This is a genomic window from Sulfitobacter faviae (assembly GCF_029870955.1).
Classification (GTDB): Bacteria; Pseudomonadota; Alphaproteobacteria; order Rhodobacterales; family Rhodobacteraceae; genus Sulfitobacter; species Sulfitobacter faviae.
On the sequence record NZ_PGFQ01000004.1, the window covers coordinates 1 to 57671 of the forward strand.

47 protein-coding genes and 13 pseudogenes are annotated in these 57671 nt (G+C 53.3%); 27 read left to right on the plus strand and 33 right to left on the minus strand.

Annotated elements, in window-relative coordinates; genetic code table 11:
* The 10 genes and pseudogenes from CUR85_RS18305 to CUR85_RS20645 form a co-directional block, all read left to right on the plus strand.
* Positions 1 to 729, plus strand: a pseudogene (locus CUR85_RS18305) (ParA family protein); the annotation flags it as partial.
* A gap of 72 nt (positions 730 to 801) precedes the next feature.
* Complete coding sequence (locus CUR85_RS18310; RefSeq protein ID WP_280323072.1) at positions 802 to 1248, plus strand: ParB N-terminal domain-containing protein; 447 nt, start codon at positions 802 to 804, stop codon at positions 1246 to 1248.
* A complete protein-coding gene (locus CUR85_RS18315) occupies positions 1236 to 1499 on the plus strand; it encodes a hypothetical protein (RefSeq protein ID WP_280323073.1) in 264 nt (87 codons plus the stop codon). The genes CUR85_RS18310 and CUR85_RS18315 overlap by 13 nt, the downstream gene beginning before the upstream one ends.
* Positions 1500 to 2732: 1233 nt before the next feature.
* Positions 2733 to 3941: pseudogene (locus tag CUR85_RS18320) on the plus strand (IS3 family transposase).
* 39 nt (positions 3942 to 3980) lie between these two features.
* Positions 3981 to 4334 (plus strand): annotated as a pseudogene (locus CUR85_RS18325) (integrase core domain-containing protein); the annotation flags it as partial.
* 409 nt (positions 4335 to 4743) lie between these two features.
* Positions 4744 to 5751, plus strand: a complete 1008-nt coding sequence (locus tag CUR85_RS18330) for a hypothetical protein (protein WP_280323074.1) — start codon at positions 4744 to 4746, stop codon at positions 5749 to 5751.
* Positions 5752 to 5997: 246 nt separating this feature from the next.
* Positions 5998 to 6729 carry a hypothetical protein gene (locus CUR85_RS18335; RefSeq protein ID WP_280323075.1) on the plus strand — a complete coding sequence of 244 codons (732 nt, stop codon included), beginning with the start codon at positions 5998 to 6000 and terminating at the stop codon, positions 6727 to 6729.
* Positions 6726 to 8033, plus strand: a complete 1308-nt coding sequence (locus tag CUR85_RS18340) for a glycosyltransferase family protein (RefSeq protein WP_280323076.1) — start codon at positions 6726 to 6728, stop codon at positions 8031 to 8033. The genes CUR85_RS18335 and CUR85_RS18340 overlap by 4 nt, the downstream gene beginning before the upstream one ends.
* Complete coding sequence (locus CUR85_RS18345) at positions 8023 to 8829, plus strand: glycosyltransferase family protein (RefSeq protein ID WP_280323077.1); 807 nt, start codon at positions 8023 to 8025, stop codon at positions 8827 to 8829. The genes CUR85_RS18340 and CUR85_RS18345 overlap by 11 nt, the downstream gene beginning before the upstream one ends.
* A gap of 290 nt (positions 8830 to 9119) precedes the next feature.
* Positions 9120 to 9916: pseudogene (locus CUR85_RS20645) on the plus strand (integrase core domain-containing protein); the annotation flags it as partial.
* Between the two features lie 200 nt (positions 9917 to 10116).
* On the opposite strand, the gene CUR85_RS18360 reads toward CUR85_RS20645, so the two are convergent.
* The 4 genes from CUR85_RS18360 to CUR85_RS18375 all read right to left on the minus strand — a co-directional run bounded on the left by CUR85_RS18360 (position 10117) and on the right by CUR85_RS18375 (position 12718).
* Positions 10117 to 10626, minus strand: a complete 510-nt coding sequence (locus CUR85_RS18360; RefSeq protein ID WP_280323078.1) for an HAD family hydrolase — start codon at positions 10624 to 10626, stop codon at positions 10117 to 10119.
* Complete coding sequence (locus CUR85_RS18365) at positions 10623 to 10859, minus strand: glycosyltransferase family protein (protein ID WP_280323079.1); 237 nt, start codon at positions 10857 to 10859, stop codon at positions 10623 to 10625. Before CUR85_RS18365 ends, CUR85_RS18360 begins: the two co-directional genes overlap by 4 nt.
* A gap of 92 nt (positions 10860 to 10951) precedes the next feature.
* On the minus strand, positions 10952 to 11362 hold the full coding sequence (locus CUR85_RS18370) for a cytidylyltransferase domain-containing protein (RefSeq protein WP_280323080.1): 411 nt from the start codon (positions 11360 to 11362) through the stop codon (positions 10952 to 10954).
* Between the two features lie 3 nt (positions 11363 to 11365).
* Positions 11366 to 12718 (minus strand): beta/alpha barrel domain-containing protein, encoded by a 1353-nt coding sequence (locus CUR85_RS18375; protein ID WP_280323081.1) that lies wholly within the window; start codon positions 12716 to 12718, stop codon positions 11366 to 11368.
* A 657-nt stretch (positions 12719 to 13375) separates the two neighbouring features.
* Between CUR85_RS18375 and CUR85_RS18380 the strand changes: the two genes are divergently transcribed.
* The 5 genes and pseudogenes from CUR85_RS18380 to CUR85_RS18400 all read left to right on the plus strand — a co-directional run bounded on the left by CUR85_RS18380 (position 13376) and on the right by CUR85_RS18400 (position 19199).
* Entirely contained in the window at positions 13376 to 14641 is a 1266-nt protein-coding gene (locus tag CUR85_RS18380; protein ID WP_280323082.1) for a coiled-coil domain-containing protein, read from the plus strand.
* A 118-nt stretch (positions 14642 to 14759) separates the two neighbouring features.
* The gene (locus CUR85_RS18385; protein WP_343245497.1) at positions 14760 to 15560 is read left to right on the plus strand and encodes a sulfotransferase; all 801 of its coding nucleotides are present in this window, start codon (positions 14760 to 14762) and stop codon (positions 15558 to 15560) included.
* A gap of 76 nt (positions 15561 to 15636) precedes the next feature.
* A pseudogene (gene gmd, locus CUR85_RS18390) lies at positions 15637 to 16757 on the plus strand (GDP-mannose 4,6-dehydratase).
* A gap of 1 nt (position 16758) precedes the next feature.
* On the plus strand, positions 16759 to 17730 hold the full coding sequence (fcl, locus tag CUR85_RS18395; RefSeq protein ID WP_280323084.1) for a GDP-L-fucose synthase: 972 nt from the start codon (positions 16759 to 16761) through the stop codon (positions 17728 to 17730).
* Positions 17731 to 17752: 22 nt separating this feature from the next.
* Positions 17753 to 19199: pseudogene (locus CUR85_RS18400) on the plus strand (mannose-1-phosphate guanylyltransferase/mannose-6-phosphate isomerase).
* 4 nt (positions 19200 to 19203) lie between these two features.
* Here the strand turns inward: CUR85_RS18400 and CUR85_RS20455 are convergent.
* The 10 genes and pseudogenes from CUR85_RS20455 to rfbC all read right to left on the minus strand — a co-directional run bounded on the left by CUR85_RS20455 (position 19204) and on the right by rfbC (position 26158).
* Positions 19204 to 19827, minus strand: a complete 624-nt coding sequence (locus tag CUR85_RS20455; protein WP_280323085.1) for a glycosyltransferase family 10 domain-containing protein — start codon at positions 19825 to 19827, stop codon at positions 19204 to 19206.
* 59 nt (positions 19828 to 19886) lie between these two features.
* Positions 19887 to 20249: a hypothetical protein gene (locus tag CUR85_RS18410; protein ID WP_280323086.1), complete on the minus strand. Its 363-nt coding sequence runs from the start codon at positions 20247 to 20249 to the stop codon at positions 19887 to 19889.
* Positions 20250 to 20262: 13 nt separating this feature from the next.
* Positions 20263 to 20700: a hypothetical protein gene (locus CUR85_RS18415; RefSeq protein ID WP_280323087.1), complete on the minus strand. Its 438-nt coding sequence runs from the start codon at positions 20698 to 20700 to the stop codon at positions 20263 to 20265.
* Between the two features lie 40 nt (positions 20701 to 20740).
* The gene (locus CUR85_RS18420; protein WP_280323088.1) at positions 20741 to 21292 is read right to left on the minus strand and encodes a hypothetical protein; all 552 of its coding nucleotides are present in this window, start codon (positions 21290 to 21292) and stop codon (positions 20741 to 20743) included.
* Positions 21286 to 22215, minus strand: coding sequence for a glycosyltransferase (locus tag CUR85_RS18425; RefSeq protein WP_280323089.1), 930 nt, complete (start codon positions 22213 to 22215; stop codon positions 21286 to 21288). The genes CUR85_RS18420 and CUR85_RS18425 overlap by 7 nt, the downstream gene beginning before the upstream one ends.
* 5 nt (positions 22216 to 22220) lie before the next feature.
* A complete protein-coding gene (locus CUR85_RS18430; RefSeq protein WP_280323090.1) occupies positions 22221 to 22568 on the minus strand; it encodes a hypothetical protein in 348 nt (115 codons plus the stop codon).
* Positions 22569 to 22835: 267 nt separating this feature from the next.
* Positions 22836 to 23703, minus strand: a pseudogene (gene rfbA, locus CUR85_RS18435) (glucose-1-phosphate thymidylyltransferase RfbA).
* Complete coding sequence (rfbD, locus tag CUR85_RS18440) at positions 23700 to 24551, minus strand: dTDP-4-dehydrorhamnose reductase (protein WP_280323091.1); 852 nt, start codon at positions 24549 to 24551, stop codon at positions 23700 to 23702. The pseudogene rfbA and the gene rfbD overlap by 4 nt, the downstream one beginning before the upstream one ends.
* A 4-nt stretch (positions 24552 to 24555) precedes the next feature.
* Positions 24556 to 25595 (minus strand): annotated as a pseudogene (gene rfbB, locus CUR85_RS18445) (dTDP-glucose 4,6-dehydratase).
* Positions 25592 to 26158, minus strand: a complete 567-nt coding sequence (gene rfbC, locus CUR85_RS18450) for a dTDP-4-dehydrorhamnose 3,5-epimerase (RefSeq protein ID WP_280323092.1) — start codon at positions 26156 to 26158, stop codon at positions 25592 to 25594. The pseudogene rfbB and the gene rfbC overlap by 4 nt, the downstream one beginning before the upstream one ends.
* 246 nt (positions 26159 to 26404) lie before the next feature.
* Between rfbC and cysD the strand changes: the two are divergent.
* Together cysD and cysN are read left to right on the plus strand one after the other, a co-directional pair.
* Positions 26405 to 27308: pseudogene (cysD, locus tag CUR85_RS18455) on the plus strand (sulfate adenylyltransferase subunit CysD).
* A 48-nt stretch (positions 27309 to 27356) separates the two neighbouring features.
* Positions 27357 to 29270 carry a sulfate adenylyltransferase subunit CysN gene (gene cysN / locus CUR85_RS18460; RefSeq protein ID WP_280323093.1) on the plus strand — a complete coding sequence of 638 codons (1914 nt, stop codon included), beginning with the start codon at positions 27357 to 27359 and terminating at the stop codon, positions 29268 to 29270.
* 120 nt (positions 29271 to 29390) lie between these two features.
* Here cysN and CUR85_RS18465 read toward each other — a convergent pair.
* Positions 29391 to 29786 (minus strand): annotated as a pseudogene (locus CUR85_RS18465) (integrase core domain-containing protein); the annotation flags it as partial.
* Positions 29787 to 29882: 96 nt separating this feature from the next.
* Between CUR85_RS18465 and istA the strand changes: the two are divergent.
* Both istA and istB read left to right on the plus strand, forming a co-directional pair.
* The gene (istA, locus tag CUR85_RS18470) at positions 29883 to 31382 is read left to right on the plus strand and encodes an IS21 family transposase (RefSeq protein WP_139246466.1); all 1500 of its coding nucleotides are present in this window, start codon (positions 29883 to 29885) and stop codon (positions 31380 to 31382) included.
* Positions 31379 to 32143 carry an IS21-like element helper ATPase IstB gene (gene istB, locus CUR85_RS18475; protein ID WP_058317429.1) on the plus strand — a complete coding sequence of 255 codons (765 nt, stop codon included), beginning with the start codon at positions 31379 to 31381 and terminating at the stop codon, positions 32141 to 32143. Before istA ends, istB begins: the two co-directional genes overlap by 4 nt.
* A gap of 255 nt (positions 32144 to 32398) precedes the next feature.
* On the opposite strand, the gene CUR85_RS18480 is transcribed toward istB, so the two are convergent.
* Both CUR85_RS18480 and CUR85_RS18485 read right to left on the minus strand, forming a co-directional pair.
* Positions 32399 to 32668 (minus strand): hypothetical protein, encoded by a 270-nt coding sequence (locus CUR85_RS18480; RefSeq protein ID WP_088636303.1) that lies wholly within the window; start codon positions 32666 to 32668, stop codon positions 32399 to 32401.
* A gap of 15 nt (positions 32669 to 32683) precedes the next feature.
* Positions 32684 to 34030 (minus strand): ISNCY family transposase, encoded by a 1347-nt coding sequence (locus CUR85_RS18485; RefSeq protein ID WP_280323098.1) that lies wholly within the window; start codon positions 34028 to 34030, stop codon positions 32684 to 32686.
* 913 nt (positions 34031 to 34943) lie between these two features.
* On the opposite strand from CUR85_RS18485, the pseudogene CUR85_RS18490 reads away from it, so the two are divergent.
* Positions 34944 to 36077: pseudogene (locus tag CUR85_RS18490) on the plus strand (IS3 family transposase).
* Between the two features lie 126 nt (positions 36078 to 36203).
* On the opposite strand, the gene CUR85_RS18495 reads toward CUR85_RS18490, so the two are convergent.
* From CUR85_RS18495 to CUR85_RS18540, 10 genes are all read right to left on the minus strand, one after another.
* Entirely contained in the window at positions 36204 to 37337 is a 1134-nt protein-coding gene (locus tag CUR85_RS18495) for a polysaccharide pyruvyl transferase family protein (RefSeq protein WP_280323100.1), read from the minus strand.
* 83 nt (positions 37338 to 37420) lie between these two features.
* The gene (locus CUR85_RS18500) at positions 37421 to 38494 is read right to left on the minus strand and encodes a hypothetical protein (protein WP_280323101.1); all 1074 of its coding nucleotides are present in this window, start codon (positions 38492 to 38494) and stop codon (positions 37421 to 37423) included.
* Positions 38495 to 39131: 637 nt separating this feature from the next.
* Positions 39132 to 39767: a hypothetical protein gene (locus CUR85_RS18505; protein ID WP_280323102.1), complete on the minus strand. Its 636-nt coding sequence runs from the start codon at positions 39765 to 39767 to the stop codon at positions 39132 to 39134.
* Positions 39764 to 40102 carry a hypothetical protein gene (locus tag CUR85_RS18510; protein WP_280323103.1) on the minus strand — a complete coding sequence of 113 codons (339 nt, stop codon included), beginning with the start codon at positions 40100 to 40102 and terminating at the stop codon, positions 39764 to 39766. The genes CUR85_RS18505 and CUR85_RS18510 overlap by 4 nt, the downstream gene beginning before the upstream one ends.
* Positions 40099 to 41877 (minus strand): glycosyltransferase family 2 protein, encoded by a 1779-nt coding sequence (locus CUR85_RS18515; RefSeq protein WP_280323104.1) that lies wholly within the window; start codon positions 41875 to 41877, stop codon positions 40099 to 40101. The genes CUR85_RS18510 and CUR85_RS18515 overlap by 4 nt, the downstream gene beginning before the upstream one ends.
* Positions 41878 to 41968: 91 nt before the next feature.
* Positions 41969 to 43096: a UDP-galactopyranose mutase gene (gene glf / locus CUR85_RS18520; RefSeq protein WP_280323106.1), complete on the minus strand. Its 1128-nt coding sequence runs from the start codon at positions 43094 to 43096 to the stop codon at positions 41969 to 41971.
* A 428-nt stretch (positions 43097 to 43524) separates the two neighbouring features.
* On the minus strand, positions 43525 to 43866 hold the full coding sequence (locus tag CUR85_RS18525) for a hypothetical protein (RefSeq protein WP_280323108.1): 342 nt from the start codon (positions 43864 to 43866) through the stop codon (positions 43525 to 43527).
* 82 nt (positions 43867 to 43948) lie between these two features.
* Positions 43949 to 45415: a helix-turn-helix domain-containing protein gene (locus CUR85_RS18530; protein ID WP_280323109.1), complete on the minus strand. Its 1467-nt coding sequence runs from the start codon at positions 45413 to 45415 to the stop codon at positions 43949 to 43951.
* 288 nt (positions 45416 to 45703) lie between these two features.
* Positions 45704 to 46336 carry a response regulator transcription factor gene (locus CUR85_RS18535; RefSeq protein ID WP_280323110.1) on the minus strand — a complete coding sequence of 211 codons (633 nt, stop codon included), beginning with the start codon at positions 46334 to 46336 and terminating at the stop codon, positions 45704 to 45706.
* 104 nt (positions 46337 to 46440) lie between these two features.
* Positions 46441 to 46755 carry a hypothetical protein gene (locus CUR85_RS18540; protein WP_280323111.1) on the minus strand — a complete coding sequence of 105 codons (315 nt, stop codon included), beginning with the start codon at positions 46753 to 46755 and terminating at the stop codon, positions 46441 to 46443.
* Positions 46756 to 47175: 420 nt separating this feature from the next.
* Between CUR85_RS18540 and CUR85_RS18545 the strand changes: the two genes are divergently transcribed.
* The 6 genes from CUR85_RS18545 to CUR85_RS18565 all read left to right on the plus strand — a co-directional run bounded on the left by CUR85_RS18545 (position 47176) and on the right by CUR85_RS18565 (position 51137).
* Positions 47176 to 48090 carry a hypothetical protein gene (locus CUR85_RS18545; RefSeq protein WP_280323112.1) on the plus strand — a complete coding sequence of 305 codons (915 nt, stop codon included), beginning with the start codon at positions 47176 to 47178 and terminating at the stop codon, positions 48088 to 48090.
* A gap of 95 nt (positions 48091 to 48185) precedes the next feature.
* Positions 48186 to 48557, plus strand: a complete 372-nt coding sequence (gene csgH, locus CUR85_RS18550; RefSeq protein WP_280323114.1) for a curli-like amyloid fiber formation chaperone CsgH — start codon at positions 48186 to 48188, stop codon at positions 48555 to 48557.
* A 22-nt stretch (positions 48558 to 48579) separates the two neighbouring features.
* The gene (locus tag CUR85_RS18555; RefSeq protein WP_280323115.1) at positions 48580 to 49002 is read left to right on the plus strand and encodes a hypothetical protein; all 423 of its coding nucleotides are present in this window, start codon (positions 48580 to 48582) and stop codon (positions 49000 to 49002) included.
* A 245-nt stretch (positions 49003 to 49247) separates the two neighbouring features.
* Positions 49248 to 49547: a curli assembly protein CsgF gene (locus tag CUR85_RS20650; RefSeq protein WP_425520189.1), complete on the plus strand. Its 300-nt coding sequence runs from the start codon at positions 49248 to 49250 to the stop codon at positions 49545 to 49547.
* A 47-nt stretch (positions 49548 to 49594) separates the two neighbouring features.
* Positions 49595 to 50587: a CsgG/HfaB family protein gene (locus tag CUR85_RS18560; protein WP_280323116.1), complete on the plus strand. Its 993-nt coding sequence runs from the start codon at positions 49595 to 49597 to the stop codon at positions 50585 to 50587.
* Complete coding sequence (locus tag CUR85_RS18565) at positions 50574 to 51137, plus strand: invasion associated locus B family protein (protein ID WP_280323117.1); 564 nt, start codon at positions 50574 to 50576, stop codon at positions 51135 to 51137. Before CUR85_RS18560 ends, CUR85_RS18565 begins: the two co-directional genes overlap by 14 nt.
* A gap of 108 nt (positions 51138 to 51245) precedes the next feature.
* On the opposite strand, the gene CUR85_RS18570 is transcribed toward CUR85_RS18565, so the two are convergent.
* Together CUR85_RS18570 and CUR85_RS18575 are read right to left on the minus strand one after the other, a co-directional pair.
* Positions 51246 to 51905, minus strand: coding sequence for an ABC transporter ATP-binding protein (locus CUR85_RS18570; protein ID WP_280323118.1), 660 nt, complete (start codon positions 51903 to 51905; stop codon positions 51246 to 51248).
* A 10-nt stretch (positions 51906 to 51915) separates the two neighbouring features.
* Positions 51916 to 53241, minus strand: coding sequence for a KpsE/RkpR family capsule polysaccharide export protein (locus CUR85_RS18575; protein WP_280323119.1), 1326 nt, complete (start codon positions 53239 to 53241; stop codon positions 51916 to 51918).
* Between the two features lie 54 nt (positions 53242 to 53295).
* On the opposite strand from CUR85_RS18575, the gene CUR85_RS18580 reads away from it, so the two are divergent.
* Positions 53296 to 54192 (plus strand): ABC transporter permease, encoded by an 897-nt coding sequence (locus CUR85_RS18580; RefSeq protein WP_425520186.1) that lies wholly within the window; start codon positions 53296 to 53298, stop codon positions 54190 to 54192.
* Here CUR85_RS18580 and CUR85_RS18585 read toward each other — a convergent pair.
* From CUR85_RS18585 to CUR85_RS18600, 4 genes and pseudogenes are all read right to left on the minus strand, one after another.
* On the minus strand, positions 54148 to 54873 hold the full coding sequence (locus CUR85_RS18585; RefSeq protein WP_280323121.1) for a glycosyltransferase family protein: 726 nt from the start codon (positions 54871 to 54873) through the stop codon (positions 54148 to 54150). The two genes, CUR85_RS18580 and CUR85_RS18585, sit on opposite strands and share 45 nt — an antisense overlap.
* Positions 54873 to 55163 carry a glycosyltransferase gene (locus tag CUR85_RS18590; RefSeq protein ID WP_343245498.1) on the minus strand — a complete coding sequence of 97 codons (291 nt, stop codon included), beginning with the start codon at positions 55161 to 55163 and terminating at the stop codon, positions 54873 to 54875. Before CUR85_RS18590 ends, CUR85_RS18585 begins: the two co-directional genes overlap by 1 nt.
* A gap of 81 nt (positions 55164 to 55244) precedes the next feature.
* Positions 55245 to 56218, minus strand: a pseudogene (gene galE / locus CUR85_RS18595) (UDP-glucose 4-epimerase GalE).
* A gap of 62 nt (positions 56219 to 56280) precedes the next feature.
* Positions 56281 to 57296 (minus strand): annotated as a pseudogene (locus CUR85_RS18600) (replication initiator protein A).
* Positions 57297 to 57671 lie beyond the last annotated feature (375 nt).

The following is a 57671-nucleotide window of genomic DNA, read 5'->3' on the forward strand; positions in this document are numbered from 1 at the left end:
CCGCAGCCGCTGGATGATGCGCTTAGCGATGCAGCGCGAAATCACCTCAGATGATCTAATCCAGAAAACCCATTGGCCCAACATTGATCTGATCGGTGCGCAGCTGAAACCTCTACTGGGCGGAATTCCAAATTCCCGTTTGGCGCATGGCCGCACGCGTTGGAAGCTTTGGGATGCGCTAACCGACCGGCTAGAAGCCGATGGTGTACTGGACAACTACGATGTCATCTTCCTCGATACGCCGCCCGCGCTTGCTATCTGACGATCAATGGATTGGCCGCCGCTGACATCTTGCTGGTGCCCTTGGGCGCGTCCTTCCTTGAGTTTGATTCCACAGGGCGTTTCTTTGACATGCTGCACGCGACATTCTCCTCAATCGAAGACGGGGAAAACGTCGCTGCACGTGCCCTGGGCCAACCAGAGGTTAACTTCGAATGGGATGCGGTGCGCGCGGTCATCACCCGTTTTGACAGCACCCAGCAGGCCGAAATGGCGGCACTCATGCAAGCCTATTTAGGGCCAACCTTGTCACCCCACCGTCAGGGTTTTACAGCACTGATCGGGCAAGCGGGCGAAAGCGTGAATGGTATCTATGAGGCCGACTACCGTGATTTTAACCGTGAGACCTATGCCCGGGGCCGCGAGACCTTTGATGAAACCTATGCCGCGTTCAAAAAGCTTTTGATCGGCGCATGGGCACGGGACGTGGCAGAAGAGGGCGCGTCATGAACCACCCTACCCTCCCTTTGAACTGCGTACGTCGGGCTAACCCTTTTTTCACTCTTTCTGCAGGAGGCTACCATGGCCAAACGTAAACGCCTTGCTGTTCCGGACCCGTCCCAGATCGCAGCGCCGGAGACTAAAGCCATGGACATTCCAATTGGATATGCGCCCGATCACATGAAGCGCCGCGCGCCGATCGCCGATGTCGCGGGGCAGGCGGCCACAACCGCCGCGTTAGAGACTGTCGCGGGCGAAATGCAGGCGGCCCGCGAAGAGGGGCGCTTGGTTCAGAAGATCCCGCTCGACGCAGTAGATGCCGCCCATATGATCCGCGACCGGATCACAATCGACCCCGAAGAAATGGCAACACTCGAAGCTTCTCTTCTGGCACGCGGGCAGCAGACCCCGATTGAGGTGGTCGAGACAACACCGGGCCGCTACGGGCTGATCTCTGGTTGGCGCCGTATTAGTGCCTTACGCAGCCTCGCACAGCGTGGGGGGGGCCGGGCAATGTGCTGGCGCTGATCCGTAAACCGGATACCGCCTCAGATGCCTATATCGCCATGGTCGAGGAAAACGAAATCCGTGTCGGCCTCAGCTATTTTGAACGGGCCAGTATCGTCGCTGGCTCTGTTCGTGAAGGCGTGTTTCGCAACGAAAAAGAGGCCCTGAATAGCCTTTTCGCGGCCGCTTCTCGTGCCAAACGGTCTAAGATTAAAAGCTTCCTCCCGGTGGTCGAAACCCTCGGCGCTATGTCCGTCACCCTTCAGCACTGACTGAACGCCTCGGCCTCGCGGTATCGACCCGTTTGCAGGCAGAGCCGGAGTGGGGGAAGCGTCTCTATGACAGGCTTCGTAAAGCAGATCCGGCCACGCCGGAGGATGAAGCAGCCTTGATACAAAAGGCTCTGGAGGGCGGTTCATATTCTAAGAAGGTGGGGCAGGGGGCAGCAAAGCCTGCACCCACTATCCCGGCATCGCCAATTACCGTAAGCCGCAGCAAAGGTACGCTGCGCTTATCTGGTCCAGCTGTAACAGATGATTTGATGGATGCAATTGAGGCGTTGGTCCGGGATTGGAAGGCATAGTCTCAGGTGTCGCCAGAAAATGGCATACCCAAATGTTTCGCACGCGAAACATAATTTTACAAGGTACTGTTATATATAAAGAAAATAAATCTTTCTTAGGAAGGGATGGTAAATTCTAGTGTTATCCTTCGGGATATTCACACAGGTTCTGCACGAACTCGCCACTTAGTACCGATAGTGTGGTGTCACTAGCGTGGTAATGAAATCGAACGGCGTTTACTGGATACTGGCGTTCGAGATTATTCTGGTGAATGCGCGTTAAGCAGGACAATGCGCCGTCTTTCGGGCCGCACTCTACGGTGTGTTGGGCACAAACCTAACGCAGAACCATAGTCTGAGACCATCGTTGGTATTGAAGCTAGTGGCCAGATGTGCCCCCACCTGTGCGCTTGGAAGAGTGCCAAGCACGTCACCGTCTGGCCTTGCTTGGCCTCAGGCAACAAAACTTCCGGAGAGAATTTGCTATCTTCGCGGAGACGACGGTCCTCCAGTCGTGCAGCCGATCTGTTTCGTCTGGTTGTCGTGACGATTGACAAAAAGCGACACGGCCTTGGGTGCCTTTTACCGGCGGCTGGGAACGCGCATAGGCAAGCGAAAGGCAGTGACGGCCACGGCGCGCAAGATCGCAATCTACGACTCCATCCGCTATAGCATCACCTATCAGGATAAGGACGCCGCAGCTTTTGATGATCGACATCGGCAACGCGTCTCTGAGACCTCCAGCAGCGTCTCAAACAATGGGCTATGCAAAACCACTGTTGAGACCTGAGACCCGGTTATGGCCACCCGCTGCGCAATTTGAGGGCTGCGCAGACGGCCATAACGTCTCCACGGCACTTCTTTCCGACTGAACTGGCCCCCATTTCGACCGGACACCTCGGACTGACCAAGGAGGCTTAAGGATAGCCTTAAGCACATGCTTATGTCTGCGATGGAAATCATTACTGATGGTGGGCGCCGTCGACGCTGGTCTGCGGCTGAAAAGCTGCGGATCGTTGAAGAGACCCTCTACGACGGGGATAGTGTTTCGGCCGTTGCTCGTCGTAATGGCGTGGCGCCCAATCTGTTGTATCGTTGGCGTAGATTGATGCTTGAGGGAGGGAGTGTCGCTGTGACAGGAGATGAAAGCGTGACCAGCAATAAGGCTGTTCGAGAGATGGAAGCCCGCGTTCGGGAGCTTGAGCGTCAGCTGGGACGCAAAACGCTGGAAGTGGAGATCTTGAAGGAAGCGCTCGACAAGTCCCGCTCAAAAAAACCGACCTTGCTTGCGCGTGCCTGCGGCACCTCAAACCGGGCGGTTCCCGATGAAGGCGGTGGCACAGACGTTAGGCGTATCCCGTTCGAACCTACATGAACGGCAGAGGGGAAGCACGGAGCCGCGTCGGAGCTATTATAAAGCTCAGGACGCGGCGCTCTTGCCACGTATCGAGTGTTTGGTGGCGGAACGCCCAACCTATGGCTACCGTCGGATCTGTGCAGTGCTGAACCTGGAACTCAAGGCAGAAGGCCTTGCCCCGGCAAATCATAAACGCGTCTATCGCAGGCCAATCACCTGCTGCTGGAGCGATCCGGCTTCGACCGGCCCGAACGCGCCCACGATGGCAAGGTCATCATGATGCGGTCGAACTTGCGCTGGTGCTCTGACGGGCTGGAGTTCACCTGCTGGAATGGCGATGTTATCCGCGCGGCGTTCTTGCTCGATGCTCATGATCGCGAGGTCATCGCTTGGCGGGCTGTCGCCAATGCCGGGATTAGCGGCTCGGACGTGCGTGACATGCTTCTGGAGGCCGTCGAAAAACGCTTCGGCAGCTATTACGCCCCAGAGGTTGTTGAGGTCTTATCCGACAATGGAAGCGCTTACACAGCAAAGGAAACCCGCATCTTCGCTCGCCAGATCGGCCTGAAGTCATGCTTCACCCCAGTCGCCAGCCCGCAATCTAACGGCATGTCCGAAGCCTTCGTAAAGACGCTCAAACGCGATTACGTACGCGTCAATCCACTACCCAATGCCGAAACCGTTTTGAATTTGATAGGAGAATGGATCGAGGACTATAACGACAACCACCTAGACAGCGGCCTAAGATGGCGATCGCCTCGAGAGTTCATCAAGGCTAAAACCGAAACCGCTTAGGTGTCCGGTGAAACGGGGGCCGGTCCACCGACATGCTATGAGACCGAGTTCACCAGTCAAGCGATCTTAAAATGGGCCGACGAGAACAAGGTGCTTTGGCACTACATCGATCCGGGTAAGCCTCGGCAAAACGCTTTCGTTGAAAGCCTCAACGGCAGGCTTAGGGATGAGCTTCTGAACGAGGAAATCTTCGATAGTGTGGAGGACGCACGGAGCAAGCTTGCCCTCCGGCGTTATGATTACAACACGGTCAGACCGCACTCGTCCCTGGACAACCAGACACCGCAGCAAGCGCGCCGAGCGTTTGAGCAATCTGAGGGCTCCACGCCCGGCGCACTTGCGCCAGACGGAGAAGCCGAATACCGAAATCCAACCTGTAGACTCTCGTTATGAACGATGATCCGGCGGAGGGCAGGTCTAAAAAAGGTAACAGGGCAGGGGTTGGGCGGATTCTGAGACCTAGATCAGGGAACTCAATAGGGAGTAAGTCAGACCTACACGCGTCAAACTTTGCATCACTTGCATTGTTTTAACAGTGCTGTGCAGCGCTTGAACTGATAGTTGGGCTAGGTTAGGCAGCGAAGAGCTCTTAACGTTACTTGATGCACGGCGTATCAAACATTCGCACGGAGTAAATTGGTGATGAAGAAAATATATGGGCACCCGTGGGAGCTTTTGCGTCGGACGCAACATCTCACGAAAACTGGAACAGTACTTAGACAACCGAATTCAATCCAAGATATCTTTCCGAGAAACAGAAATACAATTATAAGCTACTTTTTTGCCAACTAAAGGGATCGGTATGTCACCTAATAGAAAAACTGGTCACGTTTGGTTGTTTTCAGAAAGTTGCACAGCTGAATTCTCCCAAGAACTAGCCGGAATATTTCCTAAAATCAAAAAGTTGAATGAAGGGACAGCTTCCAGTGAAGCTCATGTTTTTCAGAATCAAAAAGGAATTATCCTTGTTGGTCGCGGCCTCGTTGATACACTTGTAACTACAATAGCGCAACGCTCTGATCCACTTGAAAAACTTGAAGAGTGGAAGTTAGAGACGGCGAACATCCTAGCAGTATATCGACGTAGCCGAAGAAAAGCCTCTATGTTTTTGATGGAGGAAATTATAACTGATCCTAACCGTGCCATTCGAGAAGTTTCTCGTAAAACCGGGTACAATGTACGATATCCAACTACATTAACTAATGGGCAAAGTATAGAGCGAAGCGCATTGCACTGGTTGCTCGCCGAGGCTTTAGCTACAAGAGACGTTGAGGCGCAAAAGCTTAGCGAAGAACTTGAAGCGTCATCGATACCACTCGTTGAACGTAAGAAGGAAAAGCTTGATACGGCACTTGCTGCGTTGAAGTGCTGCGCTCAACTACAATACGACGCCGACGTAAAAGAACAGCAAAGTGTAGAACTTGAAATTCTAGAAAAAAAAGTGTCGGATCAGCTAGAAGCCCTTATTGAAGCAGACACACAAGCAACTGAAGTCAAACTTCTTGTTGAGCAAGCTAATGCTACAAAAATAGAAATGACGCAGCTATTAGGTGAAAACCGATTTGCCGAAGCTGAGATCGAAATGCTCTTGTCTCAAATAATCTCGTTGCAACACTCGGTTGAAGAGGTATTCAATGAGCTTCAGGATGCACTACAGTATAAAGAAATAGCCTCTGAGCGAGATAGGGAAATATTAAGCCTGAATAACCGAATAGGAGAAATCATCTCTGAACGGGATCAGGAAATAAAAAGCCTAAATGTCCGAATCGAAGAAATCATCTTTCAGCGAGATAAAAAATACTGGACTTAAATAGTCGAATGAATAGTTTGGAATTTTCTAACGCGACTTTAGATAGGTCGGTTAAAGAGAAAAATAGGATGATTGAGGATCTCTACCAATCGTCCTCTTGGCGTATAACCGCACCACTACGGTTTATAAAAAAGTCTCTTAGTAAGTAATTATCCGTTCAAAGCTAGATGTTAGTAGAGTTATGTTGAGGGCCCTATGTACTGGCGAAAAAAATACTATCGTACCCTTTGGAAATCTACCCTTCCATTGACCAGACGATTTGATCTTTCAAACGGGCTTTTCTCTGGTCGGGAAGCCTATATTTTCGCTGCTGGCCCTTCTTTAAAGAATGTCGACGTCGAATCTCTCCGTTTACGGCTTGATAAGTCGCTTGTTATTTGCATCAAACAATCGATCGATATCGTAGATTTCGATTGTGATGCACTGATTATGAACTTTTGTAACTTCAGTGGATATGAGTGGGATCGCATACAGTGCCCCACTTTTTGGACTACGTTCGATCGTAAGCACAATGAAATGATTCAGGCGAAGGGTGCAAATTGTAATGCTACGTTTGAGGTTGTAGAGAATGGCCCTAATACCGCCGCCGGTTTCTCCCTAAGTACTGCTGGCGGTAACCGGTGGGAAAACTTAGACAAAATCACCGATGGAAAAGCTCGATGGGGGCCAGGGCTTATGTATGAACTCGCAATCCCGCTCGCCCTACTAGCAGGGGTGTCTCATATTAATCTAGTTTCATGGGACATAGGCACAATCAGTCAAGAGAATGATACAGCATTTCATAATGAACACTTCTATGAGCAAAATAAAGTGGAAATGAGTACCAAAATCACGAATCTTGAAATCACTACTGTTGCCAATTCAACTTTAGCCCTTAGAAATTGGTTAGCTGCGAAAGGCGTCGGTTTGTCGGTGATCTCAGACCGCAGTCTTGTACATGAAAGTATTCCGCGAAAGCCAGAGTGGATTATTCAATGAAAGTTCTAACTTTGGATTGGAGAAAGTTTGGCGACTTCAGTGCAGTTGGCCAACTTACTCAGAAGATTTTTTCCCATGGTTCTGGCTATAGTATTCATCCCGTGCAATGCATCAACAATACAGATTGCCGTGTTTTTGAAGTTGGGTCAGATAAGGCTGTTGTGGACGTTTACAAAAGCAATATACACCACGACGCTGTTCTTAATTATGTTTCAGAACTTAAGCCCTCTGTTTTCTATGTACGCCTTTCTCCACACATTCCGACTCTCGAATTAGCCTGTAAGCTAATTTCACGTTTTCACGAAGTTCCACTAATTGTCCATTATATGGACAAACCCAGCTTTTCAGAGATGTCGAACACTCGTATTGCCTATGTTCAGCATATGTATGACGTTTTAGTTAAGAATGCAGACCAGTTTTTAACTATCCACAGTTCAAGTATAGAAGATTTGGAGAAATGCTTCGGATATAAGCCTAAGGTGCTCGCTAACTTTATTCGTAAGCCGGTATCAAAAACATCAGCTAATGTAGGCTTTTCCGGACAGCCAATCAAGATATTCTATTTTGGTAGCATTGATAAAAAGATGAACGAGAGCGCTATTGCTAGCCTGGCTCAAGAGGTTTCTTCTAATCAATGGGTTTCATTGTCTCTCTGGTCCAACAGTGGACTCTGGGGAGAGATTAAACAACTAGTCGAAAACTCGCAAAATATTCATGCTTTTAAATCCAACCTTGATGTCGAACAATTCCAAAGAAAGATGAGCGAGGCTGACATACTATTGCTACCATATAATTTTGACGAAACGTCGAAAATTTTTTTGAAGCATAGCTTTTCTAATAAGTTTGTCGACTACCTTGAAGCTGGGGGTGTGATTCTATGTCTTGGACCGGCGGAGATCCCTACTGTAATGGCATGTAAGGAAAGTGGTTTAGCTCTCGTTCTTGAGAGCAAAAGTGCATTGAAAGCGGCTTTCTCATCCGAAGAAGCGTTTAGAAATGCATTAGGAACCCTTGATCTTGAGAGTTACAATGCAAAAGCAGAATCCTTGAGGAGAGCTCAGGAGGTTCTTGTTGAGGAATTTTTCGATTCTATGGAACGTATTGTGAGCCGGGGCTCCAAGCGTACATTTCGAACTAAAGACATTACTTCTAAATCACATATCGAAGAAACAATGTTGGGCGTTTTGATCCGCCAGAAATTCTTTGACCATGCGCAACCGGTGGAACAGCAATCCCTGGTTTCGTCTTTAATGGCAGAAATTTTGCGGCGACGCGGTTATAAGGGCCTTCAGTATGAAATTTAGTATTGCCGCGCATGCGGAAAGCTATGGAAAACACCGTTTCTCGAATAATGAGATACTCAATAAACTTGCCAAAGAAGTGGAAGTATCTGATGATCTGACGTTCGTATGGTGGGTTGAAAAAATGTTCCTAAGCCCGAAGTACGAAGAAATCACTCGACAAATGATGGAGAAGCCTTGGTTCGGCGTTATGCACGTTCCATTGCTCACTCCTAATTGGGCGATGTATTCCCAAAATAACTTATCGAAGATGTATTTCATGGGCGAGTGGCGCATGGCTTTGAAAAATTGTCGCGGGATTATTACTTTATCTGATCATATGCGAAAGCAAGTGAAGGCTATTTATCCAGAACTTGATGTCTTTTCTTTAAAGCATCCCATGCCCGGGACCGTAAAGCGTTTTGATCTGGAATCGTACATTAATGACCCTAAGCTTCTATTGGTAGGAGCTTGGCTTAGGGATTTTAGCAAGTTCGTCAGTCTTGAAACAAATATAAGAAAATTTATTGTTATAAATCATTATGCTAGGGATTTTATAGAGCAACGCTATAAGAAATATCAACCTAATATTCTAAAAGACGTTCTCAGCCACGATCACGTAGGGTTTCTTGATAATCAGGACTATGATGACTTGATATGTTCTTCTGTACTTTATCTTAGTCTTCATGAAACCTCGGCCAACAATGCCATCTGCGAATGCGTCCAGTACTCAGTACCTTTCGTGGCTCGACGCCATCCTGCAATTGAAGAATATGCAGGCGAAGAATATCCTCTTTTGTGGAGGATGACACGTTCTTAGATATTTCGGTCGATCAAGTTATTGAAGCGCATAAGTATCTTGAGGCGAGAAATGATTTGAAAAAGGATTTGAATATTTCTTCCTTTATAGATGGTATTAGGGCTATATATTCAAGAATGGAGCACAATTAAAGTCAGCATGTTGAGCTATCTGTTCATTTTTACTGAGAACTGAATCGGTAGTTTCTACCGAGATTTGACCTATTCTCAGTTATGCGTCGTGGTTAACCTGCCCCTGCGAAGTTTCTCACCGTGATGTAGAGGCTGCGCCAACTTTGAAGGAGCAGGCATATGCGAAAAAGCCGCTTTACGGGTGCACAAATTATCGGAATGCTGCTCAAGGAGCAGGAAGCGGGATACCAACCGCTGAGATGTGCCGCAGGCATGGCCTGTGCACCTACAAGCTGAAGGCTAAGTATGGCGGCCTGGACGTGTCCGAGGCCGCCGAGTTGAGGGCGCATGAGGACGAGAACGCCAAGCTCAAGCGCCTATTGGTCGGCACCATGCTGGACAACGTCGTGTTGAAGGATTTGCTGGGAATGGAGGCCGCCAGCCCGCCATCGGTTCGAGGGTAAGGTCGAGCCTGACGACATTGACGAGCGAAGGCGCTTCTTACCTGGAACAGCGATCAGAACTTCATGGTGGGCTTTTGCGATATCAATCGCCACCAAAACAGGCTCGGCTTGTGCAATAGTGGTATCGGTCATAGTCGGTCTCTATTGCAGCGTGGTTTGCTGCAGAACCACTGTAGGGGCCTGAGACCCGGCTATGGTCACCTGCTGCGCTATTTGAGGGATGCGCAGACAATCATAGTCTCTCAATCAGCGCTATTCCAGAGGTGTTATGGGACGGAGTTCACCAGTCAGGCCATGCTGAAATGGGCGGACGAGAATGAGGTGCCGTTGCACTACATTGATCCGGGTAAGCCGCAGCAAAACGCCTTTATCGAGAGCTTCAACGGCAGCCTGCGGGACGATCTGCTGAACGAGGAGATATTCGACACCCTAGGTGACGCACGGCGCAAGTTGGCCCTGTGGCGCTACGACTACAATGCGGTCAGGCCACACTCGTCCCTGTCCAACCAGACAAGACCAACATAATTATTTATGTCAAGATAAGAAAGTATTCTAGAGGGAGAAATCTATACTTAATTCACTAATGCTGCTAACACTAGAAATTTTCTCTTTCCTAAGAAATTCAGCCCAATCGGGCAACTCGCTCCATCCGCTGACGAAAACAAAATCAATACCAGCCGCATGTGAAGCACGATAGTCATAAGTGCTATCGCCTAGAAAAAGAGCTTTGGGGTTATAGTCTGAGCTGCCTGCTCTCTCGACAAGATAGCTTCTTTGCTGTCTGGGCTGCCAAAAATACCGCCATCAAAATAATGATCTATTCCCCGAGCGGCAAATATTTCCCGGAGTTCCGTTTGATCCCCTCCCGAAACAATCAACCAAGTTTGGTTGGGCATGGCTTCACGCAGGTCGCCTAGCCCCTTACAAACAGCGCACTCCATCAGCCCTTCTTTCACGGCGATCGCGTAATCTTTCAAAAGAGATTGTAAAGCCAATCCACCGGAATTGGGTTCAATACCCTTTATAATATTCTTAAGAAAATACTCAAATTTTGCATATCTAGAAATTCCACCGTTGATAAGGTGGTAAGTTACCAAAGCATCAGCTGCCGCTGCGCCATAGGGTAAGGCAGCTTGGCGAAAGGCTTCTGTCTTAATGCGGTTCGAATCCAGGATCACCCCATCGCAATCGAAAACCAGGGTTCTATAGTCAATTAGCTTCATAGTTCCCAATGCCGCTTCAACGCGGCTTCTACGGGGGCGATATCTTCTGGCACATCTACGGCCATCGTCCCGGGTGAAGTTTCGTACATAACTATATTTCGCCCTAGTTCCTGAAACCGCAGGATCTCAATATCTTCATGCTTCTCTAATGTGCCTTTGCGTCCAAAGTCCGAAAAGGCTTGTAGTTCCTCCCCGGTGAACCCATAGATACAAACTTGCTTTTTGTAGCGCATCGGCGCATCTTCGGGTTCTTTGAACCCAGGAATTACAGTCCGAGACATGTAGACCATAACATCGTTCTCGGTAGTGATTACCTTGGGTATATTTACACTATGGGGTCTTCGTTTTCGCTGATCCAAGCAAAACCGTTAACGATATGAGTGGGGTTAGCCATCTTGATTTCGACACAGCGCTTGATGTCATTTGGGTTCACTAATGGCTCGTCTCCTTGCACATTAATGTAGATGTCATAGTCGAGCATCTGTGCGGCTTCGGCCAAACGATCTGTACCGGTTAAAGCCGTCTTACTTGTCATTAAAGCTTTGAAACCTGCGGCCTCAACCACATCTACAATACGTGCATCTTCCGTAGCGATATATACATGGTCCTGCCCTACAGCGCGGGCGCTTAGTTCCGCCACCCAAAGGATCATTGCCTTTCCAAGGAGAGGGGCAAGCGGTTTGCCTGGATAGCGGGTTGATGCATAGCGTGCTGGGATGATTACGCAAGCGGTCATAGGTCACATTCCATATATAGAAACCTGTTTCAGATGCTCATATCGCGATGGGGTAATAGATACTATTTCTGGGCTGCCGGGCACCTCATCGAATAGCCGTAGGATATCCTCTGCCTCGCGATTACGTTGATCACCTTCTCTATACCCGTCAAACCCTGCTAGAAAAATCCGTTTGGCGCGTCCTGACCCTGCTATAGCCAATGCGTAGGCCATCACCAAAAGGCTGGGGGATACACAATAAGTTTCTGAAAAATAGAACCCATCTGAAAGGCTTATACCAAAGTCCAGAACGTCTTTGTCTTGAAGTGGGCTACGCATATCGTCAGTCAACATTGAAAACGGTACGATTAGGGGCTGACGCAGAGAGGTAAGATAGGTTTCGCTATCTGCCATCAAACGAACCGGATGGCACGCCGCCCGGAGTTCTATCAGTTCCTCATCAATTCCGCTTTGTGTGTTGAGCGCAATTACAATAGGCTTACTCTTTCGTATATAGGATTCAAGGGCAATACGATGCTCAGAAACCCCAGCCCCAGCTCCCAAAATCAGAACGTCGCGACCCGCAAGCAAGTTTTTGGGGGACCAATGACCTTGGGCTGTGCTTTTGTAGAAGTTACGGGCATTATACAAAGTATTGTCATTGTAGCTTTTACCGCCAGTCCTACGCAAATGCTCAATAACCGCTAAGATATCCTCTTCTGAATAGCGGGAGTCCATCAGCATATTTTGTATATAGGTGGGGTGTATGCCATGTTTTCCAGACAAGAAGTAAAATGGATTGGTGCCCCACCCATAACGTTCTTTCATCGGAAGGAAGTACTTGCGTAGGAGCGCCATTAAAGGGACTAAATTTGCCGGGCGGTTGCGCAAGGCCTGCGCCTCAATCACTAGTTCCTCAGTGCGGGCATTGCCGGGCCCCCTCCCCATTCCAGTTACTGTAGCATCTAGCCAAGTAGCACCTTCCGTATGCGCGCGTAGGGTGTTTTGGAGAGCGAGGCCCATGTTGTCATGAGTGTGTATGCCAATCGGACCATCCCATTGCTCGCGCAGCCAGCCAATGATACGTGTGGTGTCGTCGGGCGTCATACTGCCCATACTGTCAGCGAAATAGAGCACCTCAAGTGGGTACTCACAGGCGGCGAGTGCCAGATCCAAAACCTCCTCTCGGCTCCGATCTGCAATCTGCATCAGGTTGAAGCCAACCCGATAGCCTCGTTCAGTTAGCCATGTAACCGCGGGAAGGACGCTCCTAACCTCACGAAGGTGGCAAGCAAAGCGAACGAGATCAACTGGCGTATCCTTTGCGGGTACCGGAAAGAGCTTTTCCAAAGTCGGGATTAAACCGAGGTCGGTCATCAGGTCGCTTCCATTGACCATTACCGCCACGGTGAGTTCTTTAGGAATATCAAGGCTTTGCAGGAACTCGTCGCTAGTGTATGCGCAGGGCCTTTAAAGCCGCTATTTTGCAAAAAGCGGAAACCCATTTCGACAATATCTACTTGTGCTGCATTCATTGCAAGTAGATATGAATTCACTAGATCAGGTGCGAAATCCCACGCATTATAGTATCCGCCATCCCGCAATGTGCAATCGAGAATCAAAGTTTTAGAGGTCAAAAGAGCTTCTCCACTATAGATTTACTTGACTTATCCCGAGATAGCCATGGAGAACAAGCGCATTGGGGCGACATAGTGTGAGGTTTGGAGCTAAAGTTCCTGGTTAAGCTGAAATCTATGTGGCTTGACCCTCGTGTCACCCTCGACCGCGGCGCCACTGTTGATCGGGGAACTGCAGCCTTTGACTAGCCCTGACAGTTTTCGGCTTCGATAGCCTGACACGTATAATATGACAACTGACCAAAGGAGATCGGAACTTAAGTAGATTAAACACCTATTACAGAAATGGTGTTGATAGTATGGTTCTTTTGGCAAGTAATTGCTTATTAGCGACCAGTATGGCCTTACAGTCTTAAGTTGATCTGAACTTTCGTTCGATTCCAAAACGGATCCTCTAATGCACGATATTTCCCTCCCAGCACCCGGCACCTTAATAATCATCGGGCAGCCTCCCGCTTATCTTGATGACTTTTGTTTTTCGGGGCAAGCAGAACGGACCATTGTGGTAGAGCCGGATCCGATGTTAGCTGCAGAAGCAGAAACACGGTTAGGCGGCGCGGCTGAGATTCAGATAATAACCGCGGCCCCCTGGGATGGAAAGCCACAGGTTGAGCTTAAGACTTTCAATTTTCCAGGCTTGCGCAGTCTCTATTCGCCGAACAAGAGATTGAAAAGGCTTTTACCCGGGCTGAAAGAGTGTGGCCGGATTGCCGTGGAAAGCATTGCCCTTAAAACTTTAACAGAAAAGTTTGTAGATTTGCGAAGCCCTGTACATGTCATGATACACTTGCCGGGATCGGAATGCCGGATTATCGATTTTTGGCAGAAATGGGGGTTTCTGCAAGAGGTCGATCAGCTTGATATATTATGCTGCGCAGAAGCTTTCTTTCATCAAGGCGAAAACGTTGATGAGGTCCAGAGTGTGTGTGCCGAAAACGCTTTTGATCTTGTTTCCAGAATTGACGATGACCCCGACTGGCCGATGCTGACCTTTCGTGCCTGCCTAGAAAAGCGAGAGCTGGTAGCACTACGTAAGGAGTATAGCCAACTTGATATAGATTTAACTGCAACAAAAGCAGGTTTGGAAGAGCAGTTTAAAGCTAGAGAATCCGCACAGTTACAAACTGCTGAAGCTCAGGGGCGCGCCGACGAAGCAGAAATGGCACTAGAAGAATTAAAAGTAACTTTGAAGGCTCGAGAGGACGCTTTGTCGGAGGCTAAAGTAAAGGAGCAAGCTGCACAGTTAGAAATCGCTACGGTTCAAAGGCGCGCCGACGAAGCAGAAATGACACTAGAAGAATTGAAAGTGAATTTGAAGGCGCTAGAGGGCGCTTTGGCGGAGGCTAGGGAGCAGTCTGAAACTGATAGCGCCATTCGTAGCTTAATAGAGCAGGTCCAGGCAGACAGCACGAAGCGTACCAAAGAATTGCAGTCCGCGAATGAAGAGCTATCTATAGCCCTACGAATGCAGTCGGTACTCCAAGCTGACTTGTCCGATTTGCGTAGTCGTTTTGCGGAATCTGAACGGCAGCGCCGCGAGCAGGAAAAACTACTCACTAAGCTTACTCCTCGTTTGCAGCAGGCGGCCGAGCAGCTCCAATATTTGAGTCTACCGAATGAGGAGCCTCCGGCCGCAGAAGCCTTTGAAGGTTCCAAAGAATGACCGTAAGTAATAAGATCGATTTAGCCCGGAATATTCAGGAGGCGCTCGCTTTCCTACAAGAACAAACAGATTTACCGAAATCTGGGGTGACTGAGCCGCTAGGTAGTCTGCTGTCGCAATGCGAAGAAGCGCTCGCCGCGAGCCCTGCCCCTGCGCCAATTCGTACTATTCATCACTTTGCTTGTACGGGGGTACTTTAATTAGTAAATGTTTGGCACTTGTGCCAAATGTGACTTTGCTGAGCGAAATCGACCCACTCAGCCAGATGCAGAATGGAAAATCGAATCGCTTCCATCCTAGTGATTTCCTTTATGCGGCACGTAGTGGCCTGCGCCCGATTAGTGAGCAGATGACTATCCGCAGTTTCAACGCGGGAATTGCGGAGCTGCATCGTGCCCTTGGGGAAGTGGGGCGGTATCTAGTGTTGCGCGACCATGCCCATAGTCAGTTCTGTACCGAGGCCGACCCCTTTGCCCGGCCAAGCCTACGCGCAATACTTCAGCGGGTCATGCCAGTGCAATCGGTGCTTACCCTACGCCATCCTCTAGATTCTTTTCTATCACTGGATAGCAACGGTTGGCATCACTTTAAACCTTTCACATTAGAAACTTACGCTAAGCGATATGAGTGCTTTTTATCAGAGTACGAAGACCTCCCTAAGTTCCGCTATGAAGATTTCGTCGCTAACCCAGAAACCGAGCTGGAAAAGATCTGTACTATTCTTAAGTTGCCGTTTCATTCGGGTACAACAGCGCTTCTTAAAGTAGTTGAACTCACGGGCGATAGCGGTCGTTCTTCGTCTCGGATAGCCCCGAGGGTTCGACGCGAGTTGCCTGAAGGTATCGCGCAACAAATGAAATCCAGTAATGCTTATCGGCGGCTTTGTACTCGTCTGGACTATCCGCTACATGATGAATGAAATGCAGCTAGCCAGGGCATAATTCAACAGGACAAAAGTGCTGGCAGCATAAATATTCCAAGAGGATTCGTCGAAGATGAAGAAAGCGATTGTTACCGGGGTGACGGGGCAAGATGGTTCCTATCTTGCAGAGTTTCTATTAGAGAAGGGTTATGAGGTGCATGGCATAAAGCGCCGTGCCTCATCCTTCAACACCCAGCGGATCGATCATATCTACGAAGACCCGCATATGAATCATACGCGGTTCAAACTGCATTACGGTGATCTGACCGACACCTCCAACCTGACCCGCATTCTTTCTGAGGTCGGCCCCGATGAGGTCTATAACCTCGGCGCACAATCACATGTGGCGGTGAGCTTTGAGGCCCCAGAATATACCGCCGATGTCGACGCTATCGGCACCCTGCGCCTGCTCGAGGCAATCCGCTTTTTGGGGATGGAGAAAACCACCCGTTTTTACCAAGCCTCAACGTCTGAGCTCTACGGTCTTGTCCAAGAAACACCGCAAACCGAAACAACACCTTTCCACCCGCGTTCGCCCTATGCGGTGGCCAAAATGTACGCCTATTGGATCGCAGTGAACTACCGGGAGGCCTATGGCATGTATGCTTGCAACGGTATTTTGTTCAATCACGAGTCCCCCGCCGTGGTGAGACTTTCGTGACTCGCAAGATTACCCGTGGTCTGGCTAACATTGCTCAAGGATTAGAGCCTTGTCTTTATATGGGCAACATCGACAGCCTTCGGGATTGGGGCCATGCTAAGGATTATGTTCGGATGCAGTGGATGATGCTCCAGCAAGACAGGCCCGAAGACTTTGTGATCGCCACAGGCGTGCAATATTCGGTGCGCGAGTTTATCACTTGGACCGGTAAGGAGCTGGGCCTGACGCTGGAGTTTACCGGCAACGGCGTTGATGAAATCGCGACGGTCACTGCTATCGAAGGCGCTATGGCGCCAGGTGTGAAGGTTGGTGATGTGGTGATGCGCATTGACCCGCGCTATTTCCGTCCGGCAGAGGTTGAAACACTGCTGGGTGATCCGGCCAAGGCCAAAAAAGTACTGGGCTGGGTGCCAGAGATTACCGCGCAGGAGATGTGTGCCGAGATGGTAGCCGAAGACTTGCGCACAGCGCGGCGACATGCCCTGCTGAAAGAGCATGGCTATGCACTGCCGATCAGCGTGGAGCAGGGCTAACATGCGAAAGATCTATATCGCAGGGCATCGCGGCATGGTCGGCAGCGCGATTCTGCGCCGGTTGGAGGCGCGAAAAGCGGCGGGCGAAGACCTTCAATTGATCACGCGCACTCATGCGGAACTGGATTTAACGGCTCAAGCTGCCGTGCGCGATTTTATGCAGGACGAGAAGCCAGATGTCGTGATCCTTGCTGCGGCCAAGGTCGGGGGTATTCACGCCAATAATGCCTATCCGGCGGACTTCATCTATGAAAATTTGATGATCGAATGTAACGTCATCCATCAGGCCTTTGCCGCAGGTGTGGCCCGTCTGTTACAACTTGGCTCAAGCTGCATCTACCCGCGCGCCGTAGCACAGCCGATGAAGGAAGATGCGCTGCTGACCGGTGTGCTCGAACCCACTAACGAGCCTTATGCTGTCGCCAAAATCGCTGGGATTAAACTCTGTGAGAGCTATAACAGGCAGCATGGCACGGATTACCGCTCGGTTATGCCCACTAATCTCTATGGCCCCGGCGACAACTTCCATCCCGAGAACTCTCATGTGCTGCCCGCGCTAATCCGGCGGTTTCATGAGGCCGCCCAAGCGGACGACGAAGAGGTGCGGATCTGGGGATCAGGTAAGCCGCGGCGCGAGTTTTTGCATGTTGATGATATGGCCGAAGCGAGCCTCTTCGTACTTGGCCTTGACCCCAAAACCTATGCTGCCAACACCGAACCGATGCTGAGCCATATCAACGTGGGTACGGGGATCGATGTTTCAATCATGGAACTGGCGCAGATGGTGGCCAAGGTGACTGGTTTTCAGGGGCGTATTACCAACGATCCTAGCAAACCGGACGGTACCCTGCGCAAGCTGATGGATGTGAGCCGTTTGGCAGATATGGGCTGGCAGGCGTCAATAGACCTCGAAAAAGGGCTGCAGGGCACCTATGACTGGTTTATCAAAAACCAAGATAGCATTCGCCACTGACCCGTATTTTCAAGGATATTTCATGACACATATTGTTCACCCTATTCTTCTTGCTGGCGGCTCTGGGACGCGGCTGTGGCCACTTTCGCGCAAAAGCTATCCGAAGCAATTCGCCCAACTGATGGGCGATGAGAGCTTGTTTCAGGCGTCGGCCCTGCGGCTTTCGGGCGAAGGCTTTGCCGCGCCGGTGATCCTGACGGGGCGGACTTCCGTTTCATCGTGACTGAGCAATTGGCCGCCGTGGAAATTGCGGCTGCGGGTATTTTAATCGAACCCGAAGGGCGCAATACGGCGCCTGCGATCCTTGCTGCTGCCCTCAACCTTGCGGCACGTGCGCCCGAAGCATTGATGCTCGTCGCGCCTTCGGACCATGTAATCCCGGATGCGGCAGGCTTCCGTGCGGCTGTTCAAGGTGCGACCGAGGCCGCGCAGGCAGGTCAGTTGGTGACTTTTGGCATTCGGCCTGACCGGGCAGAAACCGGCTATGGCTGGCTGGAGATGAGCGAAGCGCCAAATGCCGATTTTGCCCCCGTGCCACAGCCCTTAAAGCGTTTCGTTGAAAAACCCGATAGTGCTTCTGCCCAAGCGATGCTTGAGGGCGGCCAGCACCTTTGGAACGCAGGTATTTTCCTCTTTTCAGTGCAAACGATCATCGCCGCTTTCGAGGCCCATGCCCCTGAGATGCTGACACAGGTGCGCACGGCCGTTGATCAGGCAGAACAGGATCTCGGCTTCACTCGTCTGGCACCCGACGCTTGGGCGCAGGTCGAAGATATCTCAATTGACTATGCAGTGATGGAGAAGGCCGACAACCTGAGCGTTGTGCCCTACGGCGGTGTTTGGTCAGATTTGGGTGGCTGGGACGCCGTTTGGCGCGAGATGGGGCCGGATGAAGCCGGGGTGGTGGCCACGGAATCAGCTACGGCAATTGACTGCGAGAACACCCTACTGCGCGCCGGCGATCCCAGCAGCAATTGGTGGGCATCGGGCTGACTGATATCATTGCGGTGGCTATGCCAGACGCGGTGCTGGTCGCGCATAAAGACCGCGCGCAAGACGTGAAAAAAGCCGTGGCCGCGCTGAAGGCCAAAGGCGCCAAACAAGCTGAGACTCTACCGCGCGATTATCGACCTTGGGGCTGGTTTGAGAGCCTCGTTGTGGGATCACGTTTTCAGGTGAAGCGTATTGTCGTTCATCCCGGTGCCGCTCTCAGCCTACAAAGCCATCATCATCGTGCGGAACACTGGATCGTAGTCGAGGGCACTGCGCAGGTGACCGTAGGCGAAGAGGTGAAACTCGTGACCGAGAACCAGTCGGTCTATATCCCGCTTGGCGCGACCCACCGGATGGAGAACCCTGGAAAGGTGCCCATGGTGCTGATTGAAGTACAGACCGGCAGTTATCTTGGTGAAGATGACATCATTCGCTATGAGGATGTTTATGCGCGCGGGCAGGGGGCGAAGGGGTAACTCTTTACAAGGTGAGGAGCGGGAAATCGCAGACATGCTGTAAAGCGTGCATGACGCCGGTTCCTACGTGGTCGCGACTGCTCTGCCATGCTTCTGCCGGGGTAAACAATTGCTTCAGCGTGGCGATGGCGCTCGGCATTGTCACTGCGGTTTCACTGCCTCGCAGGGCATCCGCAATCCGCGCCGCGCCTTCGTCTGGCGTCATCCCCCATAGGTTCACCCAAGACCTCTCCGGTAAACCCAATTCATGGATGCGGTGCCCAGGGCTCGCCCAATAGATAGGTACCGCTCCGCAGGCAAAAGCGTCGAAGAACTTCTCGGAGATGTAGTCGGGGTGATGGGTGTTCTCAAGCGCACCCATCAAGCGAGTACGCCCATCTAGGCGGGTCAGTTTGTCCATGTGCCAGTCGGTGGTTAGTTCAAAACGGCTTTGGCCACCCTGCCAGCTTTGGCCCAAGCGTTCGACCACACCAATGGTACACGCCTCAGCTAGATCAGTGCGCCATGAACAAAGACCGGTCAGATCTGCCTCGGGCCATTCTACCCAGTGATGCCGCTCGGCGCGGCGTTCAAACATGAAGGCGACGTCGACGGGGCGGCGGGCGAAATCCTCTTGCCAGTCTTGCACGGTGCGCGCGGCATTTCGGGCGAAGCGGTGACGGTAGGCGTTGGCGAAACGATGGTTGGTCAGTAGGTAATAGGGATGTGTTGGAATTTATAGATATCGCTGGTGCAGTGATTGATCTGATGCACGGGCAGGGGGCCCCAGTCGGTCTCGACATAGATCACCGGGTCAAGCGGGCGGCCGCCCCAGATTGTATCCCAAAAGGGCTCTTCGGACAAAAGCACTACGGGGCGTTTGCGGGCGCGCCAGTCCTCAATTACTTCAAACGGTGCGTCTTGGATGTCGAGTACATGGGCCAAGACATAAATATCGGCAAGAGAGGGTCGGTCGACCAATTCGATCTTACCTTCAAAGAGCGGCCATAGTGCCGGATAGCTAAGCGGTGTGCGGTGGCTGTGCCGGCCCGTTTTGAATACTTTGATCACTCTATTTGGCCCATTAGAGACCGCGAAGGCGTGTATAGAGGCTGCGCAGATAATCCGGCCCCGGTAGGGCGAGGTCGAGATCTTGGCGCAGCCTGCCATACGCGCGTGCCAGAATATCGGTGCGGTACTGTTGCTGGGCGGATATCTGCAGGCTCAACTCGGCCTTGGCGCCTAAGCTACCGTCTTTGATCTGCGCATCCAGCAGACACGCAAAGGCACCGGGCTGCTGGGACATGTTTCTTCTGACCGGCCGCGGCAGGTGGGCGACGATATTTGGCAGCGTATTAAGAATAAAGGATGTCTCGGCAGGGGGGCAAAGTGTAAGCTGTTCATCTAGAAAGGGCATCCATTCCGCAAGGCATGCGGCCCGTTCGCTTTTGGGCTGTGCCGCAAGGGCTTCGGCAAAGCTCAACATCGCTGGGGCCGGATTGCTGGGGGCATACAGATGCATCAAAACGGGGCAGGCGCGGCCATCAGTTCGGTGCTTTGCGTTAGGGCGCGTTCATAAACGCCCTGTCGTCTGCCAATGGTGGCCATGTGGCGAGGCGGGCCAGCCAGTCGGCGGTTCTGAAGATTAGCCGCCGCGGATCTGGCAAGAGGTTCGCGCAATCGCTGATTGAGGGTCGCTGCGGCAGAGCTTCAAGCAGAGCGCTATCGCTACGGGCAGGGGTGGTCGGCATCAGCGAGCCACCAAGCACTATGAAGTAGGCAAAGATCGGGGTCTCTTGCTGCAATGTCCTGCGCAGGGCGCGGAAAGCTTCGGGCTGCAGGCGGTCCGTTGGGGCCAGCGCCATGGTGTAGTCCGTTTCGGCCATCTCTAGCGCCAGCCGCAGAAGGTCGCTTCGGTTGCCTACGGGGCTATCGGTGCGGATGATGTGTGCAGAATGCGTCGCCGCGAAAGTCTGGAGGCGCGCGAAGGTGCTGTCATCGCCTGCATGAAAGACCAGTAGGGCGTCTTCTGGTCCTTTGGCCTGCACCAGAGCGTCTAGAGTCAGATCAAGATCTGGGCCTTCGTTTTCTGTGGTCATGACAAAGGTCAGCATGGCAGCCGCCCACCTGTCATTTGCAGGCCAATATGCAGGGCAAGAACGGGGTCTTGGTGGATCAATTGTGCCTCTTCCTGTGGACCAAGTGTAGCTTGCCAAAACCGCTGTATAGAGACGAGAAGCTCGTCATGCCACCTTGGATCAATATGGTAGTAGATCCAGTCGAAAAGTCCGCTGGTGAAGGTCTGAAAGGCCAACCGTAGGGCGGCTGGCAGGCGGGCGCTGACCTTTTGCAGGGAGGTGATGGCACCGATCCGCTCGCGCCCACGGAAGTTGGTCATTCGGCCACCACCGGGCGATACAGTATGTGTGGCACAGATGCGGTCTGACGCCAGAATAGTACTTGCTTTGGCAAAGCTTTCCCAATGTGGGGCGATATCTTCGTGGAGCATGAGATCGGGAAAACTGATCCCAGCCTCACGCAGAAAACCAGTACGGTAAATCTTGTTCCAAGGGTAGTTGGCGGTCTGAGCCAGCCAAGCTACGGCCTGTCCTGTCACGGGCGTAAGGTGTTGCCCACCCATGCCTGCCAGCCGCCAAAGCGCATCGTCATTGGGCATTTGGTGCCAGCGCCCCCGTGCGATCTGACGCGTGTCAGCATGGCGGAATAAACAAAAGTCAAAATCACGCCCCGCCAGATCGCGCCAAAGCGGGATGATCTGGGGCGTGATCATATCGTCACTGTCAAAGAACAACACATGGTCGGTTTCGATCTCGGCCAGCCCAATATTGCGGGCGGGGCCGGGGCCGGTGGCCGTGTCTTGTCGGATGATTTGGGCCAGCTCCGAGGCAACCGGCTCTGCCGAGCCGTCATCAACCACGACGATCTGGTCAAACACCCCCAGTTTACCGGCTTCCGCCAGAAGCTGGTCTAACGCGACATGATCGTCACGTACGGGAATGACCAGACCAAGGCTCATGGCGATCAGACGACGAAAAGGCGCAGGTCGATGAAGGACAGGCGGAAATTGGAGGTAGGCAGGAAGAAAATCAGCTCACGCCAGGCCGCTTCCATCGGCATTGGCTCGCGGTAGTGGACCGGGATCGCATCAACATGGCTGGCCTCTTCGGGGCGAAACAGCAGATGCTTGTCGAAAAAATAGTCGGAAAAACCGTCCGGTCCGCCCGAGCGTATGCAGGCACGGGCCACGAAAACTTCAGGCGCGGCAATACGGGCGGCAAAGCCGATGCTGCCCACATGGTGCAGTTTCTCAGCCGGGAGCCGCACATGCAGCCCACACCAGCCGCCCTGGCCGTGAGTCTGGGCCTCCATTTCCAGAACGCGCCCTCGGGCGAACTGTAGCGCCCCGTCAGCCCCAAGGCAGGATCGGCATGAAGGTCCAGTCCCGGCAAGAAATGCAGATCTGTGGCCAGATCTCCTTCGCGGGTTTCATGGCGCATAATGGCAAGAGCGTGATTGGCTTGCCCATCGGGGCCGAGAGCGATGTTATCCATTTTCTTCCTCTTAAGAGACTGAAGGGATTTAGAAAGCAGATGCGCCGGAATATCAACCACTGCGGGCAGGCTGTTGGGCTTTGGATTACTTCAACGTTGCGAGATAGCTGCCATAGTCATTCTTGGTGAACATCTCGGCACGCTCTGCAAGGGCCTCTTCGCTGATCCAACCATTTTTAAAGGCGATCTCTTCCAGACAACCGGTTTGCAAACCCTGTCGTTCGGTCAACGTGCGGACAAAATTTCCCGCGTCCAACAGGCTGCCATGGGTGCCGGTATCCAGCCAAGCATAGCCGCGCCCCATGCGTTCAACCTGCAATTTGCCCGCCCGTAGATACATCTCAAGCAGTGAGGTGATCTCCAATTCACCCGCGCCGATGGCTTAACCTCTGCTGCACGTTTCGGCGCATCTCCGTCGAGGAAATAGAGGCCCGTTACCGCGTAGTTCGAGGGCGGCACATCGGGTTTTTCGATGATCGCTCGGGCTTTGCCATCCGCATCAAAGCCGACGACCCCGTAACGTTTTGGGTCAGAGACGTGATAGCCAAACACCGTCCCCCCTTCGATGCGCGCATCTGCGGCGGCCAGCATATCCGGCAACCCGTGGCCGAAAAAGATGTTGTCCCCCAGCACCATGGCCGATGGCGCACCGGCAAGAAAGTCTTCGGCCAGCAGATAGGCTTGGGCCAGACCATCGGGATTTTCCTGCACGATGTAGGTCAGGTTGATCCCCATTGGCTGCCGTCGCCCAATGTCCGGATGAATTGTTCTTGATCCTGCGGCGTAGTGATCATGGCGATGTCACGGATGCCCCCGAGCATGAGAACCGAGAGCGGGTAGTAGATCATCGGCTTGTCGTAGATCGGCAGCAGTTGCTTCGAAATTCCCATGGTGATGGGGTATAGCCGTGTGCCAGATCCTCCAGCGAGAATGATGCCTTTGCGTTTGCTCATGATCGGGCTCCAAGGTCTTTGAGTATATCTGTGAGCGTCTCACGCCAGTCGGGCCGCGGGATGTCGAAAATGGTCTCAGTGGCGCGACAATCCAGACGGGAATTCAGCGGTCTTTGGGCCGGGGTTGGATACTCGGAAGAGGGGATGTCCGTTACCGTGCAATCAAGCTGTGACCGCGCGAAAATTTCACGGGCGAAATCGGCCCAGCTGACATCCGGCGCGCCGGAGAAATGGTAGGTTCCGCTTTTGGTTGGGTCGCTCATCAATTGCCGCGCAATGGCATGACAGGCGGCAGCGATCTCGGCAGCGTCGGTGGGGCCGCCGATCTGGTCGGCGACAATGTTAAGCGCGTCACGCTCTGCCCCGAGCCGCAGCATGGTTTTGACGAAGTTCGACCCATGGGGCGAAACCACCCAAGAGGTGCGCAGGATGGCATGGGTGCCCCGCGCCGTTCTTACCGCCTGCTCTCCGGCCAGTTTGCTGCGGCCATAAGCGCCAAGAGGGGCGGTTCGATCCTCCGGCTGCCATGGCAAGTCGCCGCCGCCGTCGAAGACGTAATCGGTCGAAATCTGGACGAAGGGGATGGCCAGTGCCGCACAAGCACGGGCCATGGCACCGGGGGCCGCCCCGTTGATCGTGGTGGCGCGCAGTTCTTCCTCTTCCGCCTCGTCGACAGCCGTATAGGCCGCCGCATTGATTACCGCCTCGGGACGCTTTCTGTGGATCAGGGCGGCGCAGGCCTCTGAGTTTTCGAGATCGGCGGCGTCACGGCCGTAACATTCCGTTCCCTCCAAGGCGGCGAGTTCGCGCGCGACCTGACCCGTTTTGCCGAAGACGAGGATGGTCATGTGCTCACCCCTTGGTGCCAAGCCGTTGGCCCACGCCATCGCGGTTCTGCAGCGCGCGCCACCAGTCCTCATTATCGAGATACCATTGTACGGTCCGCTCCAGCCCTTCTTCGACCGTCACCGACGGGCGCCAGCCCAGTTCATCACGGATACGGCTGGGGTCAATGGCATAGCGCAGGTCATGGCCCGCTCGATCCTGCACAAAGGTGATCTGATCGGCGTAGGGCGCATCTTTGGGGCGCTTTTGATCGAGAATGCTGCATATGGTTTTCACAAGGTCGATGTTGCGCGCCTCGTTCTCGCCGCCGATGTTGTAGCTGCGGCCCAAATCGCCTTTCTCCAGCACCAGCAGCAGCGCGTCGGCGTGGTCTTCTACATAGAGCCAGTCGCGCACGTTCAGCCCTTGACCGTAGACTGGGATCGGCTTGCCTGCCAAGGCGTTCAAGATCACCACCGGCACCAGTTTTTCAGGAAAGTGGAAGGGCCCGTAATTGTTGGAGCAGTTCGTCAACACGACCGGCAGACCATAGGTCTCATGCCATGCGCGGACCAGATGATCGCTAGAGGCTTTGGAGGCGGAGTAGGGCGAGCGCGGGTCATAAGGCGTGTCTTCGGTGAACATGCCATCTGGCCCGAGGGAGCCATAGACCTCATCCGTCGAGATGTGGTGAAAGCGGAACCCTCCCGGCTTGCCCTGCGCCACCCAATAGCTCCGCGCGGCTTCGAGCATGTTGTAGGTGCCGGTGATATTGGTCTCGATGAAATCCCCGGGTCCGTCGATTGAGCGGTCCACATGGCTTTCCGCGGCCAGATGCATCACCGCGTCTGGCTGGTGTGCCACTAGAATACGATCCAGCCCCACACGGTCGCGAATGTCGGCATGCTCAAAGGAGTAGAGCGGATCATCCGCTACGCTGGCGAGATTTTCGAGACAACCCGCATAGGTCAACGCATCGAGGTTGACGACCTCATGCCCCGCGCCACCGCCAGCCGCACCACTGCTGAGCCGATAAAGCCCGCGCCGCCCGTCACCAGAATCTTCATGTCGTTTTCCCATAGGTAAATGGGCTGTCGAAAGCCGCCCAATGAGCGGCCTTGGCGTCTTTGTCAGAGAGGATTGCCTCCCCGTCTATGCCCCAATCGATGCCAATATCAGGGTCGTCAAAACGCACAGCCCCATCGCATTCGGGCGCATAGTAATCGGTGCATTTATAAATGATCTCTGTATCAGGCGCGCGCGTCGCAAAGCCGTGCAAAAAACCTTTGGGGATCAGCAGTTGCAATCCATTCTCAGCGGTCAAGTCATAGCCGACCCATTGGCCATAGGTCGGACTGCCCTTGCGGATATCCACCGCCACATCGAACAGCGCGCCTCGCCCACAGCGCACCAGCTTGTCCTGCGCGTGGGGCGGGGCCTGAAAATGCAATCCGCGCACGGTCCCCACGGCGGCAGAGAGCGAGTGGTTGTCCTGCACGAAATCAAGGGTGATCCCATGTTCCGCCAGTCTCTTGTGGTTCCAGCTTTCTGAAAAGAACCCACGTGCATCGCCGAACCTCGCGGGTTTTAACAAGAGGACCCCCGGTAGGGCGGTTTGGGTTACTTGCATGGCGGCGTGATCCTTGAAGGTTTCACACTTTCCATAGCAAGCAATAGAGTCGGTGTCATGGGATGGAATAAGAGGGCGCGTTTGCAAACCAGCAGAACAAGCCCTTTCTGCCAGTAACGCTTACATTAACCCCTCTTTCTTCAGGAATTTGCTTTGAAAGCTCCAGCTTTTGCTGGCCATGTCTGTCATAGAAAATGAAACTGGTGTATCGCCTCTTAGAAAATGCCTTTTTAGAGAATGCCCTTTATGACCACGACAGCCCTGACCCACCTGCAGCGCCTTGAGGCGGAGAGCATTCACATCCTACGAGAGGTTGCCGCGGAAGCCGAAAACCCCGTGATGCTTTACAGCGTTGGCAAAGACAGCGCCGTCATGCTGCATCTGGCAAAGAAAGCTTTCTATCCGGCACCGCCGCCCTTTCCGCTGCTGCATGTCGATACGACGTGGAAGTTTCAGGACATGTATGCGCTTCGGGACCGCGCAGCGAGCGAGGCCGGGATGGAGTTGCTGGTGCATCAAAACCCGAAGCGGCAGAGCAGGGGATCAACCCATTCGACCACGGCGCGCTGCATACTGACATGTGGAAAACCGAAGGCCTGAAGCAGGCACTCGACAAGCACGGTTTTGATGTGGCTTTCGGCGGTGCGCGTCGCGATGAGGAGAAATCCCGCGCCAAGGAGCGCGTCTTTTCTTTCCGCTCGGCAAACCACCGGTGGGATCCCAAAAACCAGCGCCCGGAGCTCTGGCGGCTTTACAATGCTCGCAAAGTCAAGGGCGAAAGCGTCCGCGTCTTCCCGATCTCGAACTGGACCGAGTTGGACATCTGGCAGTATATCCACCTTGAGGGGATTGAGATCGTTCCGCTGTATTTCTCGGCGCCGCGGCCCACTGTCACGCGCGATGGGATGATCCTTATGGTGGATGACGACCGTTTCCCGCTAGAGCCGGGTGAGGCGCCTGAAATGCGCTCGATCCGCTTTCGCACCCTGGGCTGTTACCCCTGACCGGCGCGGTGGAGAGCGAGGCAAAAACGCTGCCCGAGGTCATTCAGGAAATGCTGCTAACCACCACATCTGAGCGGCAGGGGCGTGCGATCGACCATGATCAGGCGGCCTCGATGGAGAAAAAGAAGCAAGAAGGTTATTTCTGACGCTTCCTTTCTTTTCCGGCCCTTCCATTTAAGCAGAGACATTGCCCCATGACCGCCCAAAATCCGACCTATAAGACCGACGCCCTTATTGCCGAAGACATCGACGCCTATCTGGAATTGCACCAGCATAAAACCATGCTGCGCTTTATCACCTGTGGCTCTGTCGATGATGGCAAATCCACACTGATCGGGCGGCTGCTTTACGACAGCAAGATGATCTTTGAGGACCAACTGGCGACCCTTGAGGCTGACAGCAAGCGTGTTGGCACCCAAGGGCAGGATATCGATTTCGCCCTGTTGGTGGATGGTCTGGCGGCGGAGCGGGAGCAGGGCATCACCATCGACGTCGCCTACCGTTTCTTCTCGACCGAGAAGCGCAAGTTCATCGTGGCCGACACGCCGGGCCACGAACAATATACTCGCAATATGGTCACCGGCGCCTCGACTGCCGACCTTGCAGTGATCTTGATAGATGCGCGCAAAGGCGTGCTGACCCAAACCCGTCGCCACAGCTATCTCGTGCATCTGTTGGGCATCCGACATGTCGTGTTGGCCGTCAACAAGATGGACCTCGTGGATTACGATCAAGCCACCTATGACCAGATTGTCGAGGATTACCGGACATTCGCTGAAAGCATCGGGCTCTCCGATTTCACGGCCATTCCGATCTCGGGCTACAAGGGCGACAATATCACGGGCCCGAGCGAGAATACCCCTTGGTACAAAGGCCCGGCGCTCCTGCCGCATTTGGAGGCGGTGACGCTAGAAAGCACAGTCGAGCAATCTGAACCCTTCCGGATGCCAGTACAATGGGTGAACCGGCCCAATCTCGATTTCCGCGGTTTCGCGGGCCTTATCGCCAGCGGGCAGCTGCGCCCGGGTGATCCGGTCCGCGTCTTGCCCTCGGGCAAGACCTCGACCATCGGGCGGATCGTCAATCTGGATGGTGACCGGGAACTCGCCGTTGCGGGGGAGTCGGTGACCGTAACCTTGGCGGATGAAATCGACTGTTCGCGAGGGCAGGTGATCGTGGCAGCACAGTCCCCGCTCGAAGTGGCGGACCAGTTCGAAACCACGCTCGTTTGGATGGACGATGCCGAACTGGTTCCGGGGCGCGCCTATGCCCTTAAAATCGGGGCGCAAACGGTGTCGGCGACCGTTCAGCAGCCTAAACATGAGGTCAACGTCAACACTCAGGAACATATCGCGACAAAGACCTTGGAGTTGAACGCCATCGGGGTCGCAAACATCACGACTGACCGCGAAATCCCCTTTGCTCCTTACAGCGAGAACCGAGAGCTGGGCGGCTTCATCCTGATCGACCGGATCACAAATCGCACTGTGGCCGCTGGCATGATCAATTTCGCGCTGCGCCGCGCTCAGAACATTCATTGGCAGGCCACGGATATTGGCCGTGACCACCATGCATCGATGAAACACCAAAAGCCTGCGGTGCTTTGGCTTACCGGGCTTTCCGGGTCCGGCAAGTCCACGATCGCCAATGTCATCGAGAAAAAGCTCGCCCGAATGAACCGTCACACCTTCCTTCTGGACGGCGACAACGTGCGCCACGGGTTGAACAAGGATTTGGGCTTTACCGAAACCGACCGGGTCGAGAACATCCGCCGGGTGGGTGAGGTGGCAAAGTTGATGACGGATGCCGGTCTCATCGTCATTACCGCCTTCATTTCGCCCTACCGTTCGGAACGGGACATGGTGCGCAACATGATGCAGCCCGGCGAATTTATCGAAGTTTTCGTCGACACACCGCTCGACGTGGCTGAGAGCCGGGACGTGAAAGGGCTTTATGCCAAGGCGCGCGCTGGTGAGTTGAAGAACTTCACCGGGATCGATGCGCCCTATGAGGCGCCGGAAGCGCCGGAGTTGCGCATCGATACAACGGAGCTAAGCGCGGAAGAAGCGGCTGATTTGATTATTGAGAGGTTGATCCCAGAGCACTAATTCCTGACCTCCAATGACACCTGAACGGCGGCATTTGTAGGTACGAGCTAACCCTAGCCTCCATGCCTGTGCCCTGCTCCCCAACGTTGGACCACCGGAAGCTGGATTTTCCCGGCCGTTTCACGATGACGGGCTGGTGACGCCATCGGGATAATGCATGGTGATCGGGACGTTGTATCCGATCGCGCTGTGGGGACGATCCTCGTTGTAGTGCCGACGCCAACCTTCCAACTTTTCACGGGCGTCGGCAAGGCTCATGAACCAGTGTGCGTTCAAGCACTCCGATCGAAGCTTGCTGTTGAAGGCTTCGATGAACCCATTGTCCGTCGGCTTACCTGGCCGTGAGAAGTCCAGCGTGACGTCGTTGGCATATGCCCAGAGATCGAGATCCCGAGAGATAAATTCGCTGCCATTATCGACACGAATGGTGTTCGGACAGCCGATCCTGCCGCAGACTTCTTCAAGCCTTTGAACCACGTCCTCGCCGCGGTAGCTGAACCGCGGTGTGAACGGCGGAGCAATACTCGGCCACGGTAGCGACGGCATAGTGTTGTCGCGGGCGGCGTAAAAGTCGTCCACTTTTGCCCTTTCGGATTTCGGGAGGGCTTGGGGATATACACCGTGGACTTGTATTTGAAGGTGCGTCACGCTCATTTCCAGGATGGATTGAGCGGGCGTCAGATTGCCCGGGATTTTGGGATCAGCCGGGACAGTGTTGCGAAGATGTTGGCCTATTCGGAACCGCCGGGATATCGGCGGACAGCGCCGATCAGGCGCCCGAAGCTGGATGCGTTCACCAGCCAGATGGACCAATGGCTTGCTGAAGACAGGAGCCGCCCTCGCAAGCAGCGTCACACCGCCAAGCGTATTTTCGAGCGGTTGCGGGACGAGTGCGGTTTTGATGGCAGCTACACCATCGTCAAGGATTACGTTCGAGACCGGAAGCGGACCGGCAAGGAGATGTTCGTGCCGCTGAGCCATCCGCCCGGTCATGCACAGGCCGATTTTGGTGAAGCGCTTGTCGTGATCGGCGGCGTCGAGCAGAAGGCACACTTCTTTGCCCTCGATCTGCCGCACAGCGATGCATGCTACATCCGGGCCTATCCTGCGGCCAATACCGAGGCGTGGCTTGACGGCCATGTCCATGCCTTTGCGTTCTTCGGCGCGGTTCCCCAGTCGGTTCTTTATGACAATGACCGCTGCCTGGTAGCCCGGATTCTGCCGGATGGCTCCCGGCAAAGAACCCAGCGGTTCAGCGCGATGTTGTCGCATTACGTGATCCGGGACCGCTATGGCCGTCCCGGCAAGGGCAATGACAAAGGGGCCGTGGAGGGGCTGGTCGGCTACGGACGTCGCAACTTCATGGTGCCGATCCCGTCCTTTCCGGACTGGCACGCGTTCAACGCTCACCTGGAAGAGCAGTGCCGCAAGCGCCAGGGTGATGTTCTGCGTGGCCACAAGGTCAGCATCGGGGAACGGCTGAAGGCCGATCTCGCGGCGATGCGGGATTTGCCCGGCACTCCCTTTGAGGCCTGTGAGTTGCAAAGTGGCCAGGTCACATCGACATCGGTGGTGCGTTATCGCGGCAATGATTACTCGGTGCCGGTTGCCTACGGCCACCGTGCGGTCTGGATCAAGGGCTTCGTGACCCGGGTTGTCATCGGCTGCGGCGCCGAGGTGATCGCTGAGCATTCGCGCTCCTATGACACCGGCGACATGGTGTTTGATCCACTGCATTACCTGGCGCTGATCGAACGCAAGATCATGTCCTTCGATCAGGCCGCGCCTCTGCAGGGCTGGGAGTTGCCCGAAGCGTTCAAAACCCTGCGCCGACTGCTGGAAGCCCGGCAGGGAAAGGCCGGCAAGCGCGAGTATGTGCAGGTCCTGCGCCTTCTGGAGCGCTTCGAGATTGACGTGCTGCATCTTGCCGTCAAAGATGCCCTGCGAATGGGAGCGGTCAGCTTCGATGCAATCAAGCACCTGATCTTGTGCAGGGTCGAGCAAAGGCCTCCGAGGCTGGATCTGGATGTCTATCCCTTCCTGCCCAGAACCAACATCACCACCACCTCCGCCGCATCCTACATGAGCCTGCTGGCAGGAGGTGGGGCATGACGGATGCACCCGAACTGCTGCTGGCCCACCATCTCAAAACGCTTCGGCTGCCCACGTTCCTGCGTGAACATGACAAGCAGGCCCGTATCTGCGCCGCTGAAGGCGTAGATCACGTGCGTTACCTGGCCCGGCTGACCGAGCTGGAACTGATCGACCGGGAACGGCGCATGGTGGAACGCCGGATCAAGGCCGCAAAGTTCCCGACCATCAAAAGCCTGGACAGCTTCGACTTCAAGGCGATCCCGTCGCTCAACAAGATGATGGTGCTGGAGCTGGCGCGCTGCGAATGGATCGAACGCAAGGAGAATGTGATCGCGCTCGGTCCCTCCGGCACCGGCAAGACCCATGTCGCCCTCGGGCTGGGACTGGCTGCCTGCCAGAAAGGATTGCCTGTCGCCTTCGTGACCGCCGCAGCCCTCGTGCACGAGATGATGGAGGCCCGCGACGAAAAACGCCTCCTGCAACTCCAGCGCAAACTCGCCAAGGTCAAACTGCTGATCATCGACGAGCTGGGATTCGTCCCCTTGAGCAAAACCGGCGCCGAGCTTCTGTTCGAGCTGATCTCACAGCGCTACGAGCGAGGGTCGACCCTGATCACAAGCAACCTGCCCTTCGAGGAGTGGACCGAAACCTTCGGCACCGAACGCCTGACCGGCGCGCTGCTGGACCGGCTGACACACCACGTCAACATCCTCGAGATGAACGGCGAAAGCTACCGCCTCAATCAAAGCCGCGCCCGCCTCGCCGCCGCTAACAAATGAACCTCACAGAATTGGCCTGACGGCCAATGCGCCTTGGACCGGGCTTGCTATATGAGGGCCGCACGCTCCAAGGCGCTCGCCCCAAACTGGCCGACTTTTGCTCCGCCACAATGGCCGAATTTTACTCCGCCATTGACACAGAAATGTCACTGGGTTTGCAAAGCAGGAATGTCACTACTGGGCGCGACGGTAGCAAGGCTTTGCAGCCCGGAGACCCCACATATCGAAGGGCCGAAAAGCCTTGCGGGGATTGGCTTAGAGACCCAGCTTCCGTTGTTCGGTCTGATTGTAGAATGCTCTGACGCCGTCTTCGCGCACGATCTTTTCAAAGGCACGCCACGCAAGGACATCACCAAAGAAGGGCGGATTGTCTGAAATCGTCAACGTGCCGAATTGGTTCTCAACTGACAGGATCCAGCCGGGATCGATGCTGGTCTTGTAAATCTCGACGTCAAAGTGATGCCCGTCGATGGTGACGGTCTGGGTGTATTCGGAAAAGATGATCTCTGGCTCGTCCTCAGTCATACCGTCGATTTTGGCCTATTCCGCCGCCTGCGCAATCTTCTTCTTGGCTTTCGATCCTGAGGGCCTGCCAGGACGCCGCCCATTCGGTTTATAACCCATCTTCTCGGAATTTGTCCGCACCTTCGGCTTTGGCGGCGCGGCGTCCTGCATCTCCTTGATGTGTTCCAGAACTGCGCTCAGGTTTTTGTTGCTGGTGATTGCCGCATGGGTGACGCGCTGATCCATGTCGAAGACTGTGTAGGGCAGGGAGCGGCCTTTGGAGCGCACCTCGAACCGGCCATCAACAAAGGCGTAGGTGTCCACGTATTTGCCAACCAGCCCGCGCGTGATGTCACTCTCTTCGAGCATGATCCGCTTGCGGTCGTAGGAGAACGTTAACTGCCTGCCGACATAGCGGTTCTCGCGCCAGCACAGCACATCTGCCAGCCGATCCGGTTCGACATTGAGCGCGCGATGCAGGTTGTCCGACCTGGCCGGGGCCTTGGCGAACCTGGCGTTGTGGCGGTCTTTGAAGCCTTGCAAATAGGCGTTTCCAGCTTCCATGTCTGAAATGCCCGCGATGCGCAGTTCCTTGACCAGCCGATCCTGCAACGTGCGGTTGGCGCGTTCGACACGGCCTTTGGCCTGGCTCGAATTGGCGCAGAGAATCTCGATGTTCAGCTCACTCAGCGCCCGACCAAACTGGGTGATCCGCGCACCACCCTTGGCGTCCTCTTTGGAGACACGGAACACCGTGTGCTTGTCAGAATAGAACGCGACCGGGCGACCGTGTTTGTGCAGATAGCTTTCCAAAGCTTCAAAGTAGCTGAACGTGCTCTCTGTCTTCACAAACCGCAGTTCCATGAGCGTGCTGGTCGCGTCATCGATGAACACAAGCAGGGTGCAAGGTGGTGCGCGGTCTTCAAACCAGCGATGGTCCGAGCCGTCGATCTGGATCAGCTCACCGAAGCATTCCCGGCGCAGGCGAGGTTGATGAAACTGGCGGCGCTGCTTGCGAGACAGCCAGATGCCATCTTCAACCATCCACTTGCGCACCGTCTCACGCGAGACCTTTAACCCATGATGTTCGGCCAACATCTCAGCCGCAAGCGTCGGCCCGAAGTCCGGATAATGTTCCTTGATGACGGTCAGCGCATAATCGCGTTTGGCTGAGTGGATTTGGTTGTTCGGCGCGCGCCCACGCGACTTGTGCCGGATCGCAGATGCACCGTCCTGGCGATACCGCTTCAAAAGCCGAAACACTTGCCGCCGTGTCAGGTCCAGCATGTTCGCCGCGTTGTCGACGCTCAGCCGCGCATCATCGACCTGCGCCAAAACCTCAACCCGGTTCAACTCGCGCTCGCTCATCGTCACCCATCCCATGTCCACTAATCCTCGCTACCGTATGCAAGGAGAGTGACACTTCTGCTTTGCCGATGGGTGACATTACTGCTTTGCGGCTACAGCCAAAAACCCAATAATACTGATTATGTGAAATAAGTACAAAAACGTTAGGCGCCGTGGCATATTTCTTCTTAGCTAGCTACCCTCTGACATGACCAGCCAGCCCCTTCTTTACGAAAGCTGAGCGGCACCTGAAGGCCCAATCTTCAAATTTTGCTCGATCATCTGGGTTCGAGGAAAGCCCCGTAACTTGCCCCTAATGTTAACATTCTTACCTTTTTGTCACCTTGGCAGTTTTCCAATGATCAATACAAATTGTTGCCAATGGTAATTATATAAAGAATTGATTTAATTAGATTTTAATGGCCGCGAGCTCCGATATTTCAATCCTATACACCCACCATTTAGGAGGGATTGCCAAATTCATGCTCATTATTGAAATATCCATATTAAACTGAACAATTTGCCTCAATCAACCGGTAGGGGACGCTATGAAATTGACGGGAGTGGTGCCAGCTGAGAAAGGTTTCTGATAAGGTTGTATGGAAAATTGCGCTGACCGTACTCTGGAAAAATTGAAGCAAAATGTCCTGTTTTTGCGCCCGATTTTTTGCGCTAAGCAAAGGATTCTTTACCTCTACACTTGAGAGTAATAGAATTATACCTTTGTTTTTATTGATTATTTGATGGTCTGCCAAGCTTACCAGACTACTCCACCCGCCCCCAGATCGAGAGATACCCTAATCTAACCTCATTTGCGAAGTATCCACATTGAAATAAACATTTCGCCTAGCTCAAGCGCCTGCGGAAGTTATACTTAGCCTCGGGCTGACCTGCCGCGGGATTTTTCCTCCACTATCGATTAGAGTCCGGCCCAACTTGAGGACGGACAATGAAGCGAACGAGATTTACGGACGAGCAGATCATCGGTATCCTGACGGAGCACGAGGCGGGCGCGAAGTGCGCGGACCTGTGTCGCAAGCACGGCATGTCTGAAGGCACCTTCTATAATTGGAAGGCCAAGTTCGGCGGCATGACAGTGTCGGAGGCCAAGCGTCTGAAAGCGCTCGAAGATGAGAACGCGAAGTTGAAGAAGCTGCTTGCCGAGCAGATGCTGGATCTCGCGGCGATTAAAGAGCTGGTTTCAAAAAAGTGGTGACGCCTGCCGTGAAGCGCGAGGCGGTCGCGCATCTGAAGGCCCGCTTCGGGCTGTCGGAACGGCGGGCGTGCCGGATAGCCGGAGCGGATCGCAAGATGGTGCGCTACCGATCACAGCGTGCGCCTGACACTGTGCTACGTGGCAGGCTGCGCGAGTTGGCCAATGAGCGACGTCGGTTCGGCTATCGGCGGCTCTTCGTGCTGCTGCGCCGCGAGGGCGAGCCATCCGGCATTAACCGCATCTATCGGCTCTATCGCGAGGAGGGACTGACGGTGCGCAAGCGGAAGGCCCGGCGCAAGGCTGTCGGGGCGCGGGCGCCGATCCTGGCTGAGGCGCAGCCCAATGCACGTTGGTCGCTGGATTTCGTTCACGACCAATTCGCGAATGGACAGCGCTTCCGGGTGCTAAACGTGGTCGACGATGTTACCCGTGAATGCCTGGCGTCGATCCCGGACACTTCGATCTCGGGACGCCGGGTAGCGCGCGAGCTGACGGCTCTGATCGAGCGCCGCGGGAAGCCGGGGATGATTGTCTCCGACAATGGGACGGAACTGACTTCGAATGCGATCCTGCGGTGGTGTTCCGAGCACCGGGTCGAATGGCACTACATCGCGCCGGGCAAGCCCATGCAGAACGGCTTCGTGGAAAGTTTCAACGGGCGGATGCGCGACGAGCTGCTCAATGAGACCATGTTCCGTAACCTGCCTCATGCCCGCGTCGTGATCTCGACTTGGGCCACCGACTACAACACCGAACGCCCGCATTCAGCCTTGAATTACCAGACCCCGGCTGACTACGCGCGGACCCTGACCAACGCAATCGCCAGATGGCGTAAACACTAACCGGGCTCCGGTCGCGACTGGATGAAAGTTCAGTGGCAGGTCACGGCTGCCGAACTTGTTTGCTCGTCAGCGGCGATACCCAAACCATGTTCGGATCAAACCAGATTGTTAGAGAACCGCGACGTCTAACGCCTCGTTGTCAGTACTACATCTATATGTAACCAGAAAGTCTAGAAAGCTTCATGGCTCGCTCTCGCTTTTCATCAATAGAATCAAAATTTGCTTTTAACATGTCTTCTAGGCACTGAGTTGAGTTCAGCAGATCGAGCCAATCACTTCCAAGGTCACATACAGATTTATGTTTGACACTGTAGTAATCGTCTCCGGTAGCAACGTATGCTCCTTTAGCTCCAACCCGTGCAGCAAGCAAATGTAAGTGAAATCGCGTTGATATACATACGTCATTCTTCTTTATCGGCAGGCCGTTGCGCAACATATCAGTTTTTGTATAAACTCTAATATCTATACCTAAAGCCGCTTCGAGTTTCTTAAAAAAGACCTGATCGGGCCCATCATGGAACTGTAGATACTTTATATCGAATGTACCTTCGTACCCATCAATAAACTTAAGGATGCGGTTCAAAATTCTATCGTGTGATTCATCTCCTGCAAGATTTGATTGCACGCATATATTAATCGAAGTTTCAGTGTTTTCTGGAGAACCTTCAACACGAACAGGCGTTATAAACGTATCATCTGAACCAAAAACTATATTACTACAGGGATATTTCCGAGAAAATTCCTCGTAGCTTTCGATGTCCCGTACCTCAATCAGATCAAACCTAGATATAATTTCGTCCACAGACTGTCGGTTCTTCTGGAGTACGGGGGTCACCCCTACCCCAGTAGCTATAAGTGGAACATTCAAGGCAAATGAAATCTCGCTAAGTAACGCAGCCATTCCCCATGGCTCGGCATAACGCTTGTTCCAGTAACCCCCGCCAAAGAACTGAATCGCTTCAAGCTCGAGAAGGCGGCCTCTATGTTCCTCTGACGATAAAATATCAAGGGCGGCCTTCTTTCCCGCAAGTATGTTATGCTCAATATGATCCTCTGTAACACCCCTTAAGGTTTCGACCGCGCGGCGAAAAATTTCGTGAAAACCGGTTTCCAAGCTAAAGTTGCTGCTCGCAGAATAGAAGCTTTCAAGCCAACGGTCTGGTCGAACAACACACAAGCTCAAGTCTGCCCTATTGTCACCGTAGTAGCTGATCCAACGATCCAACATATAGTCATCGCCGAAGTTTCCACACCCGCCGAAGCCGTATAAAATTCTCCAAGACACCTTTTTTCCCTTCTGCGCGCTCAGTTTCTTAGCTGCCTTAAGGCGACTAGACCTTAGTATGTATAGGTTAATTCTTTTCTTTGCTACAACGCCAAATCCCGCACCAACTTATCAATTATACGCTTTCCGTTGTCTGAAAGCCCTTCGATTGAATTTGCAGCTTGAAGGCAACTTCCTAAATACTCCATATCTATACTCCCCGAATCTCTACTCTCGGGATATTCATCAAAGTTGGAATCAAATAATTTTGACCGCCCTAAAATATCACATAACACCTTGTTGCTTTGTGAAAACTTATGCATAAAAGAGATTGCCTCGTCTTTTGAGGGAAGAAATTTCTCGCTCTGCAAGCTGGAAGGTAAGTTTTTCCAAATTTTTTTTAGATCTTGAATGGATACACCGCATCTCTTCAACTTCCACATTAATCGGGATTCTTGCTCAGTAGCAGATTGGTTCAACAGAATTCTTTTGCGTCGTAGGCAATTAATACCAATCAGGTTATAGAAATCTTCAACTGTATCCTGGCCAACGAGGCTTGACCGATGGTAGATGCGAATTATAATTTCGGCTTTTGGGAAGGCATTGGACCATCTCAGGTATAATTTGTCGTAACTTAGATAAGTTTCCGCTGAAGCTCTCAGCTTGATGGGTAAAGGTGCGTCTTCAACCCCCATCAATATCATTTGCTGGGGAGTCTTAACTCCTTGGGACTTTAGTGAAACCGCCATTCTATCTTGACGGCGAAGGTATATAATAATTTTTATGTTTGCAAATATATCATTCAATCCGGCACTCAATTTACTTACGTCATAATCAGAAAGTAGGCTTAAATCTTCAGAGCTAATTATTGTATTTAGTTTGCTTTTGCGGAGATCCTGAAGGATTGTTTCGTACACTGGTTCAACAATTCCGAAATTGGCATCTCTTGTATAGCTCCAAGACACCATTCTATTCAGGTTTGGACCCGCATAGCGCTTTTTGAAATACTTTAATCCATGAAGTAACTGTAAGCGCCAACGATCTTTGGAAAGAGAGCTTTGAAGTGATGATGTGCCTGTCTTGTGTAGACCAATATGCAGATATAGGGTTCGATCGTTCTTACCGGCTCTGATATGCTGGTGGTCAGTTTTCGCATTTTGGGAAAGCGTGGGGCCCAATCTATTTTGGGTCATATTTTTTGCCTCATAGGTAGTTAGCTGACGCGTTTAGCCCTGGCTAATGCTACGCCGGCCATTGTTAGTTCTTTATGAAGCCAGGTTGGCCCTAAACTGATTGAGTACTTGGCCCAACTGGCTAGTCTGATTATGTGGCGCGTTGTCTGTGATTCAAGGCAGCGTTTTGTGGCCTTGTCCATTTGATTGCTAAAATAGCCGTAGAGCGCTACGTCGGAACGATCACCTATTCGGCTATAGCTAAGGCGCTTGGCGAGACTACGCGTTTGGGGAGTGTCGGCTAACTTAGCAATCAAATGGACAAGGAGGTTTGCCATATAAGTCTATGAATGGCATCTGCCAGCTGACAGACATCGCTGGTTCTCAGCACCAGAAGTCAGTATTCAGCGCTGGAAGGGCAGTTGATCGGGCTTACCTCATCAGGCTGTTGCTAATTTAGATTTGAGCATAGGAGGCCTGAATATTCCCGAAGAGGAAGCCCAAAACTGTTCTGTCAAATTAGACCACCTCTGTAGGTGAAACATAGCTTGTGGCTTTCGAAGGTGATCATCGGCGTTTCACTATCCGGCCTGCGGCTCTACGTCCCCATCTCAATACCGCTTTAATCGCCACAATAGTTGCCTCACCGGTCAATTTTTTTTTGTAGTTCAATTTGCCAGTTCGCCTTGAACGCGTCCCAATCGGCGACAAGCCGGGGGTGGGGGCTGGGATAGGCTTCACGCACCTTGGGGAGCAGGTCTGTCAGATAACGTTTCTGCGGCCCGAAATAGAGATGAACGAAAGGGATATCTTCGCGAATTACGATGGTTTTATCGTTGGTGTCGCAATAGATATTCAGCATCTCTTCGTCGTCTACACCGCCCGTGGCAACCTTGGACCAAAGGTCGCGCTGAAACAGCATGACGTTGATGGAAAAGCGCACGCTAGGGTCGAATTCGACGGCGCCAAGACCGGCTGTCAGCGATTTGAACCGCTCCGGCTGCAAGGTGGTCTCTTCGTGAATCCAACGGGCCAGATGTGGGAATTGCCAGACGGTGCCCCAGCCGCCGGGATCGGCAGCACCGGGTTCTGTGATACGGAACTCTTGATAGCCGGGCACATATTCACCAGCTATATGGCTATGTTTCATGATCCCGGCGTAGGTGTCCTGCAATTCCGGCAGGCTGGTCAACCGGTGGAACCCATAGGGGTTATTGTTCACCAGACCACTGACATAGGCAATTTTGTCAGGGTCTTGCTCAGCATAGGTTTCGATCATCCCTTCAAGCCAGCCGGGGTGATGGGGAATGCGTCATCGTCCAACTTTAGGATGTATTCGGCGTCGATATGGTTTTCGATCGCGTCCTGGATGCCAAAAAATGCTGGCTGTGCCTTCATCGGGTTCAACCAATGTACCCGGCCGTAGTTCTGGCGGGAGGTGAACCGGCACATATCTTCGCAGATATCCGCCCCAGGCATCCCATGGCAATTAGACAGCAGGTAGATCGGCACCGACTGCGGGGTGGTGGCTAGAACCTGACTGATGGTGATGTCGAGCGCCTCGAAATCATTGCAGGTCAGGATGAGGATCGCTGTGTTTGAAAGGGAAATCATGAATTTGTCCTGCGGTCTTTATAGGCGCGTAGCAACCGCCCCCGGATGCAGTACAGCTTTGCGATAAGCAAGACGGCATGTAGGAAGCGGAAGGGTGCTGAAATCTCACGTTTGCGCAGATAGGCGGTATCGGTGAAGGGAACTACATCCAGATAGGCCCCCTGTGCGCGCGCGTGTAGCAATGGGTTGTTTTCCACGATTGGCAATGGATCAGGGGTCTTCCAAGCCGAAGGTTTGATCCAGTCGCGCAGCACGGCGCGAATGCGTGGCCGTTCGCCGCCCCCAAGGCGGGCCTGCGTCTCGGGCATGTCTGATACGTCCTCAGCGGTGGCCAAATCGGTCTTATCGTCCTTCGCCACCAGCCTGTCTTTTTCCGAAGGCGCCTTAGGGATCGGCAGCGGTTTGGAAGCCATGCCGCGGACATGTTTAAGCGTCTTGCCGATATCCGACTTTTGCAGGCGATCCGGCCCCGCCATAAAATCGGACAGGGCAGCGTTGAACATCCGTTGGCGGTCTGCCTGTAAGCTCAGCATCAGGTAGCCCGCGATCTGGAACAACTGCTTCGCCGATAGGCTCAGGCCCTCGGAATTGCGCGCCCGCAGGATCAGGTCATTGCGGATGTCATAGTAATAATAGGCGGGTGCGCCCTCCTCTCCGTGGGCCACGACAAGGTTGGGCGGCACGATCGTCGGCACATCCTGCGCCCGGCTTTCATAGCCGAACATGATGTCATCGCGTTTGATGAACTGTTTTTCGGGCATGGTGGGTGTTGGCCCGTTTAGGTCTACCATCAGACTCCACCAGCCGCTGAAATCAGCCTCGTAATAGCCGTAAACCCGGTGCCGATCCCATCCTTGTAGGTCAGAAAAGGGGTTGATCAGATCGATCCCAAAAGTGTGAGAGCCCGATACATTCGCTCCCTGCTCCTTCACGATCCGCTCAGGCACATTCAGGATCTCGGCCATCGTGCCCACATGCAAATTTTTTGCAAAACAGGAGATGGCATAAAGCCGGTCAATGAAATCGGTCAGGATCGCGATGTCATCATCCATGATGACAAAATGCCGGTACCCCTTTTCTTTGAAATGGGCATGACCCGCCAAGAAGCCGCCCGTACCGCCAACGTTTGGCAGCCCTTTGACCTCTGCCATCGCAAGGCCTTCGGGCAGCGGATCACCGTTGTTAACCACCAAAAGGTCCAGCACCCCGGCCGCATAGGCCGCACTCTGGGCCAATGTCTCAAGGTTGGGCAAAAGATAGGCCGCTTTATTGTAGGTCGTGATCGACACACCAAGCGGCTGCAGGATCTTGGGCTTGGGCGTGGTCCATGCCAACAAATCGATCGACAGGTCGCCTTCCCAACTCAGCTCGAAATAGAGCCTATAGGGTCTTTTGCTCAGCTTCACCGGGATCGCGATATCCGCCGCACCGGTTCCGACTTCCTCATGGATGAGGAGAGGGGCCATGTTGGCTGTTCGGCTCAAAATACGCAGCCGCCAATTGGACGCCGAAAAGCGCGCTAAACCAGTGACCGTCTTCAATCTGCAAATGCGGAAATAATGCTCAACGGGAAGAGCATTTAGGACAGTGTCATAACTGCGAATTTGGGTGTGGTTACTGGTAACGAAATGGGGGGCGGTCCGGTCGATGTAAGCCCCGTTGAGTTTGTCAGGGTTTCCGAACCTGTCGTCATCGACGCAACGCATCAAGATCAAATGATCTACGCTGTCGATATTGGTTGTCAGTGGAATTGTGGCTTTTGCTGATGGGGTCATTTAATCGGCTTTAAAATAAGAAATTGAAAGGAACCATGAACCATCGCCTGTAGCGATTATCCTGCCACCCTGATGCGGGTCAAGCGGCAGTTCATGCCAGCGCCGCCTCAGTATTGCCGATCTGCGCCAGATGGGCGCGCGCCACATCCAGCGCTTCGCGGATGGTCACATCCATGTCCAAATACCGATACGTGCCCAAACGCCCCACAAAGGTGACATTCTCTACCCCGGCTACCAGCGCTTCATATTCGTCCAGCAGGGCTTTTTCTTTTACCTGCCGGATCGGGTAATAGGGAATGTCGTCCTCCCCGCAGGCGCGCGAGAACTCACGGTAGCAGACCGACCCCTCATGCTCTTCCCAAGGCGCGAAATGCTTGTGCTCAGTGATGCGGGTATAGGGCACATCTTCTTCGCCGTAGTTCATCACGGCGCAGCCCTGATAATCGCCTTCATAGGTAAACCGTTCAAAGTCCAGCGTACGATACCCCAGACGCCCAAGTTCATAGTCAAAGAAACCGTCCAGCGGACCTGAGTAATACACATGGTCATAGTCGCTCACCTGATCACGGGTGAAGGTGGTGTTCAGATGCACAGTGATTGCAGGGTGGTCGAGGATACGCTCGACCATGGCGGTATAGCCGTTCTCTGGCATGCCTTGGAAACGGTGGAAGAAGTAGTTGTCATCGTAGTTGAAACGCACTGGCAAGCGCTTGAGGATCGAGGCGGGCAGGTCCTGTGGGCTCATGCCCCATTGTTTGATCGTATAGCCCTTAAAGAAAGCCTCATAAAGGTCGGGTCCGACAAAGCGCAGCGCCTGTTCTTCAAAAGTCTGAGGATCGGTGATTGTGGTGTCGGCCTGCCCTTCGATAAAGGCGCGCGCCTCATCCGGACGCAGGGTTTTACCGTAGAACTGGTTGATCGTATGCAAGTTAACTGGAAGGGAAAACACCTGCCCCTTGGACGTGGTTTTGACGCGGTTCTTATAGGGCAAGAAGGTCTCAAACTTGTTGACGTAATCCCAGACTTCTTCATCGTCGGTGTGGAAGATATGAGGCCCATAGACATGCACCATAACGCCTGTATCCGCATCACGCACCGTGTGGCAGTTACCGGCAATATGATCGCGGGCCTCTACAATTGTGATCTGATGACCCGCTTCGGCCAGTGTACGTCCAATGACCGCTCCGGACAGCCCAGCGCCAACGAGAAGAATATGCATTAAAAAAGTGACCTTGATTGCTATCGGCGGGTGCCAGTTGTGCCAGATGGTGACCGCAGACTATGTGCTGCAATCATGAAGGCGCGTACTGAATGTCATACCCAAAATCGGGGTACAAGGTAAAGTAGACCGCATGGCCGCCGATATCTGCTATACGCTAGGTTTTCGTGCATAGCTGCTAACAACACGTTGGGCCCGCCGTCTGAAGTCGAAGCCCTTGATCGGCTCTGGTGGCCAACATAACTTGCATCAAAACACATCAAGGCTGCTCAAGAGCTTCTTCCAGCTATTAAAGCGAGAGCGCATCAGGAGATAAATATCTCCCGCATCTTGAATCTTATAAACTTGCCTTTGCTGTGATCGCTAAAAAACGCCCTGCATTAACTACGCAGGACGTTTCAGGTCTAAAAATATTTTCTTTCGTGAACTTAATTGGTGGTCGTGGTGGTGGTAGAAGACGAAGAACCTGCAGCAATGGCTATGAGCACCAGAGCTGCCCCAGCTGCGCCGCCTGCGGTACCGATACCGGAACCTGCATCAAACAAGCCCGCGTTATCAGCACGCACACAGACGCGAGCCGTACTGCCATCAACGGTTACCGGGTCCGGCTTGCAGTTATAAACTACGCCAGTTGCACCCTGGACCTGCAAGGAATAAACGGCGTCACTTGACGCGCCCAAGACGTTTGCCTGAGTGGTGGCGGCGGTCTGAGCGGATGCAGCCCCCGAGAAGGCAATCATCGCGACGGTAGCTGCTACAAACGTTTTCATTGGAAATACTCCTGTTATTTACCTAAAAATCTTACTTGCATAAACCTAATGCGACGCAAAGAGAAATCTCCTTATAAACGCTCTATTGGCTGTGTGCCGTGGCCCTAACCTTGATCTCAGAAGCCAGCTTACCCGCCTTTTCTTGATAGAACGTATCCCCTTCGTCTTCAAAGACCTCGAGCGCGGCGGTGATATGACGCGCGGCTAACGCGAGATGGTGTGATTGCTCAGAAGGGACATCATGCTCGGCTAGCGATTTAGCTACTATGGCTAAGTTTTCTTGTGTCAGCGCCCAGTCGAACGGTGCCGTATCCCGATTGCGCGCCTTAAGCGTATCGTGCAGCAGTTTATCTGCCTGCTTGAGTAGCACGAGCCTGCCTTTTCCGCGTGTTGCATTCGCCGTCTCAAGCAAGGCGACAGCTACGTTCTGGGTGGTCATCGCCCATTCGAGGGGGTTGCTTTCTTGAGAACGCAAGCGAAGCGCTGCGCGGAAGGCTTCGATTGCGCGGGCCAGATAAGCAAGCCGATCGACGTCATCGTCGCACTGCTTTGCCCTTAGCGACAATGCTGCACCTAGGTTTTGCTGTATCATTGCCCATATGTCACCGTCTTCGCTTATTGAGACTAGCGAAAGAGCCTCTTCGTATTTCTCGGTCGCTTCGTCCATCAAAATCATGCTAACAGGATCCCCAGACCGAACGCTGATGTTTGCCAATGCATTGGCAAGATTTTGTAGGATGCGGGCGCGTCGGGGCGCAGCGTAGTCATCAGCTTCGAGTGCTGGGCGCAATATGTCAGCCGAACGTTCCAGACCGGTTCCTCCAAATCGCAAGCCGTGCTCGAACAGCAATCGGTGATATCCAAGCCGGGCTTCTATGGATCGTAGTGGATCGAGGCTACGCCATGTTTCTGCGGCGCTCAAAAACCCTTCATAGGCGTCATCAGCCCGCCCACGTAGCAGCGCATTGCGCGCTCGCGCCTCCTTGGCACGGACTACCATTTTGCTATAGCTTTCATCGACTTGCCGTAACAAAAATTCATATCTGTCGAAATCAAGTTGGGCGGCAGCCTCGCGTGCGGCGGTCCTAATTTCTGCCAAATCGCCCATAGGGCCATCCAATTCCCTCAGCCGGCGCTTATAAATACGGTACTCCGACGCTTTATCATCAAGGAGCTGGCGCAGTTCTGTATCGGTTCTGTCAAAGACATGCTTGATCTCGAAGCGGCTAGCTAGTGCTTCAAGCTGATCACGGCGCGCGCTGGACAGCCCTTCAAGTTGCAAGGAAGGATTAGGCGATGGCGTGCGGAGACTATCTATCTCTTGCTGTGGAATATCGAGCGCGTGAGCTAGCCCTTGTACCGTGCGCGCTGCTGGGTTGGCTACGTGACCGTTCTCAAGCCTTGAGATGCTGGCTTTACGGCCTTCGTCATTCCATACATTTATAGCTAGTTCTCGTACCGATAGCCCCAAATCATCACGATACGACCGGACAAGTCGTCCGAACCGGGCACCAAAAGAGTTGACGTTAGAAGAAGCACGCTTCGTCATCGTTCGACACCGCGTTGAGATGTGCATTGCGCTAAGCTAGCTATATTGAAAGCTGATCCTATACCTTCACTACAAGACTCTTTTCGAGGGTGACCAGCGCCTCCCAGTGACTTTTGGTGCTAGTCACCCTTCGTGCCCAAATCTTGAATGATGTGTAATCTCGAGGCGGCATTCTTAATGTCGCGGGCCAAAACTTCACCTGACAGAAAATTCCTATCATTACTTAGTGGTGGAGGGAGCTTTGCAGTATTGATCTCTCGTAGCGAGGACTTTTGCCAACACGCCTAATCACCGGAGTTTTTTTTGAAACCGCAATTCCCCACGCAGAGCAATTGCGGCCTGTGTCCGGTTGTCTACTTGGAGCTTGCGAATTATTGTAGAGACATGCGCTTCAACAGTATTGATCGAGATTGACAAGTTTCGCGCTATGGCCTTATTAGACTGGCCCTTCGCCACTTCTTCAAGGATTTCAATCTGTCGGCTTGTCAGCAAACCAAGCTGTATGCTCCCAGTTGGCTTGTCCCCGCCCACACCTTCATTGGGCAACTTGAATGGCAACACCCGATGCCCCTCCATCACCACCGATATTACGGCCTTAATTTTAGCGGCAGGAAGGGTGGGTGGCACTACCGCGGCGACATTATCAGGTAAGCCTCGGGTACTTTCGAAAAGCACTTGGTCTTGAGGGAATAGAACAATACGCGCTGCTTCAAAGTTCTTCATGCCAAATGCGACGCATTCCGAAAGCGCATCGATCGTGGTGTACGATAGTAAAACAACGGTTGCGTCCGGAGGTACCTCAGATGATACGGAAGCAGTTATATATGGCACTTTCAAGTCCAGTAATATGAGCTCCAACGCGGATCTCATCAAAAAACAACCACCTAAAATTGCAACTTTATCGTTTTTTTCACTGTCCATATTTCCCCCGACCACTGCCGCATTTAGATTGCAACAGCACGATTAAACGATCTCATATCAGTTATGCCGAATCTGCTTTAAAAAAGCAGACGACCCGCATAAGGTTACTCCACCGCGATATGTGCGATAGGCAATACAGGCACATTCTCCGCCTCCAAAGAAAGCATGGACGCATCAGCAGTCTGCGCCACCTGTACGGAAGTTTTATTACGCTGTGCTTGTTGACTCCGATTTGACCGGGCAGCCCTTGCACGCGCAGCTCGTTGATCCGGCACTTCCATCGCCTGCCGAACATACACTATCTTAGTTTTTGTGGTCGCTTGCATCACATAAACGCGATCTTTTGCGTAAGTTGACGTCCCAAGGGCAGCCATGCCCAATGCTATTGCAGGAATTGCAAACCTGAATGGAGCAACCATGTCTTTCTCCTGGAGGTAGTAAAAACTAGATCGTATGAAGCGAACTTACAAACTCCCCTAAGCTCAACAGCTTACAGTAAAAATATGATCCTAATATCGCCTGCTTATAAACCACCTTGCGACACAATCTGAGCAAGATTCAGCGCAAAGTCAATATTTTTGGACTTTCCTGAGGACACCTAACGGAAAACCCTCATCGAATCGTCGATCAAGCCAAAATCCTTAGGTCGAAATCACCGAAAACGGTAACGCCGATCGCCCAGATCGAGAGTTTCCTATAAGGCCATCTGAGCCGAATCATTAAAATCCCTTGCCAAAGCTGTGACCGATCTCCGGAATGTTCGGATGTGGGAGCTGTTCGTAACTTTGTCCTGACCTGAGGCTGATCCTCGGGCTGGGTATAGGAAAAGGACATTCGAAATGAAAAAGCTTCTCATGACTTCCACAGCGTTGGTACTAGCAGCAGGTATGTCGTTTGCTCAAACGTCAACCGGACCAGACGTCAATCCAGATGATGCGACGGCACACTCTGGTAACGGTGCCACGGCTGATCAGAACACCGGTTCCTTTGGAAATAGCGCGAGTGCTCTCGATACTGGTGGTGGCGGTATTGATGAAACGGCAGATGCTAGAGCTGACCTCGGCGGGGAGTGGGCCGATGCATTCGTTAACACCGCTGGGGGGATTACCGCAGGCGGGCAGACCTCAAATGCTCTTTCTGTAACGGTAGACAGTCAGCCCGCGAACGCCAACCTTCAATTCCAGGTTGGCAACAACAACCAGTCCGTCAACCTTCAGTCTGGTACCGACCAAGAATCTGCAACGCTTCAAGATGGCGATGAGAACGACGCAATCATTAGCCAGACTTTTGCGTCTAACGAAGCAGCAATTTCCCAATTGGGCGACCTGAACCAAAACGCGATCTTCCAGAACGGTATCGATAATGGAGCTGCTGCAGCGCAGATTGGCGTAAGTAACGTTTCAACTATTCTGCAGAGCGGCAACCATAACATTGCTGCCACTTCGCAGGCGGGTAGCGGCAACAATGCTATGACCTTCCAAAATAACGGTGACAACACTGCGGCACAGTTGCAGGTTGGTGACGACAACCTATCGTTCATCTCGCAAGGTGGTGGTGATAACGCTTCGCTTGATGCGATCGATGGCACTACGCGGAATATTGGAATTGCCGGTTCGGGCCTGAGTGCTACGGGCGCAGTAATGGGAGCCGCGTCGCTTAACTCTGCAGCAAGCATTCAGTTGGGTAGCTTGAATAAAAGCGCGATCATCCAGCAAGGTGGCAACAACGAAGCTGTGAACTATCAGAGCAACTGATAGAGAACACGCTTCTCTGTTTTGTCAGAGAGAATGAAAACAGTCAGGGGCGCCATTGTGGCGCCCCTGTATTCGCACATGACGAGGAGTGCGTCATGAATATGTCATTAACTTTATTTCTTTTAGCAATGGTCGCCACACAAACGGATTCGGCGCCATTGGGAGAGAACTGCGCTCTTCATATGTCAGAGAACGGAAATGTGGTCACGCTGCAGGGCGTAGTAGACCCGCAAGACTGGCCTCAAGGTAGCTACAAGATGCAAATTGACGCTCGGCAGGGAGGAAGTCGGTCCCTCTCGCAACAGGCTGGTCAGTTCGGCGGCGAGCATACGCAATCTGCTGGCGGCTTTCTTGTTTTAGCATCTACGACAATGTATATTGCAAACGGAGGTCGTCTTACCGTCACGCTACATGTCAAGGGCGGAGATCGTAGTACATCCTGCTCTTTCGATTATGAGTGGAAGTGACCCGTTATCAAGGAATATGGATATGCGACTTAACCTCTTTATTGCTAAAATAGCGCTTATGCTTGTCGGCACAACCACTGGCCGGGCACAAGACTTTGGCTTTCAAGTTAGCAATGGGCTTACGCTTGAACAGGTAATTGTGACCCAAGAGCGTACTGCTGGCGCGCCCCAAAGTTCTGGCGGGGACGGGTCATCGGCGGTAATTTCTCAAGATGGTGAAGGCAACAATGCGGTCAGCTCAATCTCAGGTAGTCAGAACTCTGGAACTCTTGTGCTGCAACAAGGTAACGCAAACGATGCCATTGCTGTCATTCAAAACTCTCCCGGTAGCGCCATCGCTCAAGCTCAACTTGGAAGCAATAATTCTTCTTTGGCCGCTATCGTTGGGGGGCGGAGAACGGGATCGCATCGGCACAAATTGGCAACAGTCTCAGCAATTCAGTAGCACTTGTGGACTCGGTCGGTACCAAGGTCGTTTACGGACAAGCTGGGCAAAGCTACAGTGGCGGAATAGTGGTGCGAAATGCCCCCCGGGGCACGGTTGTTAAACTGAATTGACCCTGATTGCAGTGCTCAGATTGTTTTAGCTCGCCGTGGAGAGCTTTAGTGTTTGATATAAAGGCTATGACAATCTGGTTTTAGCTTTCAGGCTTTGCTTGAGAGGAGACATTCATGTTATCGGTCAGAACTATGCTTGGGCTAGGCACAGCCACATTACTGGTTAGTGCGGGTTCTGCCATTGCAGGTGACCTCATCTATAAACCGCTGGTTCCTGCGTTTGGCGGGACTCCAGATAATTGGGGCTACCTTCTAGGCACAGCGCAAATTCAAAACCAGCACTTGCCTCCGGCAGAGAGTGGGGGAAGCGGCGGCGCGCCTGACATTACCTTTCCTCCAATTGTAATCGATCTTGGTGGCGTGGGTTCCGACTCCGGATCATCTTCTACAGCTCAGGGCACGAATAACACTGCGGGCACGGCATCTAATTGAGGTAAACTGTAGACCGTCAAAAACGACGGCACTGAAACGGGGACGGCATGAAATTTTTTTTGATACTTGGCTCAAAACTGAGAGCGTTTGGGCTTGGTTTCAGTTTGTTGACCACTCTTGGTGGCTGCGCAGAACTGGGGTTGCAGTCTATTGGAACGCGTTTTGACAAGGATGTAAGGCCTCCACTCTCCACCCCGGCTACCAGTACCGGTTTAGCGCTCAGGCAATTGCCCCCTGCGCAAAAGAAGATTGATGTGGCTATCTATAAATATGAAGATAAAACCGGTCAAAATGAGGAATCTGACAATTTTACACGGTTCTCCCGCGCAGTATCCCAAGGGATGTCAGACGTACTGATTGATGTTCTTACAGAAGTCGGAGACGGCCAATGGTTCAACGTCATTGAACGCGCTAATATTCAAGATCTTCTAACCGAACGCCAACTCATTGATCAAACTAATCAGAACTATCGCGGCTTGCAACGCTCAGCGCTTGAGCCATTGCGCTTTGCAGGGATTATAATCTCAGGTGGCGTGATTGATTACGATACCAACGTTGTGACTGGCGGGGCTGGGGCTCGGCTTTTGGGGATTGGCAATAGCCTTGAATACCGCCGGGACCGCATCTCAGTGGTGCTGCGCGCTGTCAGTGTTCAAACCGGTGAAGTTTTGGCCTCAGTTCAAACCGAGAAAACGATCTATTCTCTTGCGGATCAACTTTCTATTTTTAGGTACGTCGCGGTTGACCGCTTGCTAGAACTTGACACAGGCTACTCTGTAAATGAGCCTACAGGTATCGCGGTACGGCAAGCGGTTGAGCTAGCAGTCTATGATCTCATTCTAGAAGGTGCAGAAGAGAATATTTGGCAGTTCAAGGATACCGCAGTACATCAGCAGCTAGTAACGCGCCAGAAAGTACGGCTGGCTTCTATTGGGCAGGCTTCGAACGCTCTTCGACCACTGGTTTCTCGGAATGTCATGACGGCTGACGTTGATTTACTCAAAAAACAGCAACGGATTCCGACCAATGTTCGGCGTTAATCGGCGCGCCTCTTCTTTCGGGATGGTCATCGCTACTTTGGGAGTAGCCCCATTGTATGGGCAGGGAAGCGCAACTTTAGACAGTGCCAATCGCATCACTGTAGGAGATTGGGCAATCGAATGTTTGATGGGTTCCGACGTTACTGCAGGAGGATGCCAGCTTTACCAGAGGGTTCTTACACAGGATCCCAGCATTGCAGCGATGATTGTCGCCTTGGCGTGGTCGGTTCCTGAAAAAATGCTGCTCGCACAAGTTTCTTTGCCCCTCGGTAGCGATCTTACCAAACCTCCTCTTCTAAGCGTCGATGGTGTGATCATAGGGAGTTTCTCTTGGTCGAGGTGCTTAGTTAACGGGTGTCTAATTGAGGCCTCCCTGTCCAACGCTCAAGTGGCGGCCTTACTTGAGGGAAAGAGTGCAAGTTTTACAATTGCCCAACCTAATGCAGGAGATATTCCAATTCCTGTATCGCTAACCGGATTTGCAGAGGGATTAGATCAAATTAGGCCCCGTGACGAGGTGCAAGAGTTAACGGCAAATGACGGTGAATAATTAACTGCGAGCCAGACTGTCAACGCACTGATCTAATGGGTCGAACTGAATTCTGACTGAGATACCGCTGATGTTCCAGGTTAATGGTGGAAAAAGTAAAGTTCGTATTCAAGAATTTTTCATCAGTCTCTGGTGATAGGCAATGCCCTCTTCGAGATCCTCGAAATATTCGATATGCCCGTTCTCTAGCACAATAGCAGCGTCACAGAATGCCCGGACATCCGGCATAGCATGGCTCACCAGAATTGCACCGCTGCGCTCCATCCGGTCGGCAAAGACAGCCCGGCTTTTTCGCTTGAACGAGGCATCGCCCACCGACGTGACCTCATCCACCAGATAGGTATCGAAATGGATACCCATTGAGGCTCCAAAAGCCAGACGTGATTTCATTCCCGCAGAATAGGTCCGCACCGGCATGTAGAAATGCTTGCCAATCTCGGCGAAATCCTCGACGAAATCAGCCAGTGCATCGGTGTCGGCACCGTAAATACGTGCCAGAAAACGCACGTTCTGGACCCCCGTCATCTCACCATGAAAAGAGCCGCCGAAAGCCACGGGCCAGGATACGGAGCCGCCGTGAACAATGCGCCCGCGGTCAGGCGACAGCGATCCAGCAATCATGCTCATCAGGGTGGATTTGCCTGCTCCATTGCGGCCCAGAAGCGCCAGTGATTTACCAGCAGGTAATGTAATGTTCAGGTTGTCCACGACCACTTTCTGGGAGCCACGCACCCAAAAACTTTTGCTGAGGTTCTCGAACCGGATCATGATCGCTCTACTACTGCCGGTCTCGGATCGAGTAATAGACCAACGCCCCCACCCCCCAAAGCAAGGTCAGGAATAGACAGGCCAGCCCGCCAAGCATAAAGCGCCGCGGGAATTCAGCCGTTTCGGGTCTTGTCGGCTCAATATAGGTTGCCAGATAGCGGCTCTGGCGGGTGGCGTTGGAGCGCGCGACCTCAACCGCAGACAGCGCCAGCCGGTAGGCTTCCTCGGCAAACTCGAGATCCACTTGCAAGCTTTCGTATTCAGCCAGAAGCTTCGGATAATCCTCAGCCACGGCACTGGTCATATCGCCACCGGTAAAGCTATTGCGCTCGCTCAGTATGCGTTCCTGAATCACCTCTATTCGACGTTTGGCCTGGACTAGGCGCGGATCGCTGGAGCTGTTCGTCTCCCGCAGAAGATCAAATTCAATCAGCGCCTCGGCCAACTGTTGTTGCAGATTGGTCATTACCCCCATTCGCCCCTGTAGATCGGCGAGCGGATCGACGATCTGGGTCCGAGTGCGAAACCCTGTTAGAGCTTCGCGCGCTTCTTTTAGCCGGTTTAAGGCTGTTTCTAAATCAGCATTGGCATAGCGCATCGCATCCGCCCGCGCGGTATCGTTGAGCGCATTAATCATTACTTGGCTTTGGTTTAAGACTTCCTGTGCGATAGCCTGCGCCATGGCGGGGTCGAAGGCAAGAACCTGCACTTCAATCAACCCGGTGCCTTGATCGAAAGAAACCCGTACCATGCGGTCCCAGTAATCGCTCAAGTCTTCGATGCTGGCATTCGGCTGGATCGAAAATACCGGATCGGTATCCAACAAGCTCTTTCCGTCAACGCCGAACCAATATTGCGCGTAGTGGCGGCGAATATCGAGTTTTGCGTCAATTTCTGATACCAAGCGTTGGCTCTGAACAAATTTGGACAACACATCCCCGTCTGAAGATACGGAACCTCCGACGAATTGTGCCAGCCCACTCAGGCTAGAAGCTGCCGAATTCCCTTCATCTTGACGCACAACAAAGCCGGTGGTCGACCGGTACTGATCCTGCGCAAGAACAGCGAGATAGAAAGCTGTTAGAACCGTAGGAATTACCACTGCGAAAAGAAAACTGGAAACCAACCCCCAATGTCGCCGACGCATCTTTGCGGCAGATACAACCGGGCGGATATTACCAGGGGCGGCATCTTTCTTCGGCCCGCCGGGTTTATCATCCCCACCGGGCGCCTTGCCGGGTTGTCCTGCCGACGGCTTCTGCTGAGCCCCCGGTTTGTTCGGCACAGGACTTGCAGCCGCCTTTTGCGGCGAACCTACTTTATCTTCGCTGCTCATGAGACCGAACCCCTGATCCGACACTTCTTATTGGGAGCGAACTTAGTTAAAGACGTGGGGGAATGCACGTCATTTGCGAAACTAAAGGCCATCCACTTGAGCACGACTGACCTTTCATCTTCAGTATCCGGGCAGGACCCTGCATCGGTCCCTCCACCTGTCGCGCAAGCACGCAAGCGCCACTCTTGGGCCTCAGGACGTGTCATCCTTGCCCTGATGCTACGCGAGATGTCGACCCGCTACGGCCGTTCGCCCGGCGGCTACCTCTGGGCCTTTTTGGAGCCGATAGGGGTCATTTTCATCATGGCAATTGGCTTCTCGCTATTGGTTCGAACACCGCCCCTAGGGTCGAGTTTTATCTTGTTCTTTGCAACCGGAATGCTGCCCTTCACCCTATATCAGAATGTCGCACAAACCGTGGGCGGGTCCATTGGTTTTTCTAAGAGCCTGCTAAGATATCCGATAGTAACATGGATCGATGCCATGATTGCCCGTTTCACGCTGAACGCACTGACCGGGCTTTTGGTCACCTATATCCTTATCGCCGGAATCCTTAAGCTCACAGAAACACGGGTAATCATCGATTTTGCTCCGATTCTACTTGCCCTTGGACTCGCCGCTTTTCTCGGGCTTGGCATAGGGGCGATAAACTGCGCCTTGAATGGTCTGTTCGCGCCCTGGCCTATGATCTGGTCTATCATTACAAGACCACTGTTTTTAGCCTCAGGCATCCTCATCATGTATGAAGATCTGCCTAAAGTTGCTCAGAACATTATCTGGTATATTCCGCATATGCATATCTCCGGTCTCATGCGCAGCGGTTTTTATCCGACCTATACGCCAGAATACGTCAGCGTCACCTATGTGGTGGCGTTCTGTCTACTCACGCTCTGCCTGGGGCTAATATTACTTGGACGTTTTCACCGCGATATCCTCAACAACGGTCGCTAGAGCCAGCACCTCCGCGTGTGAACGTGTTAGATCACGGCGCAAACCGTCGCGAATTGCCAGACGTGTCAGGCTCTCGAAGGCTGGGCGTTCTTCCCCGTAGTGGCGCGCTTTTCGCCACCACTTGGGCAGGATCAACAACAGTGCGGGCCAAAACAAAATGCCCGCAGCACGGCGATAGACCAGTAACAAGTTACGATGATTGTAATAGGCCTTCCAAAGCGGTCGGAACCGCTGCACGGGCCCTTCAATGGACTTAAAATCGTGCTCAAAACGCAACTTAGGAGCAAATCCAATCCGGTTACCCTGTTCGCGCATACGCAGGTTGTAAAGCACATCATCTCCATAGATGAAGACTGCCCCATCCGGGTAGCCTGTACGCTCGATAGCTTTGCGCGACACGAAGAGCCCCACGAAAGAGCCTACATCAATCTCACTGGTTTCCTGCCCTTCATAGTCTTCGGCGGACAAGTGGAAGCCATCTCGTACTTGACCCGTAAATACCCCAAAAACCGTGTTAAGGAACCGCTTAGGGCGCCAGAACGGGTTCAGCGCCGGGCGATTGATGTCGCAGATCACTCCGTTCGGATGATAGACCGCCGCTGCCAACGCATCCCAACCGCTGCGGTCCATAGCGTGAAATTGAGCCAAAGCACCCGGTTCAGGACGGCCATCGTCATCCATTAGCAGAACCCAATCAGGCCGGGCCTCTTGAGCCATGACAAAGCGCATGCCTGCCTCAAACCCCCTGCACCGCCAGTATTGGTCTCTAATCGGTAGTTCACAAGACGTGGGTCTTCCTGCGTGGCCAGCCACTCTGCCGTACCATCGTCAGAAGCGTTATCAACTACCACCAACTTGCTGAGATGAGCCTCGCTACTGTCCAGCAATCGACCCACCGTCAGTCGAAGCTGGTCAAGACGGTTATAGGTAACCACGATGGCAACCAGGTGCTGAGGATGGTTTGTGGACACGAGGTGAATCTTTCAAGTTGGTTATTGGCCCGCAACACAGACCGCGGCGGCTGAGGCGTGTCTACGCCCCGACGGTAAGTTTTAAAATCCGTCTGAGGCATGCCAGCGGTGCGCATCGCTCAACATCTGCGGCATGGTGGAGCGCGACGGGGTCCAGCTCAATTGCGTTCTAGCCTTATCCGACCCGCAGACCAACTTCACGGCATCCCCAGCGCGACGCGGGCCTTCTTCCATCGGTACGGGGCCATTGGTGACAGCGGCGGCCGCAGCGACCACCTCGCGTACCGAGAACCCGTCGCCGGTGCCCAGACAAAAGACTTCCGAAGGCTTGCCCGCTTCCAGCCATTTCAACCCCGCCACGTGGGCATCGACCAGATCGCTGACATGCACATAGTCGCGGATGCAGGTGCCGTCTTCGGTATCGTAATCAGTGCCGAAAATTGTCAGCGCCCCGCGTGTTCCGGCCACCGCTTGGAGGATCAGCGGCACCAAATGGGTCTCCGGATCATGGGCCTCGCCCACCTCTGCTTCGGGGTCCGCGCCGGCCACGTTGAAGTAGCGGAAGATCACATGGTTCAATCCTTGAGGCGCGAAATCGCGCAGCATCTGTTCGATCGCCAGCTTCGAGCCGCCATAGGCGTTGATCGGGCGTTGATCGGTTTCTTCGTTCAACACGACCCCATCTTGATCGCCATAGGTGGCGCAGGTCGAAGAAAAGATGAACTTGTCGATCCGGCTGCCCGCGTCGCCTCGATCAAGTTCAGCCCGCCCAACACATTCTCGCGCCAATAGCGGGCGGGGTCTTGCATGGACTCGCCGACTTGGCTCAGCGCTGCGAAATGCATGACCGCAATGGGGGCATGTTCCGCCAGCGCCGCATCAATCGCCGCGCGGTCCAGAAGATCCCCCTCCACAAGCGGGCCGAACTTGACCGCCGCCCGATGGCCGGTGCTGAGATTGTCGAACACCACCGGCGTATATCCCGCCTGTGCCAGCGCCTTGCAGGCATGGGCCCCAATATATCCGGCCCCGCCGGTCACCAATACTTTTGCCATGGGTCATCCTTTTGTTTGGCGCCATGTGGCACGCTTCGGCAGATCAGGCAACCGGCCCCGCCCTACGTCTCGCTCCGCGCTTTCACAAAGCCTAGGAAAGCGGCATCCACACTGCGCAAGCGCTGCTGGCCCTTCCGGTGCCAATAGCTTTGCCAATCTGCTACCAGCGCGTAAACATCCATCCCCGGCATCAAGGCGCGGGCCGCCTCCAATGCATCAGGGGAGGGACTGGGGTGATACCCGGCTCTAGCACCGCGTCCCGCGCGGTGACACGGATGATATCGCCTGGCTCTTCCACCAGCTGGTAATCCGGCAAATGATCCGCCGCGATGATGTCGCGGACCATCTTACGAAATACCCGGCGCGGCGAATTGGACCCCGTTTTTTTCAGCAGCGTTTCCACCGACACTTGCCAACTCCGCTGGCGGCCACAATGTTTGCGTGCCAACTCGTATAGCCGCCGTTCCAGCGGCTTGCGCAGACGAAAGTAGTCACGGCTCAACGTCAGCACTGATTTGGAAAGCACCGCCCGATACAACCAATCCGACAGCGTTACCGCCACCGACACCATGCGCCCACCACGGGTCTTGCGCACGATCTCCCAGCTTTCGATCAAGCCAAAACCTGTCGTAACCTCGATGGGATCGTCCTTGGGCCCAGTGGCAACATTGGTGGTGATCCGCGTGCCCACCAGCCGCTCAAAAGCATCCTTGAGCCGGCGATAAGCATCACCGCTGGTCTCCCTATTCGTCGCCACCATCAGATCATGCGCCTTGAGCACCAGCCGCCGCGATGTCGCCCGGCCTGCATTCACCGCTGCCATCAGCTGCGAGATGCAAAAGATCAGAATGTCCTTGTCATGGATCGTCGCCAACCCACGCACCGAGGGTGTTACCGTGATCTCAACGTCGTTATGCGCATAATGCAGAATGCGCCGATCTGGCCGCGTTGCCAATGAAAACAGCGGATGTTCCATGCTGGCTAGATCGCTCTTGGGCACAACATCAAACACGTCACAAAGAAAGAAATCCCCATCGGGATGATGATGAGGGGCCAAAGCCCCCTGCCCGCTTATCATGCTGCCCTCGTCGCTCTTGTACCGCTCTGTGGCGGCTTTTTAGAATCGTGGTTTTAGTTACGCCTAGAGTGGACTTATCCACAGCGGCCTGTCCAGTCTCGCTTATCGCACAATCGGGGGTTCAGAGTCACTTCAGCGTGGTTTCAGAATCGCTTTATCGTGGGTTCAGATTCAATCAGTACTCAGAAAATCTAGATTATCCCTTTAAAAACAGCGGTAAAGCCTGAAAGGCTAATCCCGTAACCATAAATAACTGATATTAACACCGAAATAATTCGCTCACTCCCCTGCTTTCCGGGTGAAAAACCGCAGATTTTCTAAGAAAATTCATATGAGGAGACGAAAATAGTTCCATGTGCGCCCTTTTGTGATACT

Coding starts and splice junctions, on each gene's coding strand:
- CUR85_RS18370 (WP_280323080.1), bottom strand. CDS start 11,362: ATGACCGCTTGCGTAATCATCCCAGCACGCTATGCATCAACCCGCTAT.
- CUR85_RS18375 (WP_280323081.1), bottom strand. CDS start 12,718: ATGACCGACCTCGGTTTAATCCCGACTTTGGAAAAGCTCTTTCCGGTA.
- CUR85_RS18360 (WP_280323078.1), bottom strand. CDS start 10,626: ATGAAGCTAATTGACTATAGAACCCTGGTTTTCGATTGCGATGGGGTG.
- CUR85_RS18380 (WP_280323082.1), top strand. CDS start 13,376: ATGCACGATATTTCCCTCCCAGCACCCGGCACCTTAATAATCATCGGG.
- csgH (WP_280323114.1), top strand. CDS start 48,186: ATGAATATGTCATTAACTTTATTTCTTTTAGCAATGGTCGCCACACAA.
- CUR85_RS18425 (WP_280323089.1), bottom strand. CDS start 22,215: ATGAGCCTTGGTCTGGTCATTCCCGTACGTGACGATCATGTCGCGTTA.
- CUR85_RS18540 (WP_280323111.1), bottom strand. CDS start 46,755: ATGGTTGCTCCATTCAGGTTTGCAATTCCTGCAATAGCATTGGGCATG.
- CUR85_RS18510 (WP_280323103.1), bottom strand. CDS start 40,102: ATGATTTCCCTTTCAAACACAGCGATCCTCATCCTGACCTGCAATGAT.
- CUR85_RS18555 (WP_280323115.1), top strand. CDS start 48,580: ATGCGACTTAACCTCTTTATTGCTAAAATAGCGCTTATGCTTGTCGGC.
- CUR85_RS18575 (WP_280323119.1), bottom strand. CDS start 53,241: ATGAGCAGCGAAGATAAAGTAGGTTCGCCGCAAAAGGCGGCTGCAAGT.
- CUR85_RS18340 (WP_280323076.1), top strand. CDS start 6,726: ATGAAAGTTCTAACTTTGGATTGGAGAAAGTTTGGCGACTTCAGTGCA.
- CUR85_RS18420 (WP_280323088.1), bottom strand. CDS start 21,292: ATGCTGACCTTTGTCATGACCACAGAAAACGAAGGCCCAGATCTTGAT.
- CUR85_RS18545 (WP_280323112.1), top strand. CDS start 47,176: ATGAAAAAGCTTCTCATGACTTCCACAGCGTTGGTACTAGCAGCAGGT.
- rfbC (WP_280323092.1), bottom strand. CDS start 26,158: ATGCAAGTAACCCAAACCGCCCTACCGGGGGTCCTCTTGTTAAAACCC.
- CUR85_RS18385 (WP_343245497.1), top strand. CDS start 14,760: ATGCGAAGAAGCGCTCGCCGCGAGCCCTGCCCCTGCGCCAATTCGTAC.
- CUR85_RS18530 (WP_280323109.1), bottom strand. CDS start 45,415: ATGACGAAGCGTGCTTCTTCTAACGTCAACTCTTTTGGTGCCCGGTTC.
- CUR85_RS18560 (WP_280323116.1), top strand. CDS start 49,595: ATGAAATTTTTTTTGATACTTGGCTCAAAACTGAGAGCGTTTGGGCTT.
- CUR85_RS18330 (WP_280323074.1), top strand. CDS start 4,744: ATGTCACCTAATAGAAAAACTGGTCACGTTTGGTTGTTTTCAGAAAGT.
- CUR85_RS18585 (WP_280323121.1), bottom strand. CDS start 54,873: ATGGATGACGATGGCCGTCCTGAACCGGGTGCTTTGGCTCAATTTCAC.
- CUR85_RS18310 (WP_280323072.1), top strand. CDS start 802: ATGGCCAAACGTAAACGCCTTGCTGTTCCGGACCCGTCCCAGATCGCA.
- istB (WP_058317429.1), top strand. CDS start 31,379: ATGACGGATGCACCCGAACTGCTGCTGGCCCACCATCTCAAAACGCTT.
- CUR85_RS20650 (WP_425520189.1), top strand. CDS start 49,248: ATGCTTGGGCTAGGCACAGCCACATTACTGGTTAGTGCGGGTTCTGCC.
- CUR85_RS18365 (WP_280323079.1), bottom strand. CDS start 10,859: ATGCGCTACAAAAAGCAAGTTTGTATCTATGGGTTCACCGGGGAGGAA.
- CUR85_RS18430 (WP_280323090.1), bottom strand. CDS start 22,568: ATGGAGGCCCAGACTCACGGCCAGGGCGGCTGGTGTGGGCTGCATGTG.
- CUR85_RS18485 (WP_280323098.1), bottom strand. CDS start 34,030: ATGGGATGGGTGACGATGAGCGAGCGCGAGTTGAACCGGGTTGAGGTT.
- CUR85_RS18480 (WP_088636303.1), bottom strand. CDS start 32,668: ATGACTGAGGACGAGCCAGAGATCATCTTTTCCGAATACACCCAGACC.
- CUR85_RS18415 (WP_280323087.1), bottom strand. CDS start 20,700: ATGCATCTGTATGCCCCCAGCAATCCGGCCCCAGCGATGTTGAGCTTT.
- CUR85_RS18565 (WP_280323117.1), top strand. CDS start 50,574: ATGTTCGGCGTTAATCGGCGCGCCTCTTCTTTCGGGATGGTCATCGCT.
- CUR85_RS18535 (WP_280323110.1), bottom strand. CDS start 46,336: ATGGACAGTGAAAAAAACGATAAAGTTGCAATTTTAGGTGGTTGTTTT.
- rfbD (WP_280323091.1), bottom strand. CDS start 24,551: ATGACCATCCTCGTCTTCGGCAAAACGGGTCAGGTCGCGCGCGAACTC.
- CUR85_RS18525 (WP_280323108.1), bottom strand. CDS start 43,866: ATGAAAACGTTTGTAGCAGCTACCGTCGCGATGATTGCCTTCTCGGGG.
- glf (WP_280323106.1), bottom strand. CDS start 43,096: ATGCATATTCTTCTCGTTGGCGCTGGGCTGTCCGGAGCGGTCATTGGA.
- CUR85_RS18515 (WP_280323104.1), bottom strand. CDS start 41,877: ATGACCCCATCAGCAAAAGCCACAATTCCACTGACAACCAATATCGAC.
- cysN (WP_280323093.1), top strand. CDS start 27,357: ATGACCGCCCAAAATCCGACCTATAAGACCGACGCCCTTATTGCCGAA.
- fcl (WP_280323084.1), top strand. CDS start 16,759: ATGCGAAAGATCTATATCGCAGGGCATCGCGGCATGGTCGGCAGCGCG.
- CUR85_RS18345 (WP_280323077.1), top strand. CDS start 8,023: ATGAAATTTAGTATTGCCGCGCATGCGGAAAGCTATGGAAAACACCGT.
- CUR85_RS18505 (WP_280323102.1), bottom strand. CDS start 39,767: ATGATCGAAACCTATGCTGAGCAAGACCCTGACAAAATTGCCTATGTC.
- CUR85_RS18570 (WP_280323118.1), bottom strand. CDS start 51,905: ATGATCCGGTTCGAGAACCTCAGCAAAAGTTTTTGGGTGCGTGGCTCC.